This is a genomic window from Deltaproteobacteria bacterium (genome assembly GCA_005879535.1).
In the GTDB taxonomy this organism is placed as follows: domain Bacteria; phylum Myxococcota; class Myxococcia; order Myxococcales; family 40CM-4-68-19; genus 40CM-4-68-19.
On record VBKI01000069.1, the window covers coordinates 1 to 54,320 of the forward strand.

The following is a 54,320-nucleotide window of genomic DNA, read 5'->3' on the forward strand; positions in this document are numbered from 1 at the left end:
GGCGAGCACTACATCCTCGTCGGCCTCACCGTGGCGATGTCGCTGATCGGCGTCGTGACGTTCGGGACGCTTGCCGGATCGCTTTTGCCGTTTGTGCTGCGCCGGCTCGGCTTCGACCCCGCAAGCGCCAGCGCGCCCTTCGTCGCCACGCTCGTCGACGTGACCGGGCTGATCATCTACTTCACGACCGCGAGCGCTATCTTGCGGGGAACACTGCTTTAATCCAGTTTAATCCAGCGGGACCTTCGGCCCTGTTGACAGCGAACGCGGCAGGCGCTCCTTGTGCAACTCCCTACGGAGGGGAACCACCATGAAATGGATAACGATGGCCGCGGCGCTCGCCGTTCTGCCCCTGTCCGCGCGTGCGCAACAAGCCCCAACCAACCTGAACGAAGCGACGGTCGCGCAACTCCAGTCGATGATGGCATCCGGCCAGCTCACCTCGGTGGCGCTGACCAACTACTACATCAAGCGGATCATCGCGCTGGACCAGAACGGGCCCGGCGTAAACTCGGTGATCGAGCTGAATCCCGACGCGCTGGCGATGGCCAAGACCGCCGATCAGAGGCGCGCCACCGGCAACGTGCTGGGGCCGCTCCACGGCATCCCGGTGCTGCTGAAAGACAACATCGACACCGGCGACAAGATGCAGACCAGCGCGGGATCGTTCGCGCTGGTGGGGGAGCCGGCAGTACGTGACTCGACCGTGGCCGCGAACCTGCGCGCCGGCGGGGCGGTGATCCTGGGCAAGACCAACCTGTCCGAGTGGGCGAACTTCCGCTCCTTCGAGTCGGTCAGCGGATGGTCGGGGCGCGGCGGCCAGACGAACAATCCCTATGGCATCAATCGCAACGCCTGCGGCTCCAGCTCCGGCTCGGCCGCCGCGGCCTCCGCCAACTTTACCGCCATCTCCTTCGGCTCTGAGACCGACGGCAGCATCGTCTGCCCCGCCAACGCCAATGGCGTTGTCGGCATCAAGCCCACCGTCGGCCTCACCAGCCGCGCGGGCGTAGTCCCGATCTCCCACACACAGGACACGGTCGGCCCGCACGGGCGCACCGTCGCCGACGCGGCCGCAGCGCTGGGAGTGGCCCAGAGCCGCACCTTCGACGGTCGCGATCCGGCAACCGGCGGCGTTCCGCTCGGCTGGCAAGGCGTCCCCGGCAGGACGCGTCCGAAGAACATCCCTACCGACTACACCCAGTTCCTCAATCCCACCGGGCTGAAGGGCGCGCGGCTGGGCCTCACCCGCGGCGGGCTGGGCGGCTTCGATCCGTTCGTGCCCACGCCGCAGCCGGTGGTCGATGCGTTCGAGGCGTCCTTCGCCGCGCTCACCGCGGGCGGAGCGACGGTGATCGACCTCGATGCCGCCGGCTTCACCTTCGCCTCCGCTGACGGCGAGTTCCTGGTCCTCTGTTTCGACTTCCGCAACGACCTGAAGGCGTACTTTGCCACCCGCGTCGGCGTGCCGGTGGCGGGGGGCACGCTGGATACCGCCATCGCCTTCAACAATGCCCACGCGGCCGAGGAGATGCCGTTCTTCAACCAGGACATCTTCGAGTTCTGCAACTCGCTCGCGACCGGCCCCGACGATCCGCAGCCCGCATTCGGCGGCTTGACGTACAATCAGGCGCTGGCCATCGACCACAACGCGGGCGTGAACGGGATCGACGCGGCGATCGCCCAGTTCCATCTCGATGCGGTGGTGAGCGCGACCGACAACCCGGCCTGGGCCACCGATCTCGTCTTCGGCGACCACTTCATCTTCGGGACTTCGGGCCTCGCGGCGGGCCCGGGCTACCCCATCGTGCAGGTGCCGGCGTCGATGGTGTTCGGCGTGCCGATGGGCATCAGCTTTTTCGGCACGGCCTTCAGTGAGCCGACCCTGATCAAGTTGGCGTCAGGGTTCGAGGCGTTCACGCAGATCCGGGCGAACAACCTGCCGACGTTTGCGGAGACGGTGCCGTTCAACAATATCCAAGGCACCACGCTGGCGCCGCCGCACCGCCGCGCCGCCCCCCCGCCGACCGGCAAGAAGGGCCGCACGCCGAAGCACTTGTAGTGAGGTGATCAGCGCTCCTGGCGCGCGATCTCCTTCAGGAACCAGCGCTGCTTCTGGTGCACCTGAACGAGACGGGTGAAGAGATCGGCGGTGCCGATGTCGCCGGCCTTGGTGGCGACCTCGGCATCGTCGTGCATGGCCCGGATCACCTTGTCGTGCGCGGCGATGGCCTCCTCGACCATCTGCTTCACGCCGCGCTCGCCCTGCGAAGGCTCCACGAACGAGGCGGGCAGATACTGCGCCGGATCGGCGATCGGCTTGCCATCGATCATCAAGGCGCGCTCGGCCAGCTCGTCGACGCTTTCCAGAACCTGGTCGGCGTGCTCCCCGAACAGCAGGTGGTAGTCGCGGAAGTGCGGCCCGAACGTCAGCCAATGGAACTTTTTGTAGTTGAGGTAGAGGACCAGCGCGCTCGCCTGCTCGCGCCGCAACGCGGTCACAACGGGGTTCGTCTCCATGCAGGCTCGGATGAGCGATAAAGGAGAACGATTCTCCAAAACCGTCAGGCGTCGGGCGGCTTCACGTACTCGAACTCGATGGGCCTGCCGTTGATCCCCTTCGAGGGAGCGGCGACCCAGGACGCCATCTTCCCCGCCTCCACCACCGGGTGCATGAGCGACTTCACGAAGGCGCGATCCTCGGCCGTCGGCAGCCACTCGGGCTCGTGGGCCTTGAACTCGGCTTCCGGGATCGGCTTGCCGTCCGGATCGAAGAAGAGCCCAGCGCACGGCCCCACGCTGCGATGGAAGCGCCGGTGCGGCAGGCGCAGCGTCATTCCGGTCACGCCGGCCTTCTGCAGGGTCTTGTTCCAGCGATCGACGCCGCGCTGGCAGTCCTTGACGTACTCGTCGCGCAGGACCTCGTTCATCGCGTTGCGCAGCGGCACCTGCTGCTCGACGAGCGTGCCGCCCTCCGGCACCTCCATCCGGTAGGTCTGGCCGACGGCCTTGTGCTCATCCAGCGTGTCCTCGCGAAAGCGGCCCTTGAGTCCCGAGGCGAAGAAGTCGGCGGCGTTGGAGGAGACCTCGCCGCCGAACAGGTCGAGCGAGAGGGAGAACCAGAAGTTGATGTACTTCTGGATCAGCTCGAAGGGCACCGCGTGCTCCTTGCGCGGATCCTTGCCGGCCGCCATCAGATCCGCGCAGCGCTGCACCACGCGGTCGACGCCGGTCTCACCGACGAACATGTGGTGCGCCTCCTCGGTGAGCATGAACCGGGTGGTGCGCGCGAGCGGGTCGAACCCGCTCTGCGCCAATGCCGAGAGCTGGTACTTGCCGTCGCGGTCCGTGAACATCGTGAACATGAAGAAGCTGAGCCAGTCGTCAATCGGCTCGTTGAAGGTGTTGAGGATCCGCGGCTTGTCGCCGCTGCCCGAACGGCGGGCGAGCAGCTCGTCGGCCTCCTCGCGGCCGTCGCGCCCGAAGTATCGGTGCAGCAGGTAGACCATGGCCCAGAGGTGGCGGCCCTCCTCGACGTTCACCTGGAAGATGTTGCGCAGGTCGTACATCGAGGGGCAGGTCTTCCCCAGGAGCCGCTGCTGTTCTACGGAGGCGGGCTCGGTGTCGGCCTGGGTGACGATGATCCGGCGGAGCGCGTTGCGGTGCTCGCCCGGGACTTCGTCCCACACCGGCTGACCCTCATTGTCGCCGAAGCCGATCTTTCTCTCCTGCTTCGGGTCGAGGAAGATGCCCCATCGGTACTCGGGCATGCGGACGAAGTCGAAGTGGGCCCAGCCATTGGGCTCCACGCTGATCGCGGTGCGCAGATAGACCTTGTGCGCCTGGAAGCCTTCGGGACCCACTTCCTTCCACCAGGAGAGGAAGTTGGGCTGCCACTGCTCCAGCGCGCGCTGCAGGCGGCGATCCGAGCCGAGGTCGACGTTGTTCGGGATGGTCTCGAGAGACTGTGCCACTCAGGTCCTCCGGTAATCGAACTGCGGGCGTTCCGGCTTGCCGTACATGGTGAGTGCGCCGCGCTCGCCCGTCGCGTTGGGGCGGATGAAGATCCAGTTCTGCCAGGCGGAGAGGCGGCCGAAGATCTTGGTGGCGAGGGTCTCCGGACCGGCGAAACGGTAGTTCTGCTCCATGCCGGTGAGCGCGTCGGGGCTGAGGGAGGCGCGCTCCTCCACGGCCACGCGCAGCTCCTCCTCGAAGTCGATGTCGTCGGCGAACACGGTGGCGAGGCCGAGCTTGTTCGCGGTGGCGCCGTCGATCGGTCCTTCCTTGCCGGCGGCGACGATCTTCTGGGCCCGCTGCGGGTCGCCGAGAAAGCGCGTCTCCAGCCGGGAGATGCCGTTCCAGCCGGGGAGGGCGCCGGAGGAAAGCGAACCCGGCCACACTTCGACGCCGTCCTTGTCGAGGACGTAGCTGCGGTCGCACGCGAGCAGGAGCTCGAAGAGCGGACCGCTGAAGCAGGACTTCTCGTCCACCACGGCGAAGAAGCTGCGCGCGGTCACGTCCATGCGGCGCAGGGCGCGCGCCAGGAGCAGTCGGGTTTCACGCAGGATCCACGCGTCCTTCTCCGGCCCCGCCAGCAGCTCGCCCACGGCGTGCGCCTTCGCCCGGTCACCCTCCGTCCGGACGATGACCAGGCCCACGTTCTCGTGCTCGAACCGCAGCCGCAGCATCGCGTGGTCCAGCTCGCGCGCCATGCGCAGCGCCCATCCTTGCGCGCCCTTGGCCATGGCTTCCGCGGCGGTCCTTGGAACGTCGCCTGCGGGTGCGCGCACGGTCAGTTCCGCGATCCGCGTCTTGTCGTTGATCTGCAGGCTCACGTGCCGGTAGTCGCCGATGGGGTCGAGCTGGATCCCCGGTCCGCGGTCCACCTTCGGTGCCTTGGCCGCAAGATCGCGAGCGCGTTGGGCGATGGTGTCCGCGAACTTGCTCCGCGGAACCACCGCGTCCACCAGTCCCCACTCGACCGCGCGCTTGCCCTTGACGCCCTCGGCGAGCGTGGAGAACGCGTCCGCCAGGTCCCGGCGGACCTTGCGCTTGTCGACGACGCGGGTGAGCCCGCCGGTCCCGGGGAGGACGGCGAGCAGCGGCACCTCGGGCAGCGCCACCGTGGAGGAGCCGTCGTCGACCAGGATGATGTCGTCGCACGCCAGCGCCAACTCGTATCCGCCGCCGGCGGTGGCACCGTTGCAGGCGGCGAGAAAGCGGACGCCGCTGTTCTGCGAGGCGTCCTCGATCGCGAGGCGCGTCTCGTTCGTGTACTTGCAGAAGTTGACCTTGAAGGGATGCGTGCTGGACGCGAGCATGTAGATGTTGGCGCCGGCGCAGAAGATCTTGTCGTGGGCGCTGGTGATCACGCAGCACTTCACGGAGGGGTGCTCGAAGCGCAGCCGCTGGATGGCGTCGGCGAGCTCGATGTCGACGCTCATGTCGTAGCTGTTGCTCTTCAGCTCGATCTCGGTCTTTGCGCCGCCGAAGGGCTCCACCTTCATGGTCAGGCGGGCGATCTCGCCGTCCACGGCGAGCGCCCAGTGGCGGTACTTCGAGGGATTGGTATCGAACGACAGCTTCGGGACGGCGGCACTCGTGTCCATCGCCCGGAAGCTAGCGCAACGCCTGCGCGATTGCAAGCACTATATTGCTTGTAGGCATCATGATTGATGCACTATACTGCCCACATGACTCCCGAGCACCAGGTGCTTCTCTCGGCGGTGGGGGCGGCGGTCCGCCGGCTTCGCGACGACCGGGCGATGACCCGGCGCGACCTGGCGGAGAGGAGTGGCGTCTCGGAGCGCTTCCTGGCGGAGCTGGAGAGCGGGCAGGGGAACATTTCCGTTGCCCGTCTGCAGGACGTGGCGCGGGCGCTGGGCTCCTCGGCGGGCGAGCTGCTCTTCGCCGCACAGCACGAGCGGACCGGCCGCGGGGTGGTGGCGCTCGTCGGGTTGCGCGGCGCGGGAAAGAGCACCATCGGCCGCGCGCTCGCGAGCCGGTTGCGGGTGCCGTTCGTGGAGTTGGATGCGCTGGTGGAGAAGGACGCCGGTCTGGCGCTCGAGGCGATCTTCCAGCTCCACGGCGAGGCGTATTACCGGCGGCTGGCGCGCGAGGTACTGACGCGTTTTCTTGCCGAGACGGATGCGGCGGTGCTGGCCACCGGAGGCGGCATCGTCACGGATCCGGGGTCGTTCAAGCTGCTGCAGAAGCGCTGCCGTACGGTCTGGCTGCAAGCCACGCCGGAGGAGCACTGGCGGCGCGTGCTCGAGCAGGGCGACGTCCGCCCCGGGGCGGCGAATCCGCAGGCGCAGGTGGAGCTACGGGCGCTGCTCAAGGCGCGTGAGCCGCTCTACGCGCAGGCGGAGATGTCGGTGGATACGTCGCGGGCCGGCGTCGACGGCGCGGTCGAGGAGATTGCCCGCAAGCTCGGGTGAGGGTCAGCGCGGCCGCCTTCGCCGGATCGCCCGGTGCCAGAGACGCTCGAGGCGCTCGAGCGTCCGCCATCCCCACTTCTCGCTCCACATTCCCGGGCCTGTGAGCAGCAGGAGCAAGAGCGGCAACCCGAAGACGATGACGAGGAAGTAGCCGATCTCAGGATCCACGGCGCAGTAGATGTGCGCACTGCGCCGTGGATCCGCCGGGGGCCCTGGGGGGGGGGCCGGTCACGCCGATCAGTAGACGAGCTGGAAGTGGGGCACCAAGGTGAGGCCGGCGCCGCCCGGGACGAACGAGCGCGCCACGTCGAGGTGGATGACCGCGTGCTTGCGCTCCGTGATCCGGCTGACCTTGCCGGTGAGGCGGAGCGTCTGGCAGCGGGCGTCCACGGTGAAGCTGCCCTTCGAGGTGGTCAGCGTCCCGCCGGCGAAGCCGACGAGAAACTCCACGTCCTCTACTCCGGCAGGGGCCTGGAAGGTGGCGAGCAGATGGGCGCGGCCGATGTCCGCGAGATCAACCTCGGGCGTCTGCACCGCGTTCGCGAGCACCGCGCCGCCGCCCGTCACCTGCACGGACTCGATTCGCAGCTTCGCGGAGAGGAAATCTCCCGCGTCGTCTCCGGCCAGGCGCAGGCTGAACGTCGGGCCATCGCCGGACGTCACCGTGGTGGTCTGCGTGAGGTCGTAATTCGATCGCCCGCAGCCGTAGACCAAAAAGCCCAGCAGGAGGGCGATTCCCATTCCGAGGCGCGTCATCGCGTTACTCCTTCCCGCCGGCGTAGTCGTCACCCATGCAGATCAGGCGCGCCGCGCACTGCGCGACGCCACCGTCGAACAGCACCTGGAACGCGTCCTCGAAGCTGCTCGTGCACGCTTGAGCACGCGACAGCCTGAAGCACTCCGCCTCGCTCCGGATCGTGACCGTGGCATCGAGCTCCGTCGATTCTCCGACCTGGAGCGTGAACGGCGTTTCCGGCGTGACCTTTACGCCCATCCGCGCGAACAGGTCGTCGCGTACCGACAGCGCCGTCGACGCATCGGTCGGATGCGTGTTCGTGACGACCACCTTGATATGAAGCGTCGCCGGGTACGCCTCGACGACGTGGACGACCTCACCTTCGATCGTCTTCTCACAAGCGAATTCGTGTGCGCTCGCCGCTTCCGACAGCGCCACGGCCGCGGCCGCCGCGGCGATCTTTGCCTTTTTCATCATGTCCCCTCCCGCCAGCCCTTCGGCCCAGCTGAACGTGACGGTAATCACACCGGGTGCGAGCGGGTAGTCGCTCGCCTACATTTCTGCTGTCCGGATGCGAACGCTCGCCTGCCGCAAGGGCGATTCCGGGGGCATGACGGGACATGACGCAGTGCGGCCCGTCCGGGGCGAGTTGAGGACTGAACACTCGAACTCGCCCCGGGGCGAGTTGGAAACTGAACAATGCAACTCGCCCCGGGACGAGTTACCCGCGTTATTTCCCTGAGAACTCCGGGGTGCGGCGGGCGTTGTACGCCGCCAACCCCTCCTTCGCGTCCTGCCCCTCGAAGAGCCGCTGCTGAAGCTCCCTCTCGAGAGCCAGACCCTGCTCGAGACCGACTTCCAGCCCAGTCGTCACCGCCCGCTTGATGAAGCCGACCGCACGCGCCGCCTTCGCGGGAGGGACGAACTTGCGCGCGTACTCCAGCGCGCGCCCGCGGAAATCCGCCGCTGGCACATCCACCACCGTGTTGACCAGGCCGAGCGCCCTCGCCTCCTCCACCGGGAACGTCGCCGCCTCCGCCATCAGCTCGATGGCCTTGGCCCTCCCGACGGCGCGGGCGAGACGTTGCGTCCCCCCGGTGCCCGGCAGCACTCCCAACGTCACCTCCGGCAGCCCGATCTTCCCCGCGTTGGCGCGCGCGATGCGCAGGTCACACGCCAGCGCAATCTCCAGCCCGCCCCCAACGCAGTGCCCGTTGATCGCCGCGATCACCAGCTTGGGCGTCTGCTCCAGCCTGCACAGCGTCTCGTTCGCGTGCAGGCAGAAGTTGTACTTGAAGTACGGATCCGCCCCTTCCAGCATCTTGATGTCCGCCCCGGCGCAGAAGAACTCTGTCTTCCCGCCCGCCGACGCGCCGGTGATCACGATGGCGTGGACGCCGGGATCGAAGCGCGCCTGCAGCACCTGCGCGTCGAGCTCCCGCATCATCTCGTAGCTGTACGTGTTCGCGGGAGGCGCATTCAGCTCGAGGAGCGCGATCCCGCCTTCCGTCCTGGCGTTGACGAGTGGCATGGCGGCCATCTACCACAACCGCCATCGCCGGGGCTCAGCGCCGCAGCGCGCCCATCTCCTTCTCGATCTGCAGCGACTGCTCCATCGCGTCGGCCCATTCGCCGGGGTCGTTCGTCACGATGGCCGCAGCCGGATCGACGATGGCGGCGCCCAGCGCGCTCGCGAACAGGCTGACGAGGTTCTGGAAGGGATGGATGCGCTCTTGCTGGTCCAGCCTGCCGCTGGCGATGCTTACGTACGTCTGCGCGTTCTGCTGCAGATGGCTCGCGGCCTCCGAGAGCTCCTGATCGCGCCCGCCGATGTGATCGAGCAGCGCCCGGTGCGGGCTCGCGGGATCCCGCATGTCGAAGATCTGGACCAGGCAGTCGTGCGGCGCCGCCTCGGCGTTGCCGGCGACGGTGATCCGCCAGCTGCGTTGCGCGGCCAGATCCTGCGCCGAGGGGCTCCCGAGCGGCGCCAGCGTCAGCGACGCGCCGGCGTCCTCCTGCTTCATGGAGTTGACGCAGGCATCGACCAGCCGCCCGAAATCCTTCGGCTTCAGTGCGTGTCCGGTGAACAGTCCCACCATCCGCGCGGGGCGCTCGGAATCGACCAGCGTCTGCAGGTAGAGCTGGTCCTTGCGGCCGGCCATGCAGGCACTCTCGCCCCGCACGCCGCGCGCGTCAACGACGCGTCAGAAGGCCTCGACGATCACCGACACCCCCTGGCCCACTCCGACGCAGAGGGTGGCGAGCCCGTACTTTCCGCCGCGCGCTTTCAGCGCGTGCGCGAGGTGACCGAGGATGCGCGCGCCGCTCATGCCCAGCGGGTGCCCCATGGAGATCGCGCCGCCGTCCACGTTGACGCGCTCGGGATCGAGCTTCAGCTCCTGGATCACCGCCAGCGACTGCGCCGCGAACGCCTCGTTCAGCTCCACCAAATCGAGCTTGCCGACCGACAGCTCCGCCTTCTTCAGCGCCTTTTGCGTCGCCGGAACCGGTCCCATCCCCATCTCCCGAGGATCCACTCCGGCGCTCGCCGCCGCCACCACCCGCGCGATCGGCTTCAATCCCAGCTCCGCGGCCTTGCGCGCCGAGGCGAGAAGGATCGCCGCCGCGCCGTCGTTCAGCGAGCTGCTGTTGCCCGCCGTCACCGTTCCTCCGTCGCGAAAGGCGGCCTTCAGCTTCGACAGCTTCTCCATCGAGGTGTCGGCGCGCGGCCCTTCATCGCGCTCGACCACCAAGGCCTGCTTGCCGGGAACCGTCACCGGCAAGAGCTCGGCGCGGTAGCGTCCCGCCTCCTGCGCCGCCAGCGCGCGCTGGTGCGAGCGCAGCGCGAACTCGTCCTGCTTCGCGCGCGGGATGCGGTACTTGGTGGCCACGTTCTCCGCCGTCTCTCCCATGCTCTCCAGCGGGAACCGCTGCGCCATCTTCGGGTTGGGAAAGCGCCAGCCGAGGGCCGTGTCGTAGGTCTGCAGCGAGCCGCCCGCGAAGCCCTCTGTGGGCTTCGCCACCGCCCACGGCGCTCGCGTCATGCTCTCGACGCCGCCCGCGATGCAGAGGTCCATCTCGCCCAGCCGGATCGCGCGAGACGCTTGCACCGCCGCCTCCAGCCCGCTGGCGCAGAGACGGTTGACGGTCACACCGGGAACATGCTCGGGAAGTCCGGCAAGCAGCAGCGACATGCGCGCGACGTTGCGGTTGTCCTCCCCCGCCTGATTCGCGCACCCGAAGAAGACCTCGTCCACCGCCGCGGGCTCCACCGCAGGGCTGCGCCGGAGCAACTGTTCGATCACGTACGCGCCGAGATCGTCCGGCCGGACCCCGGAAAGCGCACCGCGCAACTTTCCCACCGGCGTGCGAACCGCGTCGATGATTACCGCGTCCATTTCGACTACCATCCCTTCATGCACTTGCGCGAGGGCGACCCTGCCCCCGATTTCAACCTGAACGGCGTGCCGCCCGGCGCGTACCACCTCGCCGACCAGCGCGGCAAGGTGGTGGTTCTAGCGTTCTATCCGGGAGATTTCACGCCGGTCTGCCTGCGCCAGCTGCAGCACTACGAAGCGCAGCGGGAGCGTCTGGTCTCGACGGGCGCGACGCTCTGGGCCATCTCGACCGACGATCTGGAGCTGCACGAGCGCATGGCCAAGAGCTACGCGCTGAGCTTCCCGCTGCTGGCGGATCTGCAGGGGAAGGTGGCGGCTCTGTACGGGGTCCGCGGCCTGCTCGGAACCGCGCGGCGCTCGGTTTTCATCGTCGATGCGCAGGGCATCATCCGGTACAGCAAGGAAGAGCCACTCTCGCTCAGCTACCGCAGCGTCGACGACATCCTCAACGCGCTGCGCGACAGCGGCCTGCTCCCCGCCGGTCAGTAGGTCGCGCGCACCGTGTCGTGGAGCCTGGTGTAGTCGAGCTGTATCCGTCCGTCGGGCTTCGGCGAGAGCATGTCCGCGAACCGCTCGCCGAACCGGAAATCCTCCGGCATGTACCGGTGGAGCGCATGCATCGTCTGGTAGGTGGTACCGTCGATGCCGGAGACGGCTACGTTCAGCTCCACGTCGGCGGTTCGCAGCGATTCGGGCGTCATGTTCTCGAGTGGGCTGCCTTCGATGATCCGGTGGAGCACGAGCCAGCTCCGCCCAAGGGCGGAAGATCGATCGCGCACCAGCGGCAGGTCGTACAGGCGGTAGAAGAAGATGCCTTCCTTCGTCGTCTCCGCCCGGATGAAGGTGACGCGCACCTGTGCCTCGACGATGAAGTTCCTGCGCCGGTTCGCCAGCCGGATGGCCAGCGTGCGCACGCCGTCCTGGAGATAGATTGCCACGCCGCGCGCGAATTCGAGCCTCGCCACCGGAATGGAGAACTTCGTGAACACGATGCCGGTGGCCAGCGCGACGGCGACGAGCGAGGCGATCGACTCGAGGGTGACCACCATGTGCGCCGCCGTCGATTGCGGATACATCGCTCCGTAACCGATGGTTCCCAGCGTCTGGACGCTGAAGAAGAACGCGTCGGCGAACGACCCGGGCCGGGCGTTCGCGATACCGCCGGTAAGCAGGAAGGCGAGGGCGAAGAGCACATCGATCGCCAGGACCATCCCGGCGATGGCGAGCAACGTCAGCGACCAGGGAGCGCGCAAGAGCTGGTGATAAACGTCGCTCCAGACGTCTTTGGGCGCGTTGACGACGTCGATGCCGGTGTCCTCGGGGACGGGAGAGGCCATGCCTCTCGAGATGTACAGCCTGGAGCGATAGCCCGCAAAGCCGCACTTCCGCTGCGGCAGCGGGCTAGCAACCCGGTGCGGCGGCGGGCTACTTGTTGTCCGTCGCGTTCTTCACGTCCTTCTTGACGTCGTTCTTCGTGTGCCGCGCGTCCTTCTTCGCGTTGCGCACCTTCCGCTTCGCGTGGCGCTTCGTCTTCTCCGCGCCGCTGTCCGTCTTCAGTGCGTCCTTCGCGCTGTCCGAGACATTGGCGGCATTGTCCTTGATGTCCTTCGCCGTGTCGCTCTCCGCGACCACAGGCAGCGCCAGCCCGATGGCCAGTGCCGCGACGATTCCCTTCAGCATCCGATTCCCCTTCTTCGCAAGGCCGGCCGGGTGGCCGGGGGTCCTCCGAGAAGCTGCGCATGCGACGTTCGCTGCACAACGACCCGGAGAACGCCTGCCCGCGTCCGCCAGTTACCGATCCTTCGGCTGGCCGCTGGGGGAGGAGGCGGGATCCTTGGTGTCGGTGGGCTTCGTCGTATCGGTCGGCTTCGTCGTGTCGGTCGGCTGACCAGTCACGTCGCCAGGCTTCGACGACATGCCCGGATCGCGGTTCGTCCCCTTGCTATCGTCGGTCGTGCTGGGGCTCGCAGGCCGCGCGACGCTGCCCGATGTCGCGCGTGTCGTTCGTCGTGCCCGTCTTGCTCTGCGGTGCCGACGGCGAGGCCGGGCTCGTCTTCGTATCGTCCGCCGACGGCGTGTCCGACGGAGAGGTCTTCGCCTTGTGCATGGTGCTCTCGCCGCTGCGGCCCTGCGAGGTGCGCTTGTGCTTCTTGATCTTCTTGCCGTTGGAGGACGAGCTCGGCACTGACTCGGTCGAGCTGCCCGCGGCATTTTCGCCGCTCTTTACGTTGCCCGAGCTCTCGTTGCCCACGCCCGTCGAGGTCGAAGCGGCCCCGCGGCTCGGCACTGCGCTCGAAGAATTGTCCGGGGGCGGGGAAGTGTCGTTCGAGCCGCGACCCTCCTGCGGCTGGTGGGTCTTCGAGCCGGTGTCCGCGGGCGTCGCCGAATTGCTCGCCGGGTTGCTGCTGGGCAGGCTGCTGTTCGACGACGAGGTGTTCGAAGAATTGCCGGGCAGGGCACTGCTGTTCTGGTCCGCCGGAAGCACCGCGCTGCCCTTGTCTTCCGACGACTGGCTGTTCGGGGTCGCCGTGCTTCGGGTGTCGCTCGTTCCTGCTCCGGTGCTGGTCTGCGCACGCGCGCCGAACGCCGTCAGCGCGAGCGCGAACGCTGCTGCTGCGATGATCCTCATGGAGTCTCCTTGTTGGGTTTCGGAGACTGTGGAGATTCCCGCAGGTGAATCCAACCGACGAGGGCCGGGTGGCCCGAAGCACGAAGAGGGAGGAGCCCGCACGGCCCCTCCCTCTGCAGCTACGGACAGGCGCGGATCAGGCCGAGAACGACGATCCGCAACCGCAGGTGTGCTTGGCGTTCGGGTTCTTGAAGCTGAACCCGCTTTGGCCGAACTGCCCTTCGACGTAGTCGACTTCCACGCCGAGCAGGTACATCGAGCTCATCGGGTCGACGAAGCATTTCACGCCCTGGATCTCGAAGACCATGTCGCCGGGCCGCTCGTCCTTCTCGATGTCCAGGCTGTACTGGAAGCCCGAGCACCCGCCGCCGACGACGGCGACGCGCAGGCCGGAGCCCTGCAGTCCCTCGCGCTCGATGGTCTCCTTGACCATGGCGGCGGCTTTGTCCGTCAACCGGACAGGAGTGGGAACTTCGGAGGGGTTTTCGGTCTGCGGATGGACGGTCTGGGTTTCCATGGGATCAGTATATTCAGATGCGTGCAGAAGACTAGGGATTCAGGGACCGGCCCCCGTCAATGGTGAGGATTTCGCCCGTGACGAATGGCTCCTGCGCCAGGAACAGCACGGCCCGCGCGGCATCTTCCGGGGTTCCGATGCGCCCGAGCGGGATGCGCTTCGCGAGCGGTCCGGAATCCATCCCTTCCGGGGGAAGCACCGTACCCGGCGCCACCCCGTTCACGCGCACCTCGGGCGCCCACTCCAGCGCCAGCAGCCGGGTAAGCGCGGCGAGACCGGCCTTCGACGCCGTGTAGTGCGCGTAGCCCTTCCACACCTGCGTGGTCCCGCAGACGTCGAGAACGGTGACGATGCTGCCCCGCGCAGCGCGCAGGTGAGGCAGCGCCGCCTGCATCAGGTAGAAGGGGCCGACCAGGTTCGTGGCCAGCATCGCCTCGAACTGTTCCCGGCCCAGGCGCTCCGAAGGCACCTTCTCGAAACGCGCCGCGCTGCATACGAGCAGGTCCAGCCCGCCGAGGGCGCGCGCCGCGTCCGCGACGATGCGCTCCGGATCACGTGCCTGATCGCCTTCGATCAGCGGCGCGCCGCCCAGCAGCGCGGAGGTCGCCTCCGCCTCGGCGCGCGAGGTCCGGTAATGCACCGCGACCCGGTAGCCGGCGCCGTGCAGCGCGAGCGCGATCGCGCGTCCCACGCGCTTCGCCGCGCCTGTGACCAACGCTTGCATCCGGAGAGAATACGCTCTCTATTGCGCGCCGCGATGGGGAAGAAGACGAAGGCGACCAAGTCGAAGGCGGAAGCAGCCGCGGTCGCGCCTCCCCCAGACGCGGAAATGATCCCCATCTCCAGCGCGCCGCTCCCGCTGAAGCAGCTCGATGCGCGCGCGCTCGGTGAGTTCCTCGAGCTCTGCTTCGGCGATCGACGGCTTCTCGAGCTGTGCGGCGAGCTGCGCCTCTATAGCCCCGGCTACCGCCTCGAAGCGATGCCGCCGAACCAGGTGGCGCGAATGCTCGCGGACGAAGCTCGCGCCGCCGAGGACGCGGCGAACCTGCTCGAGAAGGCCATCCGGGAGGCGCTGCGCAACCCGGTGCTGGAGGGCAAGCCGCTGGCCGACGAGCAGTACCGCGACCTGCTCGAGCTGTTCACCGGTGATCCATTGCAGCACCTCGCCCGCGTCGCCTGGCGCGCGCTGATCGACGAAGACGAGAAGCTGCGCGCCTACGCGCTCTCCGCCATCGACCTCGGCGTCGAGGCGCTCGACGCTCCCGCGAAGGCCGCCGCTCCGCAGCGGAAGCCGCAGCTTCCGGCGGACGTGCTGGAGCTGCGCAAGCAGCTGGAGGAAGCGCGCAAGACCGCCGATCGCGCCGGCAAGGAACGCGATTCGCTCCGCGAGCAGCTCGCGTCGGCGCGAGCGGACATCGTCGAGCGGGAGAAGAGCGTCGCCGACCTGCGCGAGGAGCTTTCGCAGGTGCGCGCCGAGCTGACCCGCGTATCCGCGGACCTGGCCCGGCTGACCGCCGCCGGCGAGGGGAGGGCGCTGGCCGAGGCCCGCCGGCTCGCCGACGAGAGCCGCTCGCTTTCCGAGCGCCTGCGCACCGCGGTGGAGGAACGCGACGCCCTGCGCGCCCAGGTCGCGCAGGCCCAGCGGGCCACCGCCGCAGCGTCCCCGCCAGTCAACCTCGCGCCGGTCGTGGAGGAAGAGGCGCTTCCCAGCGCGGAAGAAGCTTCCACGTTCCTGATTCCGATCTTCACCCGCGAGTTCTACGACTCGATCCAGCGCTGGGATCGCAGGATGCAGCGGGCCGCGTTCGACAAGGTCTCATTGCTCGCGCGCGACTGGCGGCATGGATCGCTGCGTGCCATCGCCCTGGAAGGACTTCCGGGGTACTACCGCATCCGCATCGCCACCGACGTACGTCTGATCTACCGGCGCGGCGAGGGAAAGACCGTCGAGATCCTCTCCCTGATCGACCGGGAGGACCTCGATCGATACATCCGGCAAGCGAGGACCCGATGAACGAAATCGATGCCCGATCGCTGCAGCAGAAGCTCGCGGGAGCGAACCCGCCGCTGATCGTCGACGTGCGCAATGTGCCGGAGCTGGCCGAAGGACGGATCGAGGGCAGCGTGCACATCCCCATGAACGAGCTGCCCGCCCGGCTGGCGGAAGTCCCAGAAGGTCGTGACGTGGTCACGGTCTGCAAGAAGGGCATGCGCTCGTTCAACGCGGCGGGTTGGCTCCGGCAGATGGGGCGGAGCGCCGTCAGCCTGCAGGGCGGAATCGATCAGTGGAAGGCGCTCGGACTGCCGGTGGCGCGCTGAACCGCAGTCCGACGCGGGAGGCGCTGGCGGCCTGGGGCGCCGTGATCGGCAGCCTCGCACTGCTCCAGCTGCTCGTGGAGTTTCTGCCGGCGCTGAAGGGCGTGGTGGGCGCAGTCGCAGTGGCGGCATTTCTCTACGTGCCCCTGCGCCTGCTCGAGCGCCGCGGACACGACGCGCACGACGCGGGCTGGCGATTCGACCGCCTGCGGCAGGATCTCGTCTGGTCGCTCGCCGTCTGCGCCATCGTGCTGCCGGCCTTCGGGGCCCTGTTCGTCCTGTTCGGGAGATGGTTCGCATATCTGCCGCCGGAAATGCGGCACTGGATCGCCCCTTACGGTCGCGTCCGCCCGTTCCGTCTGGAGGTGCCGCTTTCGTGGGAGTTCGCAGGGCAGGTGGCGGGGAACGCCGCAGTCGCGTTCTCCGAGGAGTTCTTCTACCGCGGTTACATGACCTTTCGGTTCGAGGAGCGGTGGCGCCCGCTGCCGAGCGCCGTAGCCGCGGCGGCGCTCTTTGCCGTCGGGCACCTGCTGACGCCGGCGCCGTGGCGGCTCGCGGTCTTCTTTCCGGCGCTTCTCTTCGCCTGGGTCCGCAACCGCACCGGAACCATCGTCGGCGCATCGATTGCGCACTTCCTCTGCAACGTCTGGTTGCTGGTGCTCGAACACTCGATGTTCTGATCATCGTTGCACACGCGCGCCGACCTCGCGGTCGACGACGTTGAGCGTCCGCTTCACGTCGAATGCGGTGGCGTTCGTCAGCAGAACGGTGCCGACTTCGGCCTCGGGATAGATGCGCATCTCGCAGTGGAATCCGCCGCCTCCCCCTTCCTTGAAGTAGAACCGCGTCCCACCCAGGTCGCCGATGTGCCACCCGAGCGTCATCGGAACGGGCTTTCCACCCGCTTGCTGCTGCTCGAAGAACAGATGTCGCCTCGAATCGTCGAAGAGAACGGAGCGTGGACGCAGTTGGTCCTGAAGAAACTTCCCGAATCCGCGAGCGGTTCCCACCAGCCCCCCGAAGGCCGGGCCGTTCAGGTAATGGGGCTCGATCCGGAGCCATTTGCCTTCGTAGTCGCCGATGAGCTCGCCGGAGATGAGGAATCCCTTGAGCAGGTTCATCAGCGAGTACTTCTCCAGGTATCCATTGGCGTGCGGGACGGACGCCGCAATGGCGTAGCCCACCTCGTCGGGTGCGATCCCCAGCGGTCCGAGGACGTGCCGCGCGACGAAACCGGTGAACGCTTCGCCGCTGGCGTACTCGACGATTCTTCCGAGCAGCCAGTAGCCGATGTTCGAATAGGCGTATCGGGTGCCGGGCGCCGAACGCAGCCGGGGGCTTGCGGCGAGGACCGCGGCGAGCGACCGACCCTCCTCGAACCTCGCGTGCTGCGCGGCCGGGTGCACCCAGCGCAGGGGGATCGGATTCGGGATCCCGGACGTATGTGACAGGAGCTGGCGGACCGTAATGTCCGCGGCGTAGGGAACCTCGGGCAGATGGCGGCGGATCGATTCGTCGAGCCCGAGCTTGCCGAGGCCGATCAGCTGCAGCGTCGCCGCGGCGGTGATCGTCTTGCTCATCGAGTACGCCATCAGCGTCGTGCGGGGCTCGATGGGAATGCGTCGGGCGATGTCCGCCCAGCCACCGGTGAGCTCGAACAGCGTGTCTCGCGCGTCGACGGCGAGATACTGCAGCCCCGGCGTTGCGGACGCCTCGATCGACGAATCGAGCGAGCGCCGGACCGCAGCCTCAGTGCGGGACTGGTTTCGCGGCACTCTGGGGAGCAGGGTTGAGCGAGGCGGCGACGGCGCGTACCGCCGATCGCGGGCTGACGCGCAGCAGCTGCACGCCGAACTTGTTCTTCATCCCATGGACCACGATCGGCTTGCCGGCCATCATCGCGCGGTACCCCTGGCGCGCGACGATGGCCGGGGACGCCGCGCCCATCCGGAAGAGGCGCGATCGATCGTTTCCCGCGACGGTGGAGAATTCGGTGGCCGTGGCGCCCGGGCAGCTCACGGTGGCGGTCACTCCCGTGCCTCGCAGCTCGTACGAGAGCGCCTCCGTGAACGAGTTCACGAACGCCTTGCTCGCGTAGTACGCCGCCATGAACGGCCCGGGCTGGAACCCGGCCGTCGATCCGATGTTGAGGATGCGTCCGCTCTTTCGCGCGATCATCGCCGGCAGCAGTGCGCGGGTGAGAGAGACCAGCGAGACGACGTTCACCTGGATCATCTCCAGCTCGCGGTCCGCATCGATCTCGGCGAATGCCCCGCTGGTCCCAAAGCCGGCGTTGTTCACGAGGAACGCCACCTCCAGCCCGATGCGGCGCAGATCCTCGAGCACGCGCCCCGGCCCGTCGGCGGACCCGAGGTCGGCCGCGATGACGTGCGCCCGGACGCGATGCTTCCCTTCGAGCTCCTTGGCCAGTGCCTCGAGCCGGTCGCGCCTACGCGCGACCAGGACGACGTCGAACCCGTCGGCTGCGAACAGTTTCGCGTACTCGAGCCCGAGACCGGCCGACGCGCCGGTGATCAGCGCGGCATTCCCGCTGGACATGACGACTCCTCTAGAGCGACCGGACGTCGGTCAGACTCCGCGGGATGGCGATCACTTCGCGCTCAGCCACTTCGCGGAACCCATCGGTGGACGCCGCTCCGGAGAGCACCATCGCTGCGTGCAGCATGCGGTGCGACTTCACCCGCGGGTCCAACTCGTTCGCACCGGGGCCGATCTCACAGCGGGCGCACGGAATCAGCCCGTCGATCACGCCGACGAGTAGCGGATGCCCGCGGCGAAGCGCCGCCATGACGCGCCCGTTGCTGACCACCGCGGCGATGCCCGGGAGCGGTTGCCCCAGCTGCTCGAAGGCGCGCTCCGCTTCGCCGACGGCGGCGGCCAGCGCGCGGGCAGCGGTCTCTGCGTCCAGCTCGTGGTCGTCGAGACGTCCGACGTCGCGCAGCCGCGACAGGAAGGTGAAGAACAGGCCCTCGGCGGCGGAGTCGCCCTTCACCGAGCGCCGCAGATAGTCGGGGAGACCCTTGACGAGCGCGGGCCGGATCGGCGCCAGCGACTCGGGTTGGCCGGCGGTGGCGAACAGCCAGCGCTTGAAGCGGAACGGCAACGTCGTCTGCTCGTTGAACGAGCGCGAAGACGACCCCGCGGTCCCGCTGCAGATCAGCGCTGCCTCGCTCTCCACTCCGTCGGCGACCTTCTCGGGCAAGACGGCCTGCCCGCCGAGCGGCCGCTTGCGCAGCAGCAGATCATCGCTCTGGAAAAAGCCGACGCCAGCGGCACGCTCCGCGGACCCGAGCGAAACGCGGCCCGCGAGCCTTCGCAGCACGCAGCCGAGGAGCGTCGCATCGGATTGATGGGTGGCGAGGAACTCTGCCAAAAAAACTGCCCTCCCTCATTCGCAATGTGCGTCTTGTAGGATCGTAGCGCACCCCTCGAGCGCACGCCAATTGGTCGATCTTTGGACCCCCCTCGGGGCCACGGTAGACTCGCGCCACTTATGGCCGAACCCGGCGACGTCGCTATCGGCATCGACCTGGGGACCAGCTACAGCTGCGTCTCCATCATCGAAAACGCCCAAACCGCCGTGATCCCGAACGAATGGGGCGAGCGCACGCACGCGAGCGTCGTCAGCTTTCTCGAGGACGGCACGGTGCTCGTCGGCAACAGCGCCAAGCGCAACATCATCACCAACGCCGACAACACCGTGTACAGCGCCAAGCGCCTGATCGGCCGCTTCTACTTCTCCGACGAGGTGAAGAAGGCCCAGGCGGTGATGCCGTACAAGATCATCGAGGGCGAGAACAACTCCGTCCGCATCCAGATCCGCGAGAACGTCTACTCGCTGCCCGAGATCTCCGCGCTGGTGCTGAAGGAGATGAAGTCGATCGTCGAAAACTACCTCGGGCACGAAGTGAAGAAGGCGGTGGTCACCGTTCCCGCCTACTTCAACGACAACCAGCGCCAGGCGACCAAGGACGCGGGGCGGATCGCCGGGTTGGAAGTCCTCCGCATTCTCAATGAGCCGACGGCCGCCGCGCTCGCCTACGGCTTCGGCAAGGACATTACGCAGAAGATCGCGGTCTACGACCTGGGCGGCGGCACCTTCGACATCTCCATCCTCGAGATCGGCAAGGACGTCTTCGAGGTGCTCTCCACCGCCGGCGACACGTACCTGGGCGGCGACGACTTCGACGACCGGATCATGACCTGGCTTGCCGAAGGCTTCCTCAAGCAGCACGGGATCGACCTGCGCCTCAACAAGTACTGCCTGCAGATGCTCAAGGAGGCCTCCGAGCGCGCCAAGATCGACGTCGGCCGCGACGGCGTCGCCAAGATCCACGTCGAAGGCATCTGCCAGGATCCGGCGGGCAAGGTGATGGATCTCACCGCCCAGCTGACCGAGGCCGAGTTCAACCGGATGGTGATGGACCTCGTGCAGCGCACGTTCAAGGTCTGCGACGAGGCGCTGCAGAGCGCGAAGATGACCGCGCAGGATCTGGATGCCGTCATCCTCGTGGGCGGGCCGACCCGCCTGCCGATCATCCGCACCTCGGTGAAGCACTACTTCGGCAAGGACGTGATGGCCGGCATCGACCCCGACGAGGTGGTCGCGATGGGCGCCGCCATCCAGGCGAACAGCCTGCTGGAGGCGAAGGGCGAGGGCGCCGGGTCGCACTACCTCCTCGACGTCACGCCGCTCACGCTGCGCGTGGGCACGGTCGGCGGCTACACCGACAAGATCATCGACAAGAACACGCCCATCCCGATCGAGCGGAGCAAGTCGTACACCACCAACCGCGACGGCCAGGAGAAGGTGAAGATCCGCGTCTACCAGGGCGAGTCGAACAAGGCGTTCGACTGCGAGATGCTCGGGGAATTCGAGTTCTCCGGGTTTCGCATCGGCTACCGCGGTGAAGTGCGCATCGAGGTGACGTTCGAGATCGACACCAACGGCATCGTCAGCGTCACCGCCGCCGACGTAGAGACGGGGCAGAAGACCTCCTGCACGATCCGGTTGTCGTCGGGTCTGACCGAGGACATGATCCAGGCCGCCCAGTCGAAGAACGCGCGGACCACCCTCGCGCGCGGTGAGGCCGCCGCCTGATGGATGAGGGATTCGAGATCGAGGCGCAGGCGCTCGCCCAGGTCCTCGACGAGCTGGACTACTTCCAGGTGCTCAAAGTGGCGCAGAGCGCCAGCCCGGGCGAGATCAAGGCCGCGTACTACCGCGAGTCGCGGTCATATCATCCGGACCGCTTCAGCACCCTGCCGCCGAGCGACATGAAGGAGAACATCGGCCGCATCTACAAGCGCATCAACGAGGCCTACGTCTGCCTTCGCGACGACACCAAGCGGACGAAGTACCTCGCCGACGTTCTCGGCCCCGACCGGCAGAAGAAGCTGCGCTTCGTGGAGGCCAGCGAGCAGGAGCTGAAGAAGGAAAAGGAGCAGGAAGTGGGAGCGACGCCGCAGGGCCGCAAGTTCTACATGGCGGGCCTCGCGGACATGGCGGCGCAAAAGTTCTCCTCCGCCGAGCGCAACTTCAAGATGGCGCTCACTTACGAACCCAACAACCCCAACTTCAAGGCGAAGCGGGACGAGGCGGGCAAGCTCATCAAGAACGATATGAGCATCCGGTGAACGCGTTCGACCTGTTCTGTCTGGTCCTCGTCCTCGCCTTCGGCATCTGGGGCGCGTTCCGCGGCCTCCTCCGGCAGATCTTCGGCCTGATCGGATTCGTGGGCGGCATCGTGCTCGCCCGCCTCCTGGCGCAGAGCTTCGGCGACGCGTTCGCGAAGGATCTCGGCCTTCCCGTCGCCGTGGCCACGGCGGCAATGGCCATCGCGCTCTTCCTCGTCGCGGAGATCGCCGCCAAGCTCATCGGCAGGTTCCTGCACAAGCGGATGACCGGCGGCTTCACCAAGACGGTGGAACGCGGCGGCGGCTTTCTCGTCGGCACCGGCAAGGGCCTCCTGGTGGCGTGGGTGTTCGCTTCGCTGATCGCGCTCTTGCGGCCGCACCTGGAGCATCTGGAGACCGAGACTTCCCTCGCAAAGCTCGACCTGCCGCACTCGCACGTGCTTTCGGTGGCCCGCGAGGTGAACCTGATCACCGAGCTGCGCGGTCCCCGCAAGACGTAGCGCCTTCCTGCGCAGGCGGTGCCGGAGAATGACCTATCGTCGAGGGATCGCGATCGCGCGGCGGCGGCGGGTAAATCAAGGTGTGCCGCAGCTCCCGTGAATGAGGCGACGACGCCAGCATTGAACACGAGATACACCCATACCCCATCGTGCTCGAAAATTCCCGCAAGCTCCCCTTGGCAACTGGCACACGCCGATCCTAGCTGGCCTTCGTGCCGCAGGTGAGAACAACGGGAAGGCGAAAGTCAGGGGCGCGTTGTTTGATCTTGAATTGGGGAATAATCCTGACTGCCCGGATCAGCGGGTGGGCCAGATGCATTCGACGTCGATGCGCGTGGCCGGGACGCCGAGCGCGACGTCGCGGGTGGCGAACAGCACGAACTCGGGTGACGGCCCGAGCACCATCTGCCGCATCCAGAGCGAGCCCGCCACGCCGGCAAGCTCTCCGAACAGCTCGGCGTAACGCATCCCCTGCGGCTTGCCGAACCAGTGCGCCACTTTCGCGTCGACGAACTCCGCCGGCCCTTGCTGCAGCTCGTAGACCCCGCCTGCGCCGCCGCCCGCCATGGCCGCGATGTCGTCGTGTGGCGCCCGTCGCGACCCGCTCACCGCGCCTTCGTTGAGCATCCCGAGATCGGCAAAGCCGGAGACCCGATACCAGTCCAGATATGCCGGGCCGGGCAGCCACGGAGCGGCGGCGTGGCGCATCGAGTGCCCGCCCAGGTAGCCGAGAGGTTTGTCCGACTCCATCGCCTGGAAGAACTCCCCAAGATGCCGCTCGTAGTCGGCCGCTCCCTCGCGCGGCCAGTGCCAGAACGTGTACGCGAGCATCCCTGCCTCAGTCGCGCAGCGCTTGCGCGTCGAGCTTCTTCAGGCGCGAGTGCGCGTACCGGCGGTCGATCACCAGCTGCTCCCCGCGCTTCTCCGGCGCGTCGAACATCACGTCGGCGAGGAGCTCCTCCATGATGCTGCGCAGGGCGCGCGCCCCCAGCTTCTTCTCCACCGAGTACTCGACGATGGCCCGCAGCGCGCCTTCCTGCAGCTCCAGCTCCACGCCGTCGATCTGCAGCGCCTCCCGGTACTCCCGCGCAAGCGCATCCGGGGGCTCGGTAAGGATGCGATAGAGCTCCTCCGAGCTCAGCTCCTCGAGCTGGACCTGGACCGGAAGCCGTCCGAGCAGCTCCGCGAGCATCCCGTACTCGATCAGCTCCTTCACCCGCAGACGCGAGGCGCCCATGCGGCGCCCGGAGCTGCCGAAACCAACCTGGCGATCCACCTGCACCTGGTGCAGGTCGGTGAACGTGCCCGCGCAGATAAAGAGGATGTCGCTGGTGTCGACCTGGACGAAGTCGTGCTTGTTCCAGTGCTGGGTCACGTTGAGGGGCACGAAGATCTCGCGCCCTTCGAGAAGCTTGAGCAGGGCCTGCTGCACGCCTTCGCCGCCGATGTCGCGGCTGCCGGCGCCGGTGCGCGCGCTTCCGCTTCGGCGCGCGATCTTGTCGATCTCGTCGATGAAGATGATCCCGCGCTGGGTGGCGTCGATCGAGTGGCCGCTCTTGAAGAGCAATTCCGCCACCATCACCTCGACATCCTTCCCGTAATAGCCGGCCTCGGTATATTCAGTGGCGTCCACGACAGTGAACGGCACCTCGAGCAGGTCGGCGAGCTTGCGAGCCATGTGCGTCTTCCCCGAGCCGGTGGGACCCATAAGCAGCACGTTCGACTTGCGCAGCAGCGTCGCCTTGCCCAGACGCCGCTGCTCGATGCGCTTGAGGTGCTGGTGGGCCGCGGTGGCGACGGAGCGCTTTGCGGCCGCCTGGCCGATCACGTACCGGTCGAGGTGGTCGAAGACCTGCCGCGGAGTGAGGATTTTGATGTCGTCGCGGGCAGGCGGCATGCGCCTCGGCCCGCCGGACGGAGGGAATGAGCGCGTGCGGTCGTCCTTCGGCATGACGAGCAGCATACCGCACCTTTGCGCCCGCACGGGCGGCCGGCTCCCGGGCGCTCCGCGCTTGCGAGGGTCGGATGCGGCACCCAGCTTCCCTTCGGACATCCAGAGGAGACAACCCGATGACGCTTCGGAAATGGATCACTTTCGCTTCCGCGGCCGCGATGCTCGCCAGCGTGGGCGCCTGCAAGGATACCGGCGGAGGCGGCACGAAGACGACGAGCCCTGAGGGCCGCCGCGGCGAAACCTTGCCGAGGGCGCGCGGCGCGGATGCAGGCAGCGACATGACCACGGGCACCGGCACTCCGGCGACCAGCCCGGGCGCCCCGACCAGCCCGACCACTCCGACCAGCCCGAGCTCGACGCCCCCCTCGAGCGACACGAGCGGCAGCAGCTCGGACACGAAACGGTAACGGCTGCATTTCGCAGGCGTCCCCGGGCGCCGTCCCGGTGTGCGGTGGAGCCTCCTCGTAACCGCCGCCGGGACGGCGTCGCAAGCGCCGGACCCGGCCGCGGTCCCCCTGCAGCGCTCAGCCCACTGCTTTTCTGAGGGCAGTCTCCACGCGGGGTAGCGCGGCGTCGATGTCGCGCATCGAGACCGCTCCCACGCTGAGGCGGAACCAGCCGTTCTCGCCGCTCAGGCCGAACGCCTGGAACGGCACCACCGCGAACCCGGCTTCCTCGAGCAGGTACTTGCGGACCTGATCGTTGGTGCGGAACCCGCGCTTCCCGATCAGATCGAACTGGACCGAGAGGTAGATCGCCCCCTGCGGAGGGATGTCGCGCACCGGCAACCCCGATGCGGTCATGCGTGAAAACCCCTCGTGGAGCCGGTCGAGGCGCTGCTGGAGCCTGCCCTTGTGCTCGCGAAGGTAGGCGTCCATCGCGGCGTGGTCGCGCAACAGCTCCGCCGTGGCCACCTGCTCGGCGCGCGGCGCCCAGGCCCCGACGTGGCCGAGGATGTCGCGGATGGCGCCGATCACAGCCCGGGGCCCGATGCACCACCCCACTCGCACTCCGGTGGCGGCGAACGCCTTGGAGATGCCGTCGACGAACACCGTGTATCGGGCCACCTCCGGGAGCGCGCGCACGGGAATCTCGTGGCGGGCGCTGCCGAAGGTCAGCATCCAATAGACCTGATCGTAGAGAAGATAGAGCGGCTTTTCGCCCGCGCGATCGCGCCGGCGGTTCTCGTCCACCACCACCTCGCTGATGCGGACCACCTCTTCCGGCGAGAGGACCGTGCCGGCGGGATTGAGCGGGGTGTTCAACGCGATCAGGCGCGCCGTCTTCAGCACCGGCTTCAGCGACGCGGCCGTGGGAAGAAAGCCGTGCTCGGGCGCCGTCTCCAGCGGCACGCCCCTCGCGCCCACCAGGTGGCAGTAATGGTTGTTGTTCCAGCTCGGCACCGGGTACACGACGGTATCGCCCGGCTCCACCAACGCGCGGTAGGTGGCGTAGATCACCGGCCGCGAGCCTCCTGCGATCACGATGCTCTCCAGCGGCACCTCGATCTGCAGCCGCTCGCGCCAGAACTCGCGCACGGCCTCCCGCAGGCGCAGGACGCCATCGCTGGGAGGGTAGTTCGTCTCGCCCGCGGCCAGCGCGCGCAGGGTTCCGTCGCGGAGGCAGTCGGGAATGGGGAACTCCCGCGAGGAGAAATCTCCGACGGTGAAGTTGGCGATCTTCTGCCCGGCGGTGATCGCGGTGCGGATCTCCGAGGCGATGCGGAGGATCTCCGATCCGATCAGCCCCTTGGCCATGCCGGAGAGGCCGCGGCGAGGGTCCGGGCCCTCGAGGTCGAGCTGCAGCTTCTCCATGGCGCCGCCCATCTACCACAGATTTGTCGGTACAATCGCCGCGGGTGCGGCTCAAAGCGCTGGTGTGGATTCTGCGTTCCGGACCTTCCGGACCTTCCATCCTGCTCCTCGAGCGGCCGCCGCATCGGGGCGGCGGCGAGCATCCCGTCACCGGAAAGGCCGATCCGGGCGAGACCGCGGCGGACTGCGCGGCCCGCGAATCGCTTGAAGAGACCGGCCTGCGCGGCGAGCTCGTCGATCTGGGATACGCGCACCGGTACCGCGGCAGGAAGGCGATGTTCGAGGAGCGTGCCTTTCTCCTCCGCGTCGCAGAGGATGCTGCGCCGGCACTCTCCGACGAGCACGTCGGGTACCGCTGGGCGTCAGCGAAGGACGCGCGCAGCGCCATGCACTGGAACGCGCACGCCAAGGCGCTCGATCTCGCGCTGAAGGCTTTTTAGCCCCTCGCGGGAATTCCGAGCGAGATGGGCACCGGGTCCGCCGGCTCGGAAGCGAGCTGCGCCAGCGACGTGCGCCGGTACACTTCCAGCATCCGATCCTGCCCCACCTTCCAGATCTGGTACATCGTGCAGCCTGCGCTCACGTCGCAGCGGTCCTTGTGGTCGAGGCAGACGTTGAGCTGCACCGGCCCCTCCACCGCCTCGATGACCTCGAGGAAGGAGATGTCCCGGGCAGGCCGCGCGAGCTGGTACCCGCCGTGAGCGCCGCGGCTCGATCGGACGAGGCCCTTCCCCGTCAGGACGTTGAGGATCTTGGCAAGGAACTCGCGGGGAATGTGCAGCGTCACGGAAAGATCCTGCAGCGACGCGATCTTCGCCGCCGGTAGCCCGGCGAGGTGGATCATCGCCCGCAAGCCGTAGTCGATCTTGCGGCTGATCTGCAGGACATGCTGCATGGTAGGGAGATAACCAGCGAGGCAAAGGAGCGTCAACAGAGTGATCGACCTTCACTCCCATACCCTGCACAGCGATGGCGATCGCTCGCCCGCCGAGCTCTTCGCGGAAGCGAAGGCGGCGGGAGTGACGGTCCTGGCCGTCACCGACCACGACACCGTTTACGGGCTGGGGGAATGTCGCGATGCGTCAGAAGCGGTCGGCGTGCGGCTCGTCCCCGGCATCGAGCTCTCATGCGAGCTGCACGGGCGCGAGGTCCACGTCCTCGGTCATCTGATCGACTTCGAATCGCAGGCTCTCGGTCGGCTCGCGACCGACATGCTGGCGGAGCGGCGCGAACGCATGGAGCGCATGGTCGGCCTTGCCCAGGGGATGGGCTTTTCCGGCGTCACCATGGACCGCGTGATCGCCGCGAGCGGCGGCGAGAACCTCGGGCGCCCGCATCTCGCCCGGGCGCTGGTCGACTGCGGACATGCGGAGAGCATCAAGGATGCGTTCGACCGCTTTCTGCACACCAACGGTTCTCTCTGGGTCGATCGCCGCCGCCTACCGGTCCCCGAGGCGATCCGCCTCGTCCACGACGCCGCGGGCACCGCGACCATCGCGCATCCCGGCGCGAACGGAATCTCGCGGCAGGAGCTGCGGGCGCTCGTCGGCGAAGGCCTCGACGGCGTGGAGGCGTGGCACCCCGAGCATCCGCCGAACCAGGCGGAGGCGTTCGTGCGGTGGGCGGAAGAGCTCGGCCTGGTGGTCACCGCCGGCAGCGACTATCACGGCCCCGGCGTTCAGCCGGATCGACATCTCGGGGATCGAACGCTGTCGCCAGAAAGGTTTGCCGCGCTGGAAGATCGGGCTAGGCGCTACGCACCAGAAGGTCGTCGTCCTCCTCGAGCACGATGACGTGCTCGATGGAGAGCGTTCGCGTGTCCTCGGAAATCGAGTAGCGCACGCACACGCGCCCGAGCTGCAGCGTGAGCAGCTGCGGCGCTCCCGCCGCCACCCACGTCGTGCCCGTATTCGCGGGCGTCAGATCTGCCAGTTCGGTGATCTCTTCGATCATCTGGCGCAATCGCTGCTGCATTTCACGCGATAGCTGGCTCAGCTTCTCTGAGGCGGCGGGCGATGCCCGTACCCGGAAGAAGGAGTCCGTCAGCCAGTCGCTCCAGACAGTCGCTCGCACAACGAGGGCTCGTTGTGCAAGAAGGCCGCCACCAGCCCGTTCTCCTCTCAGCGGACGGCAATTCCGATCCGTTCGCCGCCGGATAAGACCGAAAAAAGTGCAGCCCAGCGGTCTGGTTCACCGGAAAAGGTGCCGATTTTCACCTGCCGTCGCGATTCCGGCGGTAAATCTTTCCAAAAGTATATAATTACGACAAATTTCCGCTGCCAAAGGCACCGGCCGCCCACCGGACCAATGGCGCCCAGTAAATCCCGAGGACGAGGACGGGCACTGCCAGGGCGACGAGCAGGCCAGTGTACACCGCAGGCACCGCGAGCGGCCGCTCGTCCACGGCTTCTTCGAGGTACATCGCCTTGATGATGCGCGCGTAATAGAAGAGCGAGACCGCGCTGTTCACCACGCCGATCACCGCCAGCAGCACGTTCCAGAACCCACCGCGCTGCACGAGGGCGGCGAAGATGAGGTACTTGCCGGCGAAGCCCGCGAACGGCGGAATGCCGGTGAGGCTGAAGAGGAAGACGGTCAGCGCGAGCGCCGCGATGGGGGCCTTGCTCCCCAGGCCGCGGAAATCGCCGATGTCCTCGCCGCCGGTCACGCGCGCCACCACGATGATCACCAGGAACGCGCCAACATTCATCAGCACGTAGACCATCAGGTAGACGAGGATGCTCTGCACGCCGGCCGTGCTCGCGGCGGCGAGGCCCATCAGCAGATAGCCGGCGTGGGCGATGGAGCTGTAGGCCAGCATCCGCTTCAGGTTGTTCTGCACGATGGCGGTGAGGTTCCCCAGCGTCATCGTGATGGCGGAGATGATCCCGATGATCGCGGGCCAGGGAAGATCGGTGATCGGCGCGTATCCTCCGCCCGGCATCTGGCGCTCGAAGGCGGCGAAGAAGAAGCGGATGGCCACCGCGAAGCCAGCGGCCTTCGGTCCCACGGAGAGGAACGCCGTGAAGGGCGTGGGTGCTCCCTCGTACACGTCCGGGCACCACATGTGGAACGGGACGCTCGCGATCTTGTACCCCACGCCGGCGAGGACGAAGACCACCGCCACGACCAGAGCGAGCTGCGCTGCCGGCTGTCCGCCGAACGTCTGCGCCATGAAGAGGCGGCTGGTGACGTCGGCGAGCTGCGAGCCGATTCCGCCCGCTCCGGTCACGCGCGTGGTCGCGAAGAGCCCGTAGAGGATGCTCATCCCGTAGAGCATGACGCCCGAGGCGACGCCGCCGTAGATGACGTACTTGAGTGCGGCCTCGTTGGCCTTGCGGTCGGCGCGCCGGAAGCTGGTGAGGACGTAGCTGACCAGTGAGACCGTTTCGACCGACAGGTAGATCATCAGCAGATCGGTAGAGCTCGCCATCAGGAACATGCCGAGCAACAGCGCGAAGAGCAGGGCAATGAACTCCCCCATCCGCGCCACCGAGATCTGCGCGCTCTTGGGAACGATGATCACCGTCAGCACTGCCGCTCCGAGAAAGAGCCAGGCGAAGAACATCCGCAGCGGATCGTGCTGGAGCAGGCCGCCGAAGAGCGGCACATCTCCTCGCGGAGTGACCGCCGTCGCGACCCCGGTGAGCGCCAGCCAGAACAGGGCACCCACGACCAGCGACGGAACCCGCCACTTGCTGCGCCGGACGATCAGGTCCTGCACGAGCATCGCCAGCACCGCGACGGTGAGGACGCTCTCGGGCCAGAAGAAACGCAGCGAGTGGAGGTTGTCCATGACCTATTGCAGCGGAACCAGCAGGGTGCGGAGCGACCCCTGGATCAGGTTGATGATCGCAGCGGGGTAGAAGCCGAAGAGGATGATCAGGGCGCCCAGCGGATAGAGGGTGAGCCGCTCGCGCCAGTTCACGTCGGGCAGCGAGGTGTAGGCCGGGTTGAGCTGGCCCAGCATCATTCGCTGGATCGCCCAGAGGTAGTACGCCGCGGTGATGATCACCGAGAGCGCCGAGATGATGGTCAGCGTCTGCCAGGTGGACAGCGATCCGAGGAAGACGGTGAACTCGCTGACGAAGCCGCATAGTCCCGGTAGCCCGAGCGAGGCAAAGAACGCCAGGCCGAGCAGGCCGGCGTACTCGGGCACCTGCTTGGCCAGACCGCCGAACCCTTCGATGTTGCGGTGGTGGGCGCGGTCGTAGATCACGCCGACGATGAGGAACAGCATCGGGCTGATCAGCCCGTGCGTCCACAGGTTGAGCACCGCTCCGTCGATTCCCTGCTGGGTGAAGGCGCTCATCCCCAACAGGCAGAAGCCCATGTGCGAGACGGAGGAGTAGGCGATCATCCGCTTCAGGTCCTTCTGCGCCAGGCAGACGAACGCGGCGTAGACGATGTTGATGGTGCCGAACACGGCCATCGCGTACGAGGCCCATTTCGTCGCCTGCGGCAGGATGGCGAAGTTGAAGCGGAGGATGCCGTAGATGCCCATCTTGAGGAGCACCCCGGCGAGGATCACCGAGATGGGCGTCGGCGCTTCCACGTGCGCGTCGGGGAGCCAGGTATGGAAGGGGAACATCGGGATCTTCACCGCGAACCCGATGAACAGCGCCACCCACGTGACCTTGATGAAGGACATCCCCAGCACGAGCGGCGCGGAGAGGTATCCGCCGGCCCGGCCCCACTGGGCCATCTTCACCATGTTGAACGTGTGGACGGTGCGGCCGTCGAGCAATTCGGTGGGCCCGTTGTAGTAGAGGCCGATGACGGCGAGGAGGATCAGCACCGAGCCGGCGAGGGTATAGAGGAAGAACTTGATCGCCGCGTACTCCTTGTTGGAGCCGCCCCAGATGCCGATCAGGAAGTACATCGGCAGCAGCATCACTTCCCAGAAGACGTAGAAGAGGAACATGTCCATGGCGACGAACACGCCGATCATCCCGGTCTGCAGGATGAGCAGCAGCGCCATGTAGCCGGGCACTCCGTGCTGCGTAAAGTGGTGCTCGTCGAGGTGCGCGTTGCCCGGCCACCACGGCATGGACGCGATGGTGGCGATGAAGCTGATCAGCGCCGAGAGGATCACCAGCGTGATGGAGATGCCGTCGACGCCGACGAAGTATTCGATGTTGTAGGCGGGGATCCAGCGCACGTGCTGGACGAACTGCAGCCCCGGATTCGAGGGGTCGTACAGCTTCCAGAGCAGGAGCGCGAGCAGAAGCGTCAGCCCGGAGGCGACGAAGGTGATCACGCGGCAGGCCTGGTCCGAGGCCCCCTTTGACAGCGCCCCGCTCGCGCGCAGCCCGAGCACCGGGAGGATCAGAGCCGCTCCGAGGAGCGGCATGAAGGTGATCGAGGTGAGCAGCGCGGAGGTAGTCGGAAGGTTCATGTCGGGTTACCGAATGACGTACTGGATGATGACGAACGCGATGGCGCCGCCGAGAGCGCCGTAGAGGTAGGCCTGGATGTGGCCGGTCTGGATGCGCCGCAGCGCGCGGCCGCTGTTCCAGGTGAGCGAGGCGAGGCCGTTCACGGCGCCGTCGACGATGTACTTGTCGATTCCCGCGTCGACGTAGGCGACGGAACGGCCGAGGAGGCCCATCAGATTGACGAGCCCGTCGATCAGGTTCTGGTCCACCCAGTACATGGCGCGGGAGAAGAGCAGGGCGCCGCGCACGATCGTCACCTGGTACAGCTCGTCGACGTAGTACTTGTTGTAGACGAGCCCCCAGGCGCGCGGGAACGTCGCCTTCAGGCGCGCCGGGATGCTGCTCTTGTTGTCGTTGTAGAGCAGGTACGCGAAGACGAAACCGCCGCCTGCCACCACGACCCCGCCGATGAGCTGGAAGAGCAGCTCGGTCGAATGCGACGCGTGCGCAAATGGCACCAGCTCGGCCGCGGGCAGGCTGGGCGAGAGCCACTGCTCGAGCAGCGGCTCATGGCCGCCCCAGGCCGATGGCCAGCCGAAGATGAAGCCCGCCAGCACCGCCCCCGCCGCCAGGGCGATGAGCACGTACGTCATCGTCTTCGGCGATTCCTGAGGGAGACCTCCGCCGTGGTGGCCGTGATCGTCGTGCACCGCCGCGGCGCCGTGGCTCGCATCGTGCTGGTGCGGCGCGTCGGTCGCCTGCACCTGCGCGACCGCGGCGCCGTGGCTCGGCGCGGCGTCGGCAGCGCCGGCGTGGAGATGCGCGGACATCGCGTGCGGGTCCTCGAGCCGCTCCTTGTCCTCGTGTCCTTCGCCGCCCCGGTACGAACCGGTGAAGGTCATGAAGTACGAGCGGAACATGTAGAAGCTGGTCCCCAGCGCGGCGACCGTTCCCACCAGCCAGATCGCCGGCCCGAGCCATTCGGCCATCAGGCCGCGGGCGGTGAAGGCTTTCCAGAGGATCTCGTCCTTCGAGTAGAAGCCGCTCGCCACCGGGAAACCGGCGATGGCAAGGCAGGCGGCGAGGTAGGTCCAGCGCGTAATCGGCGTGTACTCGCGCAGCCCGCCCATCTTGCGCATGTCCTGCTCGTGGTGGCAGGCGAGGATGACCGAACCGGATGCGAGGAAGAGGCAGGCCTTGAAGAACGCGTGCGTCATCAGGTGGAAGACGCCGGCCCAGTACGCTCCGACTCCCACGCCGATGAACATGAACCCGAGCTGCGAGACGGTGCTGTAGGCGAGCACCTTCTTGATGTCGTACTGGAAGAAGCCGATCGACGCGGCGAAGAGCGCCGTCAGGCAGCCGACCGTCGCCACCACCGTCATCGCCGGCGGGCTGAGGGCGAAGAGGAAGTTGAGCCGCGCCACCATGTAGACGCCCGCCGTCACCATCGTCGCCGCGTGGATGAGGGCGGAGACCGGAGTCGGCCCGGCCATCGCGTCGGGGAGCCAGACGTACAGGGGGATCTGGGCGCTCTTTCCCGCCGCCCCGACGAAGAACAGGATGCAGACCACGGCCAGGACCGGGAAGCCCCAGAAGGTCATCTTCTTGAGGCGCTCGGCCATCCCGCTGGACTCGTCGGCGATCTGGTTGCGCAGCTCGCGGAACTCGACCGTCGGCCCGAGCTTCACGCCGCTCGGCGCCGTCCTGGGCAGGACGGGAGCGACTCCGCGCACGGCTCCGCTCAGGCCCTTCTCGGGCACGTACTTGTTGGTCCCATGGGCCCATGTGCCCGAGAGCGACCAGAAGAGGATGAAGAGACCGATGATGAAGCCGAAATCGCCGAACCGGTTCACCACGAAGGCCTTCATGCCTGCCTTCGCCTTCTCGATGTCCTCGTACCAGAAGGCGATCAGGCCCCAACTACAAAGGCCTACGCCTTCCCAGCCGAAGAACATCACCAGAAAATTAGAACCCATCACCAGGAGCAGCATCGAGAAGACGAACAAGTTCAGCCACATGAAGAACCGCCAGTAGGCCGGTTCGTCCGCCATGTAGCCGACGGAGTAGACGTGGATGAGCGTCGCCACGTGGGTGACGATCATCGTCATCAACATGCCGAGAGGATCGAGGCCGAAGCTGAGGTCGGCCTTCAGCGCCCCCGACTGCCACATCGTCCAGAGGTGGTCCTCGAAGAAGCGCTCGTGTGGGTGAGCGAAGACCATCTTCCAGAACGCCACTTCCGCGACCACGCAGGAGAGCACCATGGCCCCGACCGCGATGGCGTGGACGGCGCCCTTGCCAAACTTTTTCTGCAGCCGCGCCCCGAGGAAGGCGTTGAGCGCGGTCCCGAGCAGCGGAAAGGCCGGGATCAGCCAGAGCCAGCCGACCTGAACCGCGTTCGCGATCGCTTCCTTGTGTTCCATGGTCGCTTGGGCTACTCGCGGAGCAGATCGGTTTCCTGCACGTCGATGGTGCGGAAGGTCTGGTAGATGGCCAAAACGATGGCGAGGCCGATGGCCGCTTCCGCCGCCGCCAGCACGATCACGAAGATGGAGAACACCTGCCCTGTGATCTTGCCGGGCCCTTCCACGTAGTGGTTGAAGGCGATGAAGTTCACGTTGGCGGCGTTGAGGATCAGCTCGACGCCCATCAGGATGCCGACGGCGTTGCGGCGCGTGACCACGGTCACCATCCCCAGGGCGAAGAGGACGGCGCCGACGATGAGAAAGTGAGGTAGACCGATGCTCGTCATTCGAGGACCGCGTCGGATTGTTCCTTGATTTCCTTGCGCGCGATGATCACCGCGCCGACCAGCGCCGCGAGCAGCACCACCGAGGCGACCTCGAACGGCAAAAGGAAGTCGGTGAGGAAGGCCGTGCCCAGCGCCGCGCTCACCGGCTCGTAGGACCGCGAGGGCGCCTCCTTCCAGGGGGTCATCACCGCCATGTACGCGAGGGTGCCGACGGTCGCGGCCGCCAGCGCAGCGCCGATCGGCAGCCCGAGGTGCGCGTTGGTCAGACTCGGGTCGCCGCCGATCTGCTTGGTGAGCATGATGGCGAAGAGGATCAGCACCAGGATCCCGCCGACGTAGATCAGGACCTGCGCCACCGCGGGAAAGTCGGCCCCGAGGAAGACGTAGAGGCCGGCGACGCCGAGGAAGGCGAAGAGCAGCGCCCAGGCGGAGTAGATGATGTTGCGCGAGAATGCGCATCCCGCCGCGCCGGCGATGGTCATCAAGGCGAAGGCGTAGAAGAGAAAATCCGTCAGGTGCACCAGCCCGATGAACTGCCCGGCGGCGTCGAAGAGCAGCGGCGCGACGATGGCGCCGACGAAGTACGCGACGAGGAACAGGACGCCGAACGCCGCGGCGGAGAACACCAGCAGCGAGAGCCCGGAAAGCGGAACGGTGCGGAAGAGGAACCCGTTCAGCCCCCAGATCACGCAGGTGACGGCGACGTACTCGAGCAGCAGGGTGGGTGCGAGGCCGAGGTGCGCGAATCGGTTCAGTACGGCTACGCCGACGATCCCTGCAAGCCCCGCCGCAAGCACGCCGAGACGCACGAGAACTGCGCGTAAATGCGAGGGAACTTCCGGCAAGATGATCCTCCGCCCGAGAGCGCGGTGCACTCTACTTTGGCGGCGGCTTGGTGCCTAGCATGATTTCGTACAGCTTGGCGCGGGTATCCTCGCCGCCGGGAGCGCAGCGGCCCAGGTCGGTCTGGCCCTCGTAGACGATGCCCTTCGTGTAGCCGTCGCAGTCCGGATATTCGCAGTCGCCGCAGTCCGTGCCGGCCATCGCGTCGAGCACCACTTTGTAAAGCTCGTCCTTCGGCAAGGTCTGCGCCAGCGGCGGCCCTTTAGGCTTCTCGGGCTCCTTTGCACTGCCGGGCGCAGGCGCCGGCGCCTCGTGCTTTGGCTCGGCGGCGCCCGGAACGACCCCTGTCTTCAGCGAGACGAGAATGGTCTCCAGCATCGCTTTGGAGTCGGCCCCGCCCGGCGCGCACTTCTCGGTGCTGGTGTCCTTGCCCTGCGCGATCGCGTTGGAATACCCGAAGCAGTCCGGATAGCCGCAATCGCCGCAGTCGGTGCCGGCCATCGCCTCTTCGAGCACTTTCTGCAGCTTCGGCTTGTCTTCCTTGACCTGCAGGGCGCGCGCGGCGAGCTGGCGGCCCATCGCGGCCACATCCAGCCCCGCAGCCTTGGGCTTGCCGTGATCGGCCTTCGCCGTCTCCTCCTTCGAGGGAAACGGGGGCGGCGGAGCATCCCAGGCCTTGATCAGCTTGCGGGTGATCTCCCCGAGCTGCTGGCGCGGAAAGGCCTCCGCGCCTTTCGGCGGCTTGTAGGGAACCGCCGGCACCAGCGGATCGGGCACGAAGCGCAGCGTGAGGTTGTTGAAGTGCATCACCGCGCCTTCGAACTCGCGCGTGTGCTGGATGGCGCCGGTCGGACAGGGCTCGACGCAGAGCCCGCAGTACATGCACTTGCCGATGTCGATGTCGAACCGCTCCATCCGGAGCTTGGGCGTAATCTTTCCGTCGCCCTTGAGGATGTCGATGTTGATGACCTGAATCGGGCACGCGCGCTCGCAGGCCTGGCACGCCGTGCAGATGTCCATGTCCACTTCCAGGAAACCGCGGTAGCGCGCCGGGATCGTATGGTGCACGGGCACCGACATCCGGTCCGGGTACTGCGAGGTGATCGGCTTCCGGAACATGTAGCTGAGCGTGACGCTCATGCCCTCCCAGAAGCTCTTCGCCGTGTCGCGGACGTTCTTCACGTACGCGCCGAGGGCGCCGGGAGTCTGTGGGGGAGGGAGCAGGGTCTCAGCCATCTCGGGTCACCAGTTGGAGGTGAAGTCGAACTTGTCGCCGGTGTCGCGAAGGTTGTGGGCCACGCGCTGGACGAACATGATCACGGCCACCGCCGCCGCTCCCGCGAGCAGGAAGTGCATGGCCATTCCGACGGCCGGCGCGGCCCGGACGATCAGCATCCACCCGGCCACGAAGAGCACCCCGACGAAGCTGGCCGGCACCAGGTACTTCCAGCACATGTTCATCATCTGATCGACGCGGATGCGCGGCAACGTCCAGCGCAGCCACATCACCACGAAGACGAAGAACAGCGTCTTGCCGGCAAACACCAGGACCGAGGCCACCTCGGCGAAGAAGGCCGTCCAGCCGGTGAGCGCGTCGAGCCGCTCGGCGGGGAAGAACGGCACCTGCCAGCCGCCCATGAACATGGTGACGGCCAGCGCCGACATCACCCAGAGGTTTCCCCACTCCACGAGGAAGAAGTAGGAGAACCGCATCCCCGAGTACTCGGTGTTGTAGCCGGAGACCAGCTCCGATTCGGCCTCCGGCAGGTCGAACGGCGTCCGGTTGCCCTCCGCCAGCGCGCTGATGAAGAAGATGAAAAAGCCGGCGGTCGCGGCCGGGTTGTCGAAGATGAACCACTGCCAGGGCCAAGGCCCCTGGGCGCGGATGATGCCCTGCGTGGACATGGTGCCCGCGAGCAGCACCGGGATCATCAGCGCCATCCCGGCGGGGATCTCGTAGGAGATGATCTGCGCGGCGCTGCGGATGGCGCCGAAGAGGCTCCACTTCGAGTTGGAGCTCCAGCCCGACATGATGATCCCCACCACGATCAGCGCGGTGACGGCGAGGATGTAGAAGATCCCGATGTTCATGTCGGCGATGACCAGCCGGTGGCTGAAGGGCAGCGCCACGAACACGCAGGCGAACCCGACCATCATGAAGTAGGGCGCCGCCCGGAAGAGCACGTTGTCCGCTTCGGCCGGGATCAGGTCTTCCTTGAAGAGCAACTTCACCGCGTCCGCGATCCACTGCAGGAACCCGGCCGGGCCGACGCGGTTCGGTCCTACGCGGCTCTGCATCCGAGCGGCGATGCGCCGCTCGGCCCAGGAGAAGATCCCGCCGGTGATGGCGGCGAAGTTGATCACGATGAACGAGAACAGCCCCATGAAGCCGACGTAGACGAACTGCGTCCAGGGCCAGGTCGCGGGGTCGTATCCCCACCCGCGGATCAGGTTGTCGATGAACCCCTGCATCTAGCGATCGATCTCCGGTGCGACGACGTCGAGGGAAGCGATCAGCGCCACCAGGTCGGCGATCATCAGGCCGCGGGAGAGCGCGTCGATGATGCCCATGGCGGTGAAGCTGCCGGTCCGGATCTTCACCCGGTGCGCGTTCTCGCCCGGGCCGGCGACCACGTAGTACTGCATGTCGCCGCGCGCGCTCTCGATGCGGCTGTACGCCTCGGTGCCCTCCGGGATTTTGATCTTGCGCGGCACCTTCCCCATGATCTGGCTGTCCTTGGGGAGCTGGGCCAGCGCCTGGCGGAGGATGCGGCAGCTCTGGCGCATCTCCTCCACGCGGCACCAGAAGCGGTCCCAGGCATCGCCCATCGTTCCGACTTCGCCCTTGCCCACCGGCACGTCGAACTGGAAGTCCGGATAGACCGAGTAGGGCAGGGCCTTGCGCACGTCGAAGCTCAGACCGCACGCGCGCAGGTTGGGACCCACCAGGCAGTAGTCGATGGCCATCTGAGCGGGGATGGGCGCGAGATGCGCCAGCCGCTTGATGAAGATCTCGTTGTAGGTGATCAGCCGGTTGAACTCGTCGAGGATCTTCTCGAAGTGGTCGAGGAAGGTCGAGACCTTGTCCTCGTACCCGCTGGGCAGGTCGAAGGCGACCCCCCCGATGCGCAGGTAGTTGTAGGTCAGCCGCGCGCCACAAAGCTCCTCGAGCAGATCGTTGATGAACTCGCGCTCGCGCAGCGCGTACGGGAAGGGCGTCACCGCGCCGATGTCCATCGCCATGGTGCCGACGGAGATCAGGTGGCTGGAGATGCGGTTCAGCTCGCAGGCGATCACCCGGCAATACTCGGCGCGCCTGGGGATCTGCATGCCGAGCAGGCGTTCCACCGCCATGGCCCAGCCCTGATTGGCGAACATGGCGGCGATGTAGTCGACGCGGTCGGTGTAGGGCATGTATCCGTTGTACGTGCAGCGCTCGCCGATCTTCTCCAGGCTGCGGTGCAGGTACCCGACCTCGGGGATGGCGCGCTTCATCACCTCGCCATCGGTCTGGACGAGGAAGTTGATCACGCCGTGGGTGCTCGGATGCTGCGGCCCCATGTTGAGCAGCATGTCCCCGCTGATCTCGATGCGGCGGAGAACCTCCTTGTTCTCCATGTCCATCGTGGGGACTTCGAGGGGCTTGCTCACTGCGGCAGCTCCTTCTTCGAGGCCGCGGCGGCTTCAGCGGCCTTCTTCTTCAGCTCGTCGAGGCGGACGTAGCCTTCCAGCGAGTTGTCGCGCGTGGTGGTGATGTTGTGCCACTGCGCCTGCTCCGCGTAGTCCTTCCGCAGCGGGTTTCCCACCCAGTCGTCCGGCATCATGATCCGGCGCAGGTCGGGATGTCCGGTGAACTGGACCCCCATCAGGTCGTACTGCTCGCGCTCGAGCCAGTCGGCGGACTTCCAGAGCGATTCGATGCTGGCGATCTCCGGCTTTGCCCGATCGAGCTGCACCTTGAGGACGAAGGCGTGCCTCCTCCGGTAGCTCCAGAGGTGGTAGACGACCTCGATCTGGTTCCTCTTCGGCCAGTCGATGGTGGAGAGGTTCATCAGGCAGTCGAAGGCCAGGGCCTCGTCCTCCTTCGCGTACCGGCAGATCTCCACGATGTCCGCCGCCTGCACCACGAGGAACGGGTCCTTGTTCGCGGGGGAAAGTGCGCCAATGCGCTCACCGAACTTGCCGGCGAGGCGCTGCTGAATCTCTTCGAACGTCATCTAGGCGGTCACCTTGTAGTCGACGCCCAGGGAGGGCTGACCCTGGCCGACCTTCTGGCGCGCGCTGAACCACCGCTCGCGGACGATCTTGTCCTGCACCCGCATCAGGCCTTCGGTCAGCGCCTCGGGACGGGGCGGGCAGCCGGGTACGTAGATGTCCACCGGCACGAGCTTGTCGACGCCCTTGCAGACCGAGTAGGCGTACTGGAAGAGGCCGCCGCAGGAGGCGCAGGAGCCCATGGAGATGACGTACTTCGGCTCGGCCATCTGCTCGTAGAGCAGGCGGCAGCGCTCGGCCATCTTGTAGGTCAGGGTTCCGGCGACGATCATCAGGTCGCTCTGGCGCGGCGTCGCCCGGGGGACGGATCCGAATCGGTCGATGTCCGCCCGCGGACCGCCGGTCTGCATCAGCTCGATCCCGCAGCAGGCGAGCCCGAAGAGCAGGTAGAAGATGCTGCTCTTGCGCGCCAGGTTGATGATCTCGTCGATGAACGAGGTCTTGCTGGTGATGATGGAACCGAAGTCCTGCTGGTAATCCCTGGCCATCTCTACGCCGCCTTCTTTTCGTCTTTGCCCTGGAGGGGCTTCTGCTTCTGGTCCCGGATCGACTGCAGCACGTCCTGCTTCAGCCCCTTCACCCACTCCAGATCGCCCATGGCCCACACGTAGGCGAGGCCCACGGCCAGGATGGCGACGAAGACGAAGATCTCGATGAAGGCGAGCAGCCCCTGGCCCTTCTCGATGAACGCCTTGTAGACCGACGCCACGGGGAACATGAACGCGATCTCCACCTCGAAGATCACGAACACCAGCGCGATCAGGTAGAAGCGCGGATTGAAATTGAACCAGGCGTGGCCGATGGGCTTTTCGCCGCACTCATAGATCATCGACTTCTCTCGCGTGGGCGCATGCGGGCGCAGGAAGCGCCCAGCGACCAGCGAGCCGAGGACGAACAGGACCGCCGTGGCGGAGAAAAGCAGAACGTTGGCGAAATGGAAGGGCATCCGCTCCTCGAAAAACCCGCGAATTTCGAGGGGCAGAGTCTACGGCCGAAGGGGTCCAAGTCAAGCGTGCTGGCCGCTCCAGTCGAGTGGGAACGGCTGGTGTCCGGCGGTGCGGCAATCAGCCGCGGAGTCGAGCCGCCGGGCAAGCGGTGGGGGTCGGGGTGTGCCCGACTGCGTTCCCTGGAGCGGTCTGGAGTCCGGCAGCGACGTTGACCTCCAAATGGGCATGGTCCCTGGACTTTGGTCGCCGCGCTCCCCTGTGGCAAGCTGTCGCGAGTCCGAGGGGAGAAGCATGGGCCGCCGCGTCGTTCCACGACTTGCGCTCGCCGCAGTGTGCCTGGCCGCGCTCGTCGCGTGCGTAGTGAACCTGAGCTTCGACATGGACCAGCCCGGGCTGGCGCTCCAGACCGGGGGTGCCGGGCCCGTCTCGCAGTGGACGCTGGTCGACCTCGGCAGCAATAGCGACGTCCGCGCGCACCAGAGCGATATCCAAAGCCTCGATATGGAATCCGTGGACGTCACCGTCACGTCGGTCAATACGGCCAACAACCTGGCCACGATGCTTTTCGGCACAGTCTCGCTCCGTAAGGTCCTCGACGATGCCTCGACTGAAGTGAAGATAGGCGATCTACAGGCCTTTCAGGCCGTGAAGAACGAGCACCGCCGCATCAGCGGCAACCCGGCGCTCGACGCCTTCCTCCTCGAGCGCCTGCACGATGGCGGCAAGTTCTACCTCCTGATCAGCGGGACGACGGACGGCCGGACGGACCTGGTGCTGGACGTCGTCCTGCACGCCTCGATGGGGTACAACACCGGTCTGTTCTGAGACGCGGGGAGCGGCCGGGCAGCCTGCCTAACCGCGTTGACACGCCCTAGTTTTTCAGCGTGGCCATCCTGCAGGCGCTGATCAGCTATCTGGGCAAGTCGGCGGGCAAGGCTCTGAACGCCATCTTCGGCTGGGCCGTCCTGGCATTGTTCGGCACCACCTCCGCGAAGGAACAAACGCTGCTTTCGGCGGTGGTCGCGGCTGCCGCGGCATGGCCCATCCTGCTGCTCGGCGTGATCGTTCCCAAGATCGCGCTGCTCATCGTCGCATTCGTTCCGATGGGCAAGTCGGTGCCGAGCTTCTGGCTGCGACTGATCTGGATCGCGCTCGCCGTCCTGGTGCCCATCGTCGTCGGCAGCGTGGTGGCGAAGCGCGGCTCGCAGGAGACGATGCCGGAGCCGGGCTGGAAGAAGTTCCTGCGCGGCTTTCCGGTCACGCTCGCGCTCGCCTGCGCCTTCCTGCTCATGCTGGTGGTCGCGCCGATCCTGCGCATTGCCACGGTGATCCGCCGCCGCGAGATCGTGCGCATTCCGGCAGTGATGGACAAAGGGATCACGGCGCTGACGATGGCGGCCTTGGCCGACACGCTGGAGCGTCACGGCATCGCGCTGCGCTCGGCGAAGGCGCCCTGGTACCAGACGGCACCGGCGAAGATCCTGCTCAAGATCGGCGGGCGCCCGTTCGCGGCGATGGCCAGCGAGCACGTCGAATACCGGCGCAATCCGCAGCTCGAGCTGACGGTCCTGCCCAACGAGACCATCCTGCGCGGCGTCCCCGTGTTGGTCGGCCAGGCGCGGGCCCTCTGCACGGAGGTGTACGGACCGCGGCCGATCATCCAGACCTTCGACGCGGGCGCGCGCGAGCTGGAGTGGCACGCGAAGCGGGTATGGGCCATCTACCTCGAGCAGCCGGACGCGCACGAGCGATCCGACGTGCTCGAGCATCGCGTGACGGAGCTCTCGGCGCAGCTGTCGCGCCTCAACCTGCCCTGGGACGAGTGGCAGATCATCTACCGCCTGCTCCTGCAGGTGGACCGCGCCGTGCACGGCGACGAGCCGCTGCTCGAGCACGCACAACGAGTGGAGGAGAGGGACATGGCGGACGAGAAGGCGCTGCCTGCGCCGCGCAACATCGAGAAGCTCCCCGCACGACGACAGGGGTTGCAGACAACGGTTCCCATGTCGGTCGAGGGGATGTCGAACCGCGAGCTGATCGGGCACGTGATCGAAAACGCGACCCAGCTCGCCAAGAAAGAGATCGAGCTGGCCAAGTCCGAGCTGCGCGCCGACGTGAAGAAGGAAGTGGCGATGGTGAAGGGGCTCGGCGTGGCCGGCCTCTGCGCGATCTGGGCGGTGAGCCTGATGCTCGTCGCCATCGCGCTCGCTCTCGGGAACGTCATTCCGGAGTGGGCGGCGGCGCTGATCGTCGCCGGCGTGGTGCTCGCGGTAGGGACGGTGGCCGGCCTGGTCGGGTGGGGAAAGCGGGTCAAGAAGCCGCTGGAGGCGACGCGGCGCAGCCTCAAGGAGGACGCACTGTGGGCGAAGGAACGTCTGGCGTGAAAGAGGGGAACGGCGCGGCGTCCGCTGCTCAGGAGCGCGCTCCACGGGAGATCGAGCGCGATATCGAGCAGCTGCGCACGCGCCTCGACCGCTCGCTGGCGGAGTTGGATCGGCGCCGCCACGAGCTGATGAACGTGAAGCTGCAGATGCGCAAGCATCCGGTGGTCTTCATCGGTGCCGGCGCGGTGGTGGTGCTGCTGCTGGGAGGAGTCGGGTTCGCGATCTACCGCTCGCACAAGCGGGAGGAGATCCCCCAGAAGGCGAAGCGGCTGCGGATTGCCATCGGGCGCGCGGTGGACGAGCCGCACAAGGTGGCGCGCGGCGACGCGCCGGTCTGGGAGAAGATCGTCGCCGCCGTGGGGACCACCATCGCGGTGAGCCTGACGAAGAAGATCATCGAGCGGACCTGGAACGAAACAGTCCAGCCGTCACGCAGCCGCTGATCTCCTGCGCGAGGGGATGCGTACCGTTCCGATCCTGATCGCCGCGCACGTCTGCTCGATGCTCGGGTTCTCCACGTTCGCGGCGCTGCTCCCGCAGCTTCGCGACGAGTGGTCGCTCAGCAACGCGCAGGCGGGCATCGTGGGCGGGGTGTTCTTTGGCGGGTACATCGCCTCGGTCTCGTACTGGACCGCGCTGACGGATCGGGGCGATGGGCGGAGGGTCTACGCCGTGGGCAGTCTCGTCGCTGCCGCCGCCAGCGCGGGTTTCGGGTGGCTCGCGAGAGGATTTGCCAGCGCGCTCCTTTTCCAGGCGCTGCTGGGCGTCGGGATCGCCGGCACGTACATGCCCGGGCTGCGGCTGCTCTCGGACCGGATCTCCGGATCGAAGCAGAGCCGATCCATCGCCTTCTACACGGCGTCCTTCGGCCTCGGAACGGCGCTGTCGCTGGCGCTGGCGGGCGCCGTCGCATCGCGCGCCGGCTGGAAGGCGGCGTTCCTGGTCGCCGCCGTGGGACCGCTGATCGCCGGCACTCTGGTGGTCGCGCTCCTGACTCCGCTCCAGCAGGCGGGAGCGCCGGGGCGATCGATGGCGTTGATCCCGTTTGCCTCGTGGGGACCCATCCTGCGGCAGCGAGAGGTGGCCGGGTACATCGTCGGCTATGCGGTGCATTGCCTGGAGCTGTTCGGGTCCCGCAGCTGGATGGTCGCTTTCCTCACCTTCTGCGCCGGCTTGCGCGCGGGCGGGCCAGGATTTCCCTGGAGCGCCCAGTCGATCGCCGCCGTCGTCAATCTCATGGCGGTGCCGGCGTCGATCGCGGGAAACGAGATCGCGCTGCAGGTGGGTCGCCGCAAATGGATCCTGCTGGCGATGGCCGCGTCGGGCGCAAGCGGAATCGTGCTCGGGTTTTCGGCCCGCTGGCACTGGATCGTGGTGCTGGCGATCCTGGCGGCGTACTCGATGATGGTGATGGCGGAGTCGGCGACGCTCACGGCGGGGCTCGTCGCGGCGTCTCCGCCGGAGCTGCGCGGCTCGGCGATGGGCCTCTATTCGCTCGCCGGATTCGGCGGCGGGATGCTCGGTCCGGTGATCTTCGGCGCTGCGCTCGACGTCGCGGGTGGCGCCGCGAGCACCACGGCCTGGGTCGTCGCATATGCGGCGATCGGCAGCGGCTGCCTCGCGGCCCCCGTGGTGGCGCGCTGGTTCGCTCGAAACTAACCCTGGGCCCGGTCTTCGAGCAGTAGCGTCTTGATGTCGTTGAGCAAGACCTGCGTCTGCAGAAACGACGTGCTGTAGATCTCCCGCACCGAGCCGCGCCGATCGATGAGGAACACCTTCAGCACGTGCGAGAGCGAGCCGGTGCCCGCGCGCGGCATCCACACATCCTGACCGAGGCCGCGCAGGAGCGGCTCGGTCTCGCTGCGCGAGCGGGTGGTGAGGAAGTGCCATGGCACTCCGCCGCCGCCCGACACGAATCCGCGGCGGTACGCGCGCATGACCGCGGGGGTGTCGTGATCCGGATCGAAGCTGAGGCTGACGAAGCGCAGCTCCGGAACCAATCCGGGCTGCTCGTCGATGCGCTCCTTCAGCTCTTTCATTCGATGCGTTGCGAGCGGACAGCCCATCCCGTCGGTGCACTTCGTGTAGATGAGGCTCAGGACCGTCACCTTGCCGGTGGTGAACTGCGAGAACGGCCGGGCCTTGCCTTGCGCATCGAGGACTGTCCCCGCAGGCGCGGAGATGATGTGCTGCAGCTTGTACGTACCCGGCGCAGGAGGCGCGAAGTCCTGCGCCAGCGCCGCCGCCGAGGCAAGCAGCAGAGCCAGGGGGCCTGGTGTCTTCATCATTGGGAGTCGAATGCCGTCTTCAACGCCTTCGACCCGAGCTTCATGTGGTGGGCGCGCCCGAGCTTCTGCTGGAGGAAGTCGACTTCGAACGCCTGGGTCAGCTCCTTGCCGTCCCACTTGAACCCGCGGAGGAACTGCTCGTTGTCGGCGCCCTTCTTGTCCCAGTTCGCGAGCAGCGACGAGGTGATATAGACGCGCTTGCCGTCCCAGCTCTGCGAGATCATGTTCACCTGCTTCCCCGTCGCCTTCTCGTAGGCCTGGACCGGCTTCTCCGGATTGCTGAGGTCGAAGTACCGGGTCTTGCCGTCCATGAATGTGTTGACCCAGAGCCCCTTTCCGTCCGCGCTGATGCTGATGTCCACCGGCAAGGGGATCTTCGCCGGATCACCGATGTCGGCGACGGCCTGCCCCTGCCAGTTGCCGCTCGCATCCTGCTTGATGAGCCAGAGCTTGGAGGTGAGCGCGGCGGCGGTGACGGCCCAGTTGTCCTGGGGATTGAGCGACCAGCGGATCTCCAGGGGCGCTCCCGGCACGGCGAGGATCTTCGTCGGTTTCATCGCCTTGAAGTCCCAGAGGGCCATCGTGCTTCCAAAGTGCTTCATCGCCTCCTGGTCTTTCACCAGCGTGCCGAAGTCCATCATGTAGTTCTTCTGTCCCGTGAAGCTCGAGGTGAGCATCACGTTCTTCTTGGGATTGATCGCGATGTCGTAGCCATAGCCGTCCCCACCTCCCTCGGTCGGCATCGGGTACTTGGCGATCAGCTTGCCGTTGTTGTTGTAGAGCGCCATCCCCGTCACACCGCCCTGATCCTTGGAGTTGGAGAGCGCCTGGATCAGCATGCGCCCCGGCAGCGCATAGAAGGTGTGCGGCCCGACATATCCGGTCTTGGCCGGCAGATCGGAGATGGTCTTCACCAGTCGCGGCTTCGCCGGATTCTTCGAGATGTCGAACACGTAGATCTTGCTGTCATCGAGCCCACCGGCCCAGAGGAACCGCCGGTCGTCGGTCAGGCCCATGTGATGCGCTTCACCGCGCGCAGCCACCGAAGCGCTCGAGATGACCTTGCCGTAGCTGCTCGACCGCGGATTGACGTCCACGGTGACGAGCTTGTCCGACCCGTCACCGAGCCCCTCGATCCCCAGGGCCCAGACGTACACGTAGTCCTCTTGTCCTTTGATCAGGTTCCCGACGTAAGGCGAGTTGCAGGTCTCGTCCGCGACGGCGATCGAGCTCGCGCCGATCACGAACACCACGATCCAGAAATAGCGGGCCATGCGCTCATCCCCTTTCCAAGCGCCCCTGCCGTGCTGCTCCTGGGTGCGCGCGCTGTCAAGACGCGGGCCGTCGAGGCCTTTGCACAGGGCATTTCCTTTCCTCGGTACTGCCACGCATTTCGCTGCCGGCAGACACTGGTTATAGGATGGCCAGAGCGCTGGGGGGCGCATGCAGCATCCTCTGCAAATCGTTCTGGTGGTCGACGACCACAGGGATACGGCCGAGATGATCGCGGAGTTCCTCCGCGAAGTCGGATTCGATTCCCATACCGCAAACACCGGCTTGGATGCCTTGCGCATCTACGACGCGCTGCGGCCCGCCTTGATCATCACCGACGAGTCCCTTGCCGGGACCATCGCGGGCTCGGAGCTTGTCCGCGTCCTCCGGCGCAAGTACGGCCCGGCGGTCGGCCGCGCTCTGTTTCTCACTGGGGCGCCTGACACGGTGAGCTCGCTGCCGACGGACGTCGTACTGGAGAAGCCGGTGGATCTGGAGACCTTGATCGCTGCGGTCCGGTCGATCCTCGGCGGCCCGCCCGCCGCGCGCGAATCGGGAGCGGCTGCCTCGGCTCGTCGTTGATTCGGGACAGAGTGCTTCTAGATTGGCGAGCGGAGGTCTGACCGAGGACCGTTCGTGGCTACAAGAAAGGGCGAGCGACTACCGAGGGCGCATGGACCGAAAAGAATTGATCGCGGAGATCAAGTTGTTGAATCGACTTCTCGATGAGGCACACAACCGCGCTGTTGCTCAGTTTGCCTTGATCGACAAGCTCACGGCAGCGAGCCTCCATGTTCAGGGTCTCTTGAAGAAGCTCGCGCTGGAAGGCTCGGGCGCCGCCAAGAGGCGACGCAATAAGGGCTAGAGCCAAGCCGTGCCGCCGGTGACGGCCCCGCGCCAACTACATGTACAGGCCGCCGTTCACGCGGAGCACTTCCCCAGTAATGAACCCCGCCCGGTCCGACGCCAGGAACGCGATCGCCTCCGCCACCTCCCGCGCCGTCCCCGCGCGCCCCAGCGACGCTCCCTCTGCCATCGCCTTCTTCGCCGCCTCCGGCAGTTCCTTCGTCATGTCCGTCTCGATCCACCCCGGACTGACCGCATTGACCCGGATGTTCCGGCTGCCCAGCTCCCGCGCCAGCGACTTGGTGAACCCGATCAGCCCCGCCTTGGCCATCGAGTACACCGTCTGCCCCGCGTTCCCCTGCTCGCCGACGACGCTGGTCAGGTTCACGATGCTCCCCGACCGCTGCCTCATCATGGGGCGCACCGCCGCCTTGCACAGGTGGAAAACGCTGGCCAGGTCGACGTCGAGCATCCGCCTCAGGTCGTCGGCCTTGTAGCGCATGATCAGGCCGTCGATGGAGATACCCGCGTTGTTCACCAGCACGTGCAGCCCGCCGAGCTTCTCCACCGTGTCGTCGATGGCCTTCGCGCACGCCTCGGGGTTCGCCACGTCGAACTTCAGCAGTTGGATCGCGGCCGCCCCGGCTCGCTCGCACTCCGCTCTCGCTTCGTTCGCCGCCGTGTCGTTCCCCGCGTAGGCGATCGCCACTTTCGCGCCGCCCTCCGCGAGCCGCACTGCCGCGGCGCGACCGATCCCGCGCGATGCGCCGGTCACGAGCGCCACTTTGTTCTCGAAGTCCTTGGGCATGGGGCGCCTCATAGCAGAAATGAACACTCCCGCTGCGATCCGGGCGGCCGAATGCATGCCCGAGGACCATCGGGCGCTGACCGCTTGCACTCCTCCGGGCTTCGCGGTACGTGCGACCACGGACGCGAGGAGCGCCATGTAATCGCGGATTTGGGGGATGGGACGGCGGCGAGGCGGATGGAAATTCTGAATGTCCTGGTAGTCGAAGACGACGCCGATCTCAGGTTTTTGATCGGCGACATCTTTCGTGACGTCGGTTGTTCGGTTCGCGATGCCGAGCATGGCCAGCAAGCCCTCGACGTGCTGGAGGGGTGGCGGCCCGACGTGATCGTGCTCGACGTCGCCATGCCCGTGATGGACGGGTTCACGTTCCTCGCGCAAAAACGGCAGGTTCCTGACCTGACCGACATTCCGGTCGTCGTCGTCAGCGCGACCGCGCGGGGGCCCATCGACGGGGTCGAATACGTGCTCGCCAAGCCGGTGGACGCGAACCAGCTGCTCCTGGCGGTAAAGCAGCTCGCCGCCTGAACCACCTCCAGAGATGCATTGCGGCATCCGCCGCGCTCTGGTACGTCGCCTCCGGCAAATGCACATCGGCGTGATCGGCCTCGGCGCCATCGGCGGCGTCACTGCGCAACGACTGCTGGGGGCCGGGCTCGACGTCGCGCTCGCGGCGGGCCGGCACGCGGCCGAGATGGCCGACAAGTTCCCCCAGGCTCGAATCGGCGCGACCCTTCCCGGATCCGACCCATACGGACTGATCCTGCTTTGCGTCCGCAGCCCGGAGATCGAGACGGCGCTGACCCCCGCCGTGCCCCTCCTCAAGCCGGACGGAGCGGTCGTCTGCCTGCAGAACGGCTTTCCCGAGGAGCGCGTCGCGAAGCTCGTCGGCATGCAGCGCGTGCTGGGCGCCGTCATCGGGTGGTCCGCCACGATGACCGAGCCCGGCGAGTACGTCGTGACGGGAGGGGGCAAGTTCACCCTGGGCGGCGCCTCCCCGCGCCTCGAGCATGCGCGCCTCGTGCTCCAGCACGCCTTCCCGGTGCGCGTCACGAACAACCTCCAGGGCGCGCGCTGGAGCAAGCTGGCGATGAACTGCGCCATGTCGACGCTGGGCGCCGTCAGCGGACTCTCCCTCGGCGAGCTCGCTGCGCGCCGCGAGGTCCGCTCGCTCGCGCTGCGCGTCATCGCCGAAGTCGTCCACGCCGCCCAGGCGCGCTCTGTCCGGATGGAGCCCATCGCCGGCATCCGGCCCGACGCGTTGGTGAAGCTTCCGGCGCCCGTGGCGCACGCCTCGATCTGGCTCGCGGCGCAGCTCCGGCCGTCGCAGAAGTCCGGGATGATCGCCCGCCTGCAGCAGGGCCGTCCCTCCGGCGTGGAGGACCTGAACGCGCTGATCGACGGTTCCCTGAACCGCGCGCTCGTGCGGCAAGTGCAAGAGATTGAAAAGGGCCAACGTCGCATCTCGCCGCAGAACCTGGCGGAGCTTTCGTGAAAGGCTGGCGCGGCGCGTACGTCGCCGCGGCCGTGCTCGTCGTCGCCTACCACTACCGCCTGGCGCTCCCCGGCATCGCGCTGATCAACAACGACTTCCGCAGCCTCTTCATCCCCCTGCGCGCCTGCCTGCAGAACACGCTGCGCGAAGGTTCCTGGCCGTTCTGGCAGCGGGGCATGTTCCTCGGCTATCCGATCCTCGGCGACATCCAGTTCCAGCTCTTCAATCCTTTCACCTGGCTGACGCTGCCGCTGCACCCGGCGCGCGGCATCACGGTGCAGTCGCTGATCGAGCTTTGTCTCTGCAGCGCCGGGATGGCCTTCTGGATGAAGCAGCGCGGCCTGAAAGCGACAGAGGCCGTGTTCGCCGGCGCCGCATTCGCGCTCTGCCTCAAGCAGACGGTCCACCTGCATCACTGGACGTTCGCTTCCTCGACCTGCGCCTGGCCCTGGATGCTGGCCGGCCTCGACGGCTTCGCCGCCACAGGCCGCGCCCGCTTCGCCGTGCTGACGGCGCTCGCCACCGCGGGAACCTGGATCGGGAGCTCGCCGCAGATGGCGTACTTCGGCACCGGCCTCGCCTTCCTCTATGCGCTGGCGCTCGCTCCGGAGCTCCTCCGCCGCAGCCGCGAGCACGCCGCGGTCGGTCTCTGTGCAATTCCCATCGGCGTCGCCTTGGCCGCGCCGCTGCTGCTCCCGGTCCACGAGATGAACGCGCTCGGTCCCCGCGGCGCCGGCGTGACCTACCGATTCGCCGCTTCCTGGAGCTGGCCGGATCGCTCCGTGTGGACGGCGATGCTGCTGCCGCGCGCCTGGGGAGGGCGCCCCGATTTTCGCGGCCCGATGAACTACTGGGAGCTTCAGGGCTACCTGGGCCTGCTTCCCATGGCGCTGCTCTTTGCCACTCCGTTGCGCCAGCGCCGCAACTGGCTGCTGCTCGCCGTCGCCCTTCTCGGTGTCTGGGTCTCCTTCGGCGAACATGCCTGGCTCGATCTGCACCGCTTCGCCGTCCGCTGGGCGCCGGGATACGGCGGCTTTCGCAATCCGACCCGCGCGCTGATGCTGACCGCGTTCTGCGTCGCGGCCCTCGCCGCCGAAGGCCTGGACCGCCTGCGCGAGCAGCCGCGCGCCAGATGGCTGGTGCTCGCCGGGCTCGGCATCGTCGGCATCTGCGTCGCGCTCGCCGCGGCCTTTCCCGCCGGCTACTTCATCCAGGGCTTGCGCGACGACGCGGAGGTGGCGGTCTGGCTGCTCGCCGCATCGGCCGTGTGGGCCTTCTTCGCCCGCGCCGACTGGCGCTGGGCAGCCGTCGCCATTCCGCTCTTCATCGCCGACGTCAAAGTCCAGTGCTGGGACTCTCCGGAGGTCGGGCCGGCTGCCCGCGAGGCGCGCGCACTGGAACCGTTCGCCGAGACTGTGCCGAAGGCGCCCCTACCGCGCCGGGTCGCCGCCGTGCTCGAGTGGGAGGAAGCGAACGCCGTGCTCACGCGCGGCTGGGAAGGCGTCACCGGCTACGGCCCGACGCCCATCGAACGCGTCCTCCGCCTCTTCGAAGCGACTTGGACCGGCGCCATCCGGCCACAAAAGCAGATCAACGAGGACGAGAACTTCCCCCGCTTCCGCACCGACTCGCCGCTGACGCCGCTCTTCGCGGCGCCGTTGCTCGTCGCTGACCGCGAGGCCAGCGTCCCCGCCATCGCCCGCGACGGCGCCGTCCGCCTCTACCGCCTGCCCGCCCTGCCGCGCGTCTTCTGGACGGGCGCATGGCAACAAGCCTCCGACGAACGCTCGTCGTTTCTATTGGCCCAGGCCGCGAGGGGCGCGCTGGCCGTGCTCCCGGAGCCGATCGCGCAACCGTCGGGTCCACCGGGGCCGGCAACAGCCGCCGAGCACGTCGAAGTCCGCGCCAACGAGGTCACCGCGCAGCTCGCCGCGCCCGCCGACGGCCTCGCCGTGGTGCTCGAGCCCTGGTTCCCCGGCTGGAAGCTCACCGTGGACGGCGCACCCGCCCCGCTGCTGCGCGCGAATTTCCTCTTCATGGCGACGCCGCTGAAAGCCGGCGTGCACACGTTGCGCCTCACCTACTTCCCCGCTCGCTTGCTCCCTGGGATCGCCGTCGCCATCCTCGCGGCCGCACTGCTGGTTCTCCTCTGTAAACTCACGATGCACCGCGTTGACACCCGATCCACCGGCGGCTATTTTCCGCCGCCCTGAAGATGGACTATCTCTCTCCGTACATTCCGATCCTCGTCCTGCTCCTGCTCACCGGCGTGCTCTGCACGGCCATCGGCGTGCTCGCGACGGTGCTCGGCCCCAGGCGGATCACGCGGATCAAGGAGACGGCGTTCGAGTGCGGGTCGCCTTCCACCGGCGATCCACATGCGCGCCATTCGGTGAAGTTCTACCTGGTCGCGCTGCTCTTCATCGTCTTCGATATCGAGAGCGTGTTCATCTACCCGTGGGCTGCGCTCCTGCGCGACCTGCACGGCGAAGGGCTGGGCTGGTTCGCCTACTTCGAGATGCTGTCGTTCATGGTGACGCTCGCGCTGGGCCTCGTCTACGTTTGGCGCAAGGGCGCTCTGGAGTTCAACCTGTGAGCGACGACCAGTACCGCCTGCCCATCCTCAAGCCAGAAGGAAACGTTCCGGAGTCGCCGCGGGTCGGCGGCGAGGAGCAGAACGTCCCGGTGCTCGCCACCCGGCTCGACGACGCCATCGGCTTCTTCGAGAAGAACCTCTCCGATGTGCTGGGCTGGGCGCGCAAGAACTCCATCTTCCAGTACCCCTTCGTCACCGCCTGCTGCGGCATGGAGTACATGAGCGCGATGGCAGGCCGCTACGACATCGCCCGCTTCGGCGCCGAGTTTCCCCGTTTCACCCCGCGTCAGGCCGATCTGCTGATGATCGTCGGCACCATCAACGTGAAGCAGTCCCCGGTGCTCAAGCGCGTCTACGATCAGATGACGGAGCCCAAGTGGGTGATGGCCTTCGGCGTCTGCGCCAGCTCGGGCGGCTTCTACGACAACTACGCCACCCTGCAGGGCGCCGACCGCGTCATCCCCGTCGACGTCTACGTCCCCGGCTGCCCGCCGCGGCCGGAGCAGGTGCTCGACGGCCTCAAGATCCTCCAGGACAAGATCCAGAACCAGCGGCACCGCGCGGCCACCATGGAGAGGGCGCCGGAGGTGCAGCTCGATCTCGCCGCCCGGCAGCGCGAACACAAGACCCGGAGCTTCCTCGGCAAGCTGCTGGGGAAATAGGCCATGTCCCAGGCGCTGATCGATCTCGTGCGGGAGAAGTTCCCCGAGGCCGTGGTTTCCTCCCACAGCCACCGCGGAGACGACGTGGTGACGGTCAAGCGGGAGAACCTGGTCGAAGTGATCGATTTTCTGCGCAACGATCCGCAGACCGATCTGAAGCTGCTCCGCCAGATCGCCGGCGTCGACCTGCTCACGTACCGCAGCGAGATGTCCGGCGGCGCCGCGCTCGCCTCCATCGAGGTGCCGGCGTACGACGTGCAGAACAAGCCCAAGGTCGAGCCGCGCTACCAGGTCGCCTACAACCTCTATTCGATCACCAGGCACCACTCGCTGCGCGTGCGCGTCGAGCTGCGCAGCGACGACCTGAAAGTGCCCTCGATCACCTCGCTCTACCGGACCGCCGACTGGTGGGAGCGCTACGTGTACGACATGTTCGGGTTCGAGTTCACCGGGCACCCGAACCTTACGCGCCTCTTGATGTACCCCGAGTTCGTCGGCTTCCCGCTGCGCAAGGACTATCCCGTCCGCAAGCGCCAGCTCCTCGTCCCCGAGCTGGACTTCCCCGACCTCGTGCGCGGCCCCGGCCCCGGTCCGGGCGGCGCCGGCGTCCCGATGAGCCAGACGCACGTCGGCCGCGAGAACGTCGATCCGAGCACCTATGACTGAGCCCGATCGACGCGCCGAAGGCGCAACCATAGCGTCCCCTGGGTTTTCGGGGACTGAGGCGCTCCAGGACCAGGATCCGCTCTCGCTGGAAGCGGAGATCCCGACCACCCCGATGACGGTGAACCTGGGTCCCTCGCATCCGGCGATGCACGGGACGGTGCGTCTGACGGTGACGCTCGACGGCGAGACCATCGTGGAGGCCATCCCGGAGATCGGTTTTCTCCACCGCGGCTTCTCCAAGTCGTCGGAGAACTCCACCTGGCACCAGGTGCTGCCCTACACCGACCGGCTGAACTATGTCTCGCCCATCCTCAACAACACCGGCTACATCATGGGCGTCGAGAAGCTGATCGGGCTCAAGCCGACCGAGCGCGCCGAGTACCTGCGCGTCCTGGGCGGCGAGATCAGCCGCATCTGCGACCACCTCACCTGCGTCGGCGCCATCGGCCTCGAGCTGGGGGCGTTCACCGTCTTCCTCTACGCGATGGAGGCGCGCGAGCTGCTCTGGGACCGCATTTCCGAGCTGTGCGGGGCGCGAGTGACGGTTTCCTGGACGCGCATCGGCGGCGTCGCCACTGACACCCCGCCGGGCTGGGAACAGCGGGTGCGCGACTGCCTTCCGCGGGTGATGGAGCTGACCAACGAGATCGACACGCTGCTCACCCGCAACCGCATCTTCATCGACCGCACCCGCAACGTCGGCGTGATCTCCGGCGACGAGGCGATCGACTGGGGCTTCACCGGCCCCTGCTTGCGCGCCTGCGGCGTCAACTACGACGTGCGCAAGGCGCATCCCTATTCGGTCTACGACCGGATGGACTTCGAGATCCCGCTGGGGAGCCGCGGCGACACCTATGATCGATACGTGCTGCGCATCGAGGAGATCCGGCAGTCGCACCGGATCGTCCTGCAGTGCCTGGAGCAGATGCCGCCGGGACCCATCATCATCGACGACTGGCGCTACGCGCTCCCGCCCAAGAAGGACGTCTTCGGCTCCATCGAGGGCGTGATGGCGCACTTCAAGCTGATCATGGAGGGCATCCCGGTGCCCGCCGGCGAGGTCTACGTCTACACCGAGGGCGCCAACGGGGAACTGGGCTTCCACATCGTCTCCAACGGGAAGGGCAAGCCGTACGCGATCCA

General features: G+C 67.1%; 62 protein-coding genes (2 of these 62 only partly in view). 27 read left to right on the plus strand and 35 right to left on the minus strand.

Annotated elements, in window-relative coordinates; genetic code table 11:
• Both E6J58_15045 and E6J58_15050 read left to right on the plus strand, forming a co-directional pair.
• A partial coding sequence (locus tag E6J58_15045) for a magnesium transporter (GenBank protein TMB35870.1) occupies positions 1–222 on the plus strand: 222 nt, incomplete at its 5' end.
• Positions 223–310: 88 nt separating this feature from the next.
• Positions 311–2,062 carry an amidase gene (locus E6J58_15050; protein ID TMB35871.1) on the plus strand — a complete coding sequence of 584 codons (1,752 nt, stop codon included), beginning with the start codon at positions 311–313 and terminating at the stop codon, positions 2,060–2,062.
• 8 nt (positions 2,063–2,070) lie between these two features.
• Here the strand turns inward: E6J58_15050 and E6J58_15055 are convergent, their stop codons facing one another.
• Genes E6J58_15055 through E6J58_15065 form a run of 3 tightly spaced genes read right to left on the minus strand, consistent with a single transcriptional unit; the run spans position 2,071 to position 5,609 of the window.
• Positions 2,071–2,520, minus strand: a complete 450-nt coding sequence (locus tag E6J58_15055) for a DNA starvation/stationary phase protection protein (GenBank protein TMB35872.1) — start codon at positions 2,518–2,520, stop codon at positions 2,071–2,073.
• A gap of 44 nt (positions 2,521–2,564) precedes the next feature.
• On the minus strand, positions 2,565–3,974 hold the full coding sequence (gene boxB / locus E6J58_15060) for a benzoyl-CoA 2,3-epoxidase subunit BoxB (GenBank protein TMB35873.1): 1,410 nt from the start codon (positions 3,972–3,974) through the stop codon (positions 2,565–2,567).
• On the minus strand, positions 3,975–5,609 hold the full coding sequence (locus E6J58_15065) for a benzoyl-CoA-dihydrodiol lyase (protein TMB35874.1): 1,635 nt from the start codon (positions 5,607–5,609) through the stop codon (positions 3,975–3,977).
• Between the two features lie 66 nt (positions 5,610–5,675).
• Between E6J58_15065 and E6J58_15070 the strand changes: the two genes are divergently transcribed.
• Complete coding sequence (locus E6J58_15070; protein ID TMB35875.1) at positions 5,676–6,440, plus strand: helix-turn-helix domain-containing protein; 765 nt, start codon at positions 5,676–5,678, stop codon at positions 6,438–6,440.
• A gap of 237 nt (positions 6,441–6,677) precedes the next feature.
• Here the strand turns inward: E6J58_15070 and E6J58_15075 are convergent, their stop codons facing one another.
• From E6J58_15075 to E6J58_15095, 5 genes are all read right to left on the minus strand, one after another.
• Positions 6,678–7,196, minus strand: a complete 519-nt coding sequence (locus E6J58_15075) for a hypothetical protein (GenBank protein ID TMB35876.1) — start codon at positions 7,194–7,196, stop codon at positions 6,678–6,680.
• Positions 7,197–7,200: 4 nt separating this feature from the next.
• Positions 7,201–7,653 carry a hypothetical protein gene (locus tag E6J58_15080; protein TMB35877.1) on the minus strand — a complete coding sequence of 151 codons (453 nt, stop codon included), beginning with the start codon at positions 7,651–7,653 and terminating at the stop codon, positions 7,201–7,203.
• Between the two features lie 253 nt (positions 7,654–7,906).
• Positions 7,907–8,707 (minus strand): enoyl-CoA hydratase/isomerase family protein, encoded by an 801-nt coding sequence (locus tag E6J58_15085; protein ID TMB35927.1) that lies wholly within the window; start codon positions 8,705–8,707, stop codon positions 7,907–7,909.
• Positions 8,708–8,741: 34 nt separating this feature from the next.
• Positions 8,742–9,338: a hypothetical protein gene (locus E6J58_15090; GenBank protein ID TMB35878.1), complete on the minus strand. Its 597-nt coding sequence runs from the start codon at positions 9,336–9,338 to the stop codon at positions 8,742–8,744.
• Positions 9,339–9,380: 42 nt separating this feature from the next.
• Positions 9,381–10,574, minus strand: coding sequence for an acetyl-CoA C-acyltransferase (locus E6J58_15095; GenBank protein ID TMB35879.1), 1,194 nt, complete (start codon positions 10,572–10,574; stop codon positions 9,381–9,383).
• Positions 10,575–10,592: 18 nt separating this feature from the next.
• On the opposite strand from E6J58_15095, the gene E6J58_15100 reads away from it, so the two are divergent.
• Positions 10,593–11,063: a peroxiredoxin gene (locus tag E6J58_15100; protein TMB35880.1), complete on the plus strand. Its 471-nt coding sequence runs from the start codon at positions 10,593–10,595 to the stop codon at positions 11,061–11,063.
• Here E6J58_15100 and E6J58_15105 read toward each other — a convergent pair.
• The 5 genes from E6J58_15105 to E6J58_15125 all read right to left on the minus strand — a co-directional run bounded on the left by E6J58_15105 (position 11,057) and on the right by E6J58_15125 (position 14,444).
• Positions 11,057–11,911, minus strand: coding sequence for an ATP-sensitive inward rectifier potassium channel 10 (locus E6J58_15105; GenBank protein TMB35881.1), 855 nt, complete (start codon positions 11,909–11,911; stop codon positions 11,057–11,059). The genes E6J58_15100 and E6J58_15105 overlap by 7 nt on opposite strands.
• 88 nt (positions 11,912–11,999) lie before the next feature.
• Positions 12,000–12,254, minus strand: coding sequence for a hypothetical protein (locus E6J58_15110; GenBank protein ID TMB35882.1), 255 nt, complete (start codon positions 12,252–12,254; stop codon positions 12,000–12,002).
• A 262-nt stretch (positions 12,255–12,516) separates the two neighbouring features.
• Positions 12,517–13,203 carry a hypothetical protein gene (locus tag E6J58_15115; GenBank protein ID TMB35883.1) on the minus strand — a complete coding sequence of 229 codons (687 nt, stop codon included), beginning with the start codon at positions 13,201–13,203 and terminating at the stop codon, positions 12,517–12,519.
• A 136-nt stretch (positions 13,204–13,339) separates the two neighbouring features.
• Entirely contained in the window at positions 13,340–13,720 is a 381-nt protein-coding gene (gene erpA / locus E6J58_15120; GenBank protein ID TMB35884.1) for an iron-sulfur cluster insertion protein ErpA, read from the minus strand.
• A gap of 31 nt (positions 13,721–13,751) precedes the next feature.
• Complete coding sequence (locus E6J58_15125; GenBank protein ID TMB35885.1) at positions 13,752–14,444, minus strand: SDR family oxidoreductase; 693 nt, start codon at positions 14,442–14,444, stop codon at positions 13,752–13,754.
• 33 nt (positions 14,445–14,477) lie between these two features.
• Here E6J58_15125 and E6J58_15130 point away from each other — a divergent pair, with 33 nt between their 5' ends.
• From E6J58_15130 to E6J58_15140, 3 genes are all read left to right on the plus strand, one after another.
• On the plus strand, positions 14,478–15,734 hold the full coding sequence (locus E6J58_15130) for a hypothetical protein (protein TMB35886.1): 1,257 nt from the start codon (positions 14,478–14,480) through the stop codon (positions 15,732–15,734).
• Positions 15,731–16,039, plus strand: coding sequence for a sulfurtransferase (locus E6J58_15135; GenBank protein ID TMB35887.1), 309 nt, complete (start codon positions 15,731–15,733; stop codon positions 16,037–16,039). The genes E6J58_15130 and E6J58_15135 overlap by 4 nt, the downstream gene beginning before the upstream one ends.
• A gap of 311 nt (positions 16,040–16,350) precedes the next feature.
• Entirely contained in the window at positions 16,351–16,716 is a 366-nt protein-coding gene (locus E6J58_15140; GenBank protein ID TMB35928.1) for a CPBP family intramembrane metalloprotease, read from the plus strand.
• On the opposite strand, the gene E6J58_15145 is transcribed toward E6J58_15140, so the two are convergent.
• The 3 genes from E6J58_15145 to E6J58_15155 are packed head-to-tail and all read right to left on the minus strand — an operon-like array spanning position 16,717 to position 19,430.
• Positions 16,717–17,823, minus strand: a complete 1,107-nt coding sequence (locus E6J58_15145; protein TMB35888.1) for a beta-lactamase family protein — start codon at positions 17,821–17,823, stop codon at positions 16,717–16,719.
• Positions 17,786–18,595, minus strand: a complete 810-nt coding sequence (locus E6J58_15150) for an SDR family oxidoreductase (GenBank protein ID TMB35889.1) — start codon at positions 18,593–18,595, stop codon at positions 17,786–17,788. Before E6J58_15150 ends, E6J58_15145 begins: the two co-directional genes overlap by 38 nt.
• Positions 18,596–18,605: 10 nt before the next feature.
• Positions 18,606–19,430, minus strand: coding sequence for a class II glutamine amidotransferase (locus E6J58_15155; protein TMB35890.1), 825 nt, complete (start codon positions 19,428–19,430; stop codon positions 18,606–18,608).
• Positions 19,431–19,550: 120 nt separating this feature from the next.
• On the opposite strand from E6J58_15155, the gene dnaK reads away from it, so the two are divergent.
• Genes dnaK through E6J58_15170 form a run of 3 tightly spaced genes read left to right on the plus strand, consistent with a single transcriptional unit; the run spans position 19,551 to position 22,194 of the window.
• Positions 19,551–21,158, plus strand: coding sequence for a molecular chaperone DnaK (dnaK, locus tag E6J58_15160; GenBank protein ID TMB35891.1), 1,608 nt, complete (start codon positions 19,551–19,553; stop codon positions 21,156–21,158).
• Positions 21,158–21,694, plus strand: coding sequence for a molecular chaperone DnaJ (locus tag E6J58_15165; protein ID TMB35892.1), 537 nt, complete (start codon positions 21,158–21,160; stop codon positions 21,692–21,694). The genes dnaK and E6J58_15165 overlap by 1 nt, the downstream gene beginning before the upstream one ends.
• Positions 21,691–22,194: a CvpA family protein gene (locus tag E6J58_15170; protein TMB35893.1), complete on the plus strand. Its 504-nt coding sequence runs from the start codon at positions 21,691–21,693 to the stop codon at positions 22,192–22,194. The genes E6J58_15165 and E6J58_15170 overlap by 4 nt, the downstream gene beginning before the upstream one ends.
• A gap of 297 nt (positions 22,195–22,491) precedes the next feature.
• On the opposite strand, the gene E6J58_15175 is transcribed toward E6J58_15170, so the two are convergent.
• Together E6J58_15175 and clpX are read right to left on the minus strand one after the other, a co-directional pair.
• Positions 22,492–23,025: a hypothetical protein gene (locus E6J58_15175; GenBank protein TMB35894.1), complete on the minus strand. Its 534-nt coding sequence runs from the start codon at positions 23,023–23,025 to the stop codon at positions 22,492–22,494.
• Positions 23,026–23,032: 7 nt separating this feature from the next.
• Positions 23,033–24,091, minus strand: a complete 1,059-nt coding sequence (gene clpX / locus E6J58_15180; GenBank protein TMB35929.1) for an ATP-dependent Clp protease ATP-binding subunit ClpX — start codon at positions 24,089–24,091, stop codon at positions 23,033–23,035.
• Between the two features lie 173 nt (positions 24,092–24,264).
• Between clpX and E6J58_15185 the strand changes: the two genes are divergently transcribed.
• On the plus strand, positions 24,265–24,555 hold the full coding sequence (locus tag E6J58_15185; GenBank protein ID TMB35895.1) for a hypothetical protein: 291 nt from the start codon (positions 24,265–24,267) through the stop codon (positions 24,553–24,555).
• A 117-nt stretch (positions 24,556–24,672) separates the two neighbouring features.
• On the opposite strand, the gene E6J58_15190 is transcribed toward E6J58_15185, so the two are convergent.
• Positions 24,673–25,962: an aminotransferase class I/II-fold pyridoxal phosphate-dependent enzyme gene (locus E6J58_15190; GenBank protein ID TMB35930.1), complete on the minus strand. Its 1,290-nt coding sequence runs from the start codon at positions 25,960–25,962 to the stop codon at positions 24,673–24,675.
• Here E6J58_15190 and E6J58_15195 point away from each other — a divergent pair.
• A complete protein-coding gene (locus tag E6J58_15195) occupies positions 25,884–26,402 on the plus strand; it encodes an NUDIX domain-containing protein (GenBank protein ID TMB35896.1) in 519 nt (172 codons plus the stop codon). The genes E6J58_15190 and E6J58_15195 overlap by 79 nt on opposite strands.
• Here E6J58_15195 and E6J58_15200 read toward each other — a convergent pair.
• A complete protein-coding gene (locus E6J58_15200; protein TMB35897.1) occupies positions 26,399–26,857 on the minus strand; it encodes an Rrf2 family transcriptional regulator in 459 nt (152 codons plus the stop codon). The genes E6J58_15195 and E6J58_15200 overlap by 4 nt on opposite strands.
• Before the next feature lie 40 nt (positions 26,858–26,897).
• Here E6J58_15200 and E6J58_15205 point away from each other — a divergent pair, with 40 nt between their 5' ends.
• Entirely contained in the window at positions 26,898–27,755 is an 858-nt protein-coding gene (locus tag E6J58_15205) for a PHP domain-containing protein (protein ID TMB35898.1), read from the plus strand.
• Here the strand turns inward: E6J58_15205 and E6J58_15210 are convergent.
• The 12 genes from E6J58_15210 to E6J58_15265 all read right to left on the minus strand — a co-directional run bounded on the left by E6J58_15210 (position 27,709) and on the right by E6J58_15265 (position 40,159).
• Positions 27,709–27,936, minus strand: a complete 228-nt coding sequence (locus E6J58_15210) for a hypothetical protein (GenBank protein ID TMB35899.1) — start codon at positions 27,934–27,936, stop codon at positions 27,709–27,711. The genes E6J58_15205 and E6J58_15210 overlap by 47 nt on opposite strands.
• A 286-nt stretch (positions 27,937–28,222) precedes the next feature.
• Positions 28,223–29,758: an NADH-quinone oxidoreductase subunit N gene (locus E6J58_15215; GenBank protein TMB35900.1), complete on the minus strand. Its 1,536-nt coding sequence runs from the start codon at positions 29,756–29,758 to the stop codon at positions 28,223–28,225.
• A 3-nt stretch (positions 29,759–29,761) separates the two neighbouring features.
• Entirely contained in the window at positions 29,762–31,360 is a 1,599-nt protein-coding gene (locus E6J58_15220; GenBank protein ID TMB35901.1) for an NADH-quinone oxidoreductase subunit M, read from the minus strand.
• 6 nt (positions 31,361–31,366) lie between these two features.
• A complete protein-coding gene (nuoL, locus tag E6J58_15225) occupies positions 31,367–33,766 on the minus strand; it encodes an NADH-quinone oxidoreductase subunit L (protein ID TMB35902.1) in 2,400 nt (799 codons plus the stop codon).
• Positions 33,767–33,777: 11 nt separating this feature from the next.
• Positions 33,778–34,095, minus strand: a complete 318-nt coding sequence (gene nuoK / locus E6J58_15230) for an NADH-quinone oxidoreductase subunit NuoK (GenBank protein TMB35903.1) — start codon at positions 34,093–34,095, stop codon at positions 33,778–33,780.
• On the minus strand, positions 34,092–34,904 hold the full coding sequence (locus E6J58_15235; protein TMB35904.1) for an NADH-quinone oxidoreductase subunit J: 813 nt from the start codon (positions 34,902–34,904) through the stop codon (positions 34,092–34,094). Before E6J58_15235 ends, nuoK begins: the two co-directional genes overlap by 4 nt.
• A gap of 67 nt (positions 34,905–34,971) precedes the next feature.
• A complete protein-coding gene (locus E6J58_15240) occupies positions 34,972–36,174 on the minus strand; it encodes a 4Fe-4S dicluster domain-containing protein (protein TMB35905.1) in 1,203 nt (400 codons plus the stop codon).
• 6 nt (positions 36,175–36,180) lie between these two features.
• On the minus strand, positions 36,181–37,410 hold the full coding sequence (gene nuoH / locus E6J58_15245; protein ID TMB35906.1) for an NADH-quinone oxidoreductase subunit NuoH: 1,230 nt from the start codon (positions 37,408–37,410) through the stop codon (positions 36,181–36,183).
• Positions 37,411–38,556, minus strand: coding sequence for an NADH-quinone oxidoreductase subunit D (locus tag E6J58_15250; protein ID TMB35931.1), 1,146 nt, complete (start codon positions 38,554–38,556; stop codon positions 37,411–37,413).
• 29 nt (positions 38,557–38,585) lie between these two features.
• On the minus strand, positions 38,586–39,155 hold the full coding sequence (locus E6J58_15255; GenBank protein TMB35907.1) for an NADH-quinone oxidoreductase subunit C: 570 nt from the start codon (positions 39,153–39,155) through the stop codon (positions 38,586–38,588).
• The gene (locus tag E6J58_15260; GenBank protein TMB35908.1) at positions 39,156–39,701 is read right to left on the minus strand and encodes an NADH-quinone oxidoreductase subunit B; all 546 of its coding nucleotides are present in this window, start codon (positions 39,699–39,701) and stop codon (positions 39,156–39,158) included.
• 2 nt (positions 39,702–39,703) lie between these two features.
• Positions 39,704–40,159: an NADH-quinone oxidoreductase subunit A gene (locus E6J58_15265; protein ID TMB35909.1), complete on the minus strand. Its 456-nt coding sequence runs from the start codon at positions 40,157–40,159 to the stop codon at positions 39,704–39,706.
• A gap of 292 nt (positions 40,160–40,451) precedes the next feature.
• Between E6J58_15265 and E6J58_15270 the strand changes: the two genes are divergently transcribed.
• From E6J58_15270 to E6J58_15285, 4 genes are all read left to right on the plus strand, one after another.
• Complete coding sequence (locus E6J58_15270; GenBank protein TMB35910.1) at positions 40,452–40,985, plus strand: hypothetical protein; 534 nt, start codon at positions 40,452–40,454, stop codon at positions 40,983–40,985.
• 1,178 nt (positions 40,986–42,163) lie between these two features.
• A complete protein-coding gene (locus E6J58_15275; GenBank protein TMB35932.1) occupies positions 42,164–42,544 on the plus strand; it encodes a phage holin family protein in 381 nt (126 codons plus the stop codon).
• Positions 42,541–42,987 carry a hypothetical protein gene (locus E6J58_15280; GenBank protein TMB35911.1) on the plus strand — a complete coding sequence of 149 codons (447 nt, stop codon included), beginning with the start codon at positions 42,541–42,543 and terminating at the stop codon, positions 42,985–42,987. Before E6J58_15275 ends, E6J58_15280 begins: the two co-directional genes overlap by 4 nt.
• A 16-nt stretch (positions 42,988–43,003) precedes the next feature.
• Entirely contained in the window at positions 43,004–44,203 is a 1,200-nt protein-coding gene (locus E6J58_15285; GenBank protein ID TMB35912.1) for an MFS transporter, read from the plus strand.
• On the opposite strand, the gene E6J58_15290 is transcribed toward E6J58_15285, so the two are convergent.
• Positions 44,200–44,832 (minus strand): SCO family protein, encoded by a 633-nt coding sequence (locus E6J58_15290; protein ID TMB35913.1) that lies wholly within the window; start codon positions 44,830–44,832, stop codon positions 44,200–44,202. The two genes, E6J58_15285 and E6J58_15290, sit on opposite strands and share 4 nt — an antisense overlap.
• A complete protein-coding gene (locus E6J58_15295; protein ID TMB35914.1) occupies positions 44,829–46,106 on the minus strand; it encodes a selenium-binding protein in 1,278 nt (425 codons plus the stop codon). The genes E6J58_15290 and E6J58_15295 overlap by 4 nt, the downstream gene beginning before the upstream one ends.
• Positions 46,107–46,275: 169 nt before the next feature.
• Here E6J58_15295 and E6J58_15300 point away from each other — a divergent pair, with 169 nt between their 5' ends.
• Positions 46,276–46,686, plus strand: coding sequence for a response regulator (locus E6J58_15300; protein TMB35915.1), 411 nt, complete (start codon positions 46,276–46,278; stop codon positions 46,684–46,686).
• A gap of 91 nt (positions 46,687–46,777) precedes the next feature.
• Positions 46,778–46,969, plus strand: a complete 192-nt coding sequence (locus E6J58_15305) for a hypothetical protein (GenBank protein ID TMB35916.1) — start codon at positions 46,778–46,780, stop codon at positions 46,967–46,969.
• A gap of 36 nt (positions 46,970–47,005) precedes the next feature.
• Here the strand turns inward: E6J58_15305 and E6J58_15310 are convergent, their stop codons facing one another.
• Positions 47,006–47,758, minus strand: coding sequence for a 3-oxoacyl-ACP reductase FabG (locus E6J58_15310; GenBank protein ID TMB35917.1), 753 nt, complete (start codon positions 47,756–47,758; stop codon positions 47,006–47,008).
• A 177-nt stretch (positions 47,759–47,935) separates the two neighbouring features.
• On the opposite strand from E6J58_15310, the gene E6J58_15315 reads away from it, so the two are divergent.
• Positions 47,936–48,286, plus strand: coding sequence for a response regulator (locus E6J58_15315; GenBank protein ID TMB35918.1), 351 nt, complete (start codon positions 47,936–47,938; stop codon positions 48,284–48,286).
• A 13-nt stretch (positions 48,287–48,299) separates the two neighbouring features.
• Positions 48,300–49,253: a hypothetical protein gene (locus E6J58_15320; protein TMB35919.1), complete on the plus strand. Its 954-nt coding sequence runs from the start codon at positions 48,300–48,302 to the stop codon at positions 49,251–49,253.
• The gene (locus E6J58_15325) at positions 49,250–51,466 is read left to right on the plus strand and encodes a YfhO family protein (GenBank protein TMB35920.1); all 2,217 of its coding nucleotides are present in this window, start codon (positions 49,250–49,252) and stop codon (positions 51,464–51,466) included. The genes E6J58_15320 and E6J58_15325 overlap by 4 nt, the downstream gene beginning before the upstream one ends.
• 2 nt (positions 51,467–51,468) lie before the next feature.
• On the plus strand, positions 51,469–51,849 hold the full coding sequence (locus E6J58_15330) for an NADH-quinone oxidoreductase subunit A (GenBank protein TMB35921.1): 381 nt from the start codon (positions 51,469–51,471) through the stop codon (positions 51,847–51,849).
• Positions 51,850–51,872: 23 nt separating this feature from the next.
• A complete protein-coding gene (locus E6J58_15335; protein TMB35933.1) occupies positions 51,873–52,511 on the plus strand; it encodes an NADH-quinone oxidoreductase subunit B in 639 nt (212 codons plus the stop codon).
• Positions 52,512–52,514: 3 nt separating this feature from the next.
• The gene (locus E6J58_15340) at positions 52,515–53,177 is read left to right on the plus strand and encodes an NADH-quinone oxidoreductase subunit C (protein ID TMB35922.1); all 663 of its coding nucleotides are present in this window, start codon (positions 52,515–52,517) and stop codon (positions 53,175–53,177) included.
• Positions 53,170–54,320: the 5' portion of an NADH-quinone oxidoreductase subunit D gene (locus tag E6J58_15345; protein ID TMB35923.1), read on the plus strand. It continues 124 nt past the right edge of the window; the window shows 1,151 of its 1,275 coding nt (coding positions 1–1,151); its start codon is at positions 53,170–53,172; its stop codon lies off the right edge, out of view. The genes E6J58_15340 and E6J58_15345 overlap by 8 nt, the downstream gene beginning before the upstream one ends.
• A protein-coding gene (locus E6J58_15350) for a 2Fe-2S iron-sulfur cluster binding domain-containing protein (protein ID TMB35924.1) crosses the window boundary here: on the plus strand, positions 54,090–54,320 show its 5' portion. The gene runs 1,860 nt beyond the window's last position; the window shows 231 of its 2,091 coding nt (coding positions 1–231); its start codon is at positions 54,090–54,092; its stop codon lies beyond the right edge, outside the window. Before E6J58_15345 ends, E6J58_15350 begins: the two co-directional genes overlap by 355 nt.

Excerpts from the sequence above, each read along its gene's own strand:
- E6J58_15200 (TMB35897.1), bottom strand. The coding sequence starts at position 26,857 with ATGCAGCATGTCCTGCAGATCAGCCGCAAGATCGACTACGGCTTGCGG.
- E6J58_15055 (TMB35872.1), bottom strand. The coding sequence starts at position 2,520 with ATGGAGACGAACCCCGTTGTGACCGCGTTGCGGCGCGAGCAGGCGAGC.
- E6J58_15150 (TMB35889.1), bottom strand. The coding sequence starts at position 18,595 with ATGTCCAGCGGGAATGCCGCGCTGATCACCGGCGCGTCGGCCGGTCTC.
- E6J58_15130 (TMB35886.1), top strand. The coding sequence starts at position 14,478 with ATGGGGAAGAAGACGAAGGCGACCAAGTCGAAGGCGGAAGCAGCCGCG.
- E6J58_15175 (TMB35894.1), bottom strand. The coding sequence starts at position 23,025 with ATGCTCGCGTACACGTTCTGGCACTGGCCGCGCGAGGGAGCGGCCGAC.
- E6J58_15090 (TMB35878.1), bottom strand. The coding sequence starts at position 9,338 with ATGGCCGGCCGCAAGGACCAGCTCTACCTGCAGACGCTGGTCGATTCC.
- clpX (TMB35929.1), bottom strand. The coding sequence starts at position 24,091 with ATGCCGCCTGCCCGCGACGACATCAAAATCCTCACTCCGCGGCAGGTC.
- E6J58_15330 (TMB35921.1), top strand. The coding sequence starts at position 51,469 with ATGGACTATCTCTCTCCGTACATTCCGATCCTCGTCCTGCTCCTGCTC.
- E6J58_15210 (TMB35899.1), bottom strand. The coding sequence starts at position 27,936 with ATGCAGCAGCGATTGCGCCAGATGATCGAAGAGATCACCGAACTGGCA.
- E6J58_15290 (TMB35913.1), bottom strand. The coding sequence starts at position 44,832 with ATGATGAAGACACCAGGCCCCCTGGCTCTGCTGCTTGCCTCGGCGGCG.
- nuoL (TMB35902.1), bottom strand. The coding sequence starts at position 33,766 with ATGGAACACAAGGAAGCGATCGCGAACGCGGTTCAGGTCGGCTGGCTC.
- E6J58_15185 (TMB35895.1), top strand. The coding sequence starts at position 24,265 with ATGACGCTTCGGAAATGGATCACTTTCGCTTCCGCGGCCGCGATGCTC.
- E6J58_15110 (TMB35882.1), bottom strand. The coding sequence starts at position 12,254 with ATGCTGAAGGGAATCGTCGCGGCACTGGCCATCGGGCTGGCGCTGCCT.
- E6J58_15270 (TMB35910.1), top strand. The coding sequence starts at position 40,452 with ATGGGCCGCCGCGTCGTTCCACGACTTGCGCTCGCCGCAGTGTGCCTG.
- E6J58_15295 (TMB35914.1), bottom strand. The coding sequence starts at position 46,106 with ATGGCCCGCTATTTCTGGATCGTGGTGTTCGTGATCGGCGCGAGCTCG.
- E6J58_15115 (TMB35883.1), bottom strand. The coding sequence starts at position 13,203 with ATGAGGATCATCGCAGCAGCAGCGTTCGCGCTCGCGCTGACGGCGTTC.
- E6J58_15165 (TMB35892.1), top strand. The coding sequence starts at position 21,158 with ATGGATGAGGGATTCGAGATCGAGGCGCAGGCGCTCGCCCAGGTCCTC.
- E6J58_15220 (TMB35901.1), bottom strand. The coding sequence starts at position 31,360 with ATGAACCTTCCGACTACCTCCGCGCTGCTCACCTCGATCACCTTCATG.
- E6J58_15300 (TMB35915.1), top strand. The coding sequence starts at position 46,276 with ATGCAGCATCCTCTGCAAATCGTTCTGGTGGTCGACGACCACAGGGAT.
- E6J58_15140 (TMB35928.1), top strand. The coding sequence starts at position 16,351 with ATGCGGCACTGGATCGCCCCTTACGGTCGCGTCCGCCCGTTCCGTCTG.
- E6J58_15240 (TMB35905.1), bottom strand. The coding sequence starts at position 36,174 with ATGGCTGAGACCCTGCTCCCTCCCCCACAGACTCCCGGCGCCCTCGGC.
- E6J58_15105 (TMB35881.1), bottom strand. The coding sequence starts at position 11,911 with ATGGCCTCTCCCGTCCCCGAGGACACCGGCATCGACGTCGTCAACGCG.
- E6J58_15285 (TMB35912.1), top strand. The coding sequence starts at position 43,004 with ATGCGTACCGTTCCGATCCTGATCGCCGCGCACGTCTGCTCGATGCTC.
- E6J58_15095 (TMB35879.1), bottom strand. The coding sequence starts at position 10,574 with ATGGACGCGGTAATCATCGACGCGGTTCGCACGCCGGTGGGAAAGTTG.
- dnaK (TMB35891.1), top strand. The coding sequence starts at position 19,551 with ATGGCCGAACCCGGCGACGTCGCTATCGGCATCGACCTGGGGACCAGC.
- E6J58_15135 (TMB35887.1), top strand. The coding sequence starts at position 15,731 with ATGAACGAAATCGATGCCCGATCGCTGCAGCAGAAGCTCGCGGGAGCG.
- E6J58_15215 (TMB35900.1), bottom strand. The coding sequence starts at position 29,758 with ATGGACAACCTCCACTCGCTGCGTTTCTTCTGGCCCGAGAGCGTCCTC.
- E6J58_15260 (TMB35908.1), bottom strand. The coding sequence starts at position 39,701 with ATGGCCAGGGATTACCAGCAGGACTTCGGTTCCATCATCACCAGCAAG.
- E6J58_15305 (TMB35916.1), top strand. The coding sequence starts at position 46,778 with ATGGACCGAAAAGAATTGATCGCGGAGATCAAGTTGTTGAATCGACTT.
- E6J58_15275 (TMB35932.1), top strand. The coding sequence starts at position 42,164 with ATGTCGGTCGAGGGGATGTCGAACCGCGAGCTGATCGGGCACGTGATC.
- E6J58_15255 (TMB35907.1), bottom strand. The coding sequence starts at position 39,155 with ATGACGTTCGAAGAGATTCAGCAGCGCCTCGCCGGCAAGTTCGGTGAG.
- E6J58_15100 (TMB35880.1), top strand. The coding sequence starts at position 10,593 with ATGCACTTGCGCGAGGGCGACCCTGCCCCCGATTTCAACCTGAACGGC.
- E6J58_15125 (TMB35885.1), bottom strand. The coding sequence starts at position 14,444 with ATGCAAGCGTTGGTCACAGGCGCGGCGAAGCGCGTGGGACGCGCGATC.
- E6J58_15320 (TMB35919.1), top strand. The coding sequence starts at position 48,300 with ATGCATTGCGGCATCCGCCGCGCTCTGGTACGTCGCCTCCGGCAAATG.
- erpA (TMB35884.1), bottom strand. The coding sequence starts at position 13,720 with ATGGAAACCCAGACCGTCCATCCGCAGACCGAAAACCCCTCCGAAGTT.
- E6J58_15050 (TMB35871.1), top strand. The coding sequence starts at position 311 with ATGAAATGGATAACGATGGCCGCGGCGCTCGCCGTTCTGCCCCTGTCC.
- E6J58_15190 (TMB35930.1), bottom strand. The coding sequence starts at position 25,962 with ATGGAGAAGCTGCAGCTCGACCTCGAGGGCCCGGACCCTCGCCGCGGC.
- E6J58_15340 (TMB35922.1), top strand. The coding sequence starts at position 52,515 with ATGTCCCAGGCGCTGATCGATCTCGTGCGGGAGAAGTTCCCCGAGGCC.
- nuoK (TMB35903.1), bottom strand. The coding sequence starts at position 34,095 with ATGACGAGCATCGGTCTACCTCACTTTCTCATCGTCGGCGCCGTCCTC.
- E6J58_15080 (TMB35877.1), bottom strand. The coding sequence starts at position 7,653 with ATGATGAAAAAGGCAAAGATCGCCGCGGCGGCCGCGGCCGTGGCGCTG.
- E6J58_15315 (TMB35918.1), top strand. The coding sequence starts at position 47,936 with ATGGAAATTCTGAATGTCCTGGTAGTCGAAGACGACGCCGATCTCAGG.
- E6J58_15250 (TMB35931.1), bottom strand. The coding sequence starts at position 38,556 with ATGGAGAACAAGGAGGTTCTCCGCCGCATCGAGATCAGCGGGGACATG.
- E6J58_15085 (TMB35927.1), bottom strand. The coding sequence starts at position 8,707 with ATGCCACTCGTCAACGCCAGGACGGAAGGCGGGATCGCGCTCCTCGAG.
- nuoH (TMB35906.1), bottom strand. The coding sequence starts at position 37,410 with ATGCAGGGGTTCATCGACAACCTGATCCGCGGGTGGGGATACGACCCC.
- E6J58_15070 (TMB35875.1), top strand. The coding sequence starts at position 5,676 with ATGCACTATACTGCCCACATGACTCCCGAGCACCAGGTGCTTCTCTCG.
- E6J58_15265 (TMB35909.1), bottom strand. The coding sequence starts at position 40,159 with ATGCCCTTCCATTTCGCCAACGTTCTGCTTTTCTCCGCCACGGCGGTC.
- E6J58_15065 (TMB35874.1), bottom strand. The coding sequence starts at position 5,609 with ATGGACACGAGTGCCGCCGTCCCGAAGCTGTCGTTCGATACCAATCCC.
- E6J58_15310 (TMB35917.1), bottom strand. The coding sequence starts at position 47,758 with ATGCCCAAGGACTTCGAGAACAAAGTGGCGCTCGTGACCGGCGCATCG.
- E6J58_15075 (TMB35876.1), bottom strand. The coding sequence starts at position 7,196 with ATGACGCGCCTCGGAATGGGAATCGCCCTCCTGCTGGGCTTTTTGGTC.